This window comes from Pseudomonas sp. NPDC089743 (assembly GCF_044748785.1).
In the GTDB taxonomy this organism is placed as follows: Bacteria; Pseudomonadota; Gammaproteobacteria; order Pseudomonadales; family Pseudomonadaceae; genus Aquipseudomonas; species Aquipseudomonas putida_X.
Window position 1 is genome coordinate 1 of the sequence record NZ_JBIVGS010000005.1, and the last position, 57,671, is coordinate 57,671.

Genomic DNA, 57,671 nt, shown 5'->3' on the forward strand with positions numbered 1-57,671 from the left:
CCTGCTGTCTACGGCAAGCTTCAGAGCCTCCTTCGACGCAGAGCTGTCTTGGTGACTGCTCGCACTGCATTAGCTCAGAGCTGGACAAACGAAAGCCTGCTGAAGGCCGCCTTCAAAACCTTCGTAACATCGATAGATCGGCTGGATCAGCTGATACAAAAAAAGATTAAGGAAGTGCTACGAGAGGCTGGGCTGCACGAGCAAGTTGCCCGCTGTCAGGCGGTAGAGGGAATTGGGTTTCTTACCGCTACAGCCTTGGTAATGGCTTTTGTAAGGGGCGAGTTCAAGAACAGTGATTCGTACATCGCATTCCTGGGAATGGACTTACGGGTTAATGATTCTGGAGAGAAGAATGGACGTCGTCGGCTCACCAAGCGCGGCTGCTCGGAAATCCGTCGTTTGCTACATAACGCAGCAATGGCGGCCAGCAGGTCGGCCGCTTGGAAAGGGGTATATGAGCAGTACAGAAACAGCGGTAAGGCAACGACCCAGGCGTTGGTAATTCTGGCCAGGAAGCTCGCACGTGTGGCATTCGCCCTGATGAGAAATCAGGACGAATACGTCACCAAAGGCGGGAAAATGGCTTGCTGATAACCATAGAATCTCCCACAAGTACCCCGCAATGCTGGAGGCTTGCGCTGTGCCTGTGAGGGCCAGCAAGCTGGCTGCCATAGATACCCCGCAGTGCTTAAGGCGTGCGCTGTACTTGTGGGCGCCGGCTTGCCGGCGATGAGGCCGGTACTTACTGCGAATAAGTGCGCAGGAAGTTGCCAATCCGGCCAATCGCCGCTTCCAGATCATCCACACGCGGCAATGTCACCACGCGGAAGTGGTCCGGCCACGGCCAGTTGAACGCCGTACCCTGCACGATCAGCAGCTTTTCCGACAGCAGCAGGTCCAGCGCGAACTTCTCGTCATTCAAGATCGGGCAAACCTTCGGATCGATCCGCGGGAAGGCATACAGCGCACCCATCGGCTTGACGCAGCTGACCCCGGGGATCTCATTGAGCAATTCATAGGTGCGGTTGCGCTGCTCCAGCAGCCGGCCCGGCGGCAGCACCAGGTCATTGATGCTCTGGTAACCGCCCAGCGCAGTCTGGATGGCGTGCTGAGCCGGCACGTTGGCGCACAGGCGCATATTGGCCAGCATGTCGATGCCTTCGATGTAGCTCTGGGCGTGGTGCTTGGGCCCGGAGATGATCAGCCAGCCGGAGCGGAAGCCCGCCACCCGGTACGACTTGGACAGGCCGTTGAAGGTCAGGCACAGCAGGTCCGGGGCCAGTGACGCGGTGCTGATGTGCACGGCTTCGTCATAGAGGATCTTGTCGTAGATCTCGTCAGAGAACACCACCAGGTTGTGCTGGCGGGCGAGCTCCAGCATGCCCAGCAGCAACTCTTTGGAATAGACGGCGCCGGTCGGGTTGTTCGGGTTGATGATGACTAGGGCCTTGGTGTTCGGGGTGATCTTGGCCTTGATGTCTTCAAGGTCAGGGAACCAGTCGGCCTGCTCATCGCACAGGTAATGCACCGGCTTGCCGCCAGCCAGGCTCACTGCAGCAGTCCACAGCGGGTAGTCGGGCGCCGGGATCAGCACTTCGTCGCCGTTGTTGAGCAGCGCCTGCATCGACATCACGATCAGCTCGGACACACCATTGCCCAGGTAGATGTCCTCGATGGTGACGCCTTCGATTTCCTTCTGCTGGCAGTACTGCATCACCGCCTTGCGCGCGCTGAACAGGCCTTTGGAGTCGCTGTAGCCCTGGGCAGTGGGCAGGTTGCGGATCACATCCTGGAGAATTTCGTCCGGCGCCTCGAAGCCAAACGGCGCCGGGTTGCCGATGTTCAGCTTGAGGATGCGATGGCCTTCCTCTTCCAGACGTTTGGCGTGCTTGAGCACCGGGCCGCGAATGTCGTAGCAGACATTGGCGAGCTTGTTCGATTTGCTGAACTGCATGATGTGATCCCGATTGAGAATACGCGGTGCGCCGCCGTCGAAAGGTTTGAAAGGGCGGGGCGCGGGTGCCAGACTTGAGGCCTTGCACACGAAGCCAACTAATATACGTGCCACCCGCGCTACGGAAAAGACGGCGCGAGGTGAAATTCAGCCTGCCGAGGTCCACACATGCAAAAGATCGACAAAACCCTGGAACAATGGCGTGCGATGCTTGACCCGGAGCAGTACCAGGTGTGCCGCCTGAAGGGCACCGAACGGCCGTTCTCTGGCAAGTACAACAGCGAAAAGCGTGCGGGTACCTACCAGTGCATCTGCTGCGGCCTGGCGCTGTTCGATTCGACCACCAAATTCGACTCTGGCTGTGGCTGGCCGAGTTTTTACGCGCCGATCGAAGACAGCGCGATGATCGAGACGCGCGACACCTCCCACGGCATGATCCGCACCGAGGTGACCTGCGCGCAATGTGATGCTCACCTGGGCCATGTATTCCCCGACGGGCCGCCACCGACCGGCCTGCGTTACTGCATCAACTCGGTGTGCCTGGACTTCAAACCGCGTGACGGAGCCTGACCATGGCTGAATCGATACTGGACATCCCCTGTGTGACCCTGGCCGGTGAACGCAAGCTGCTGGGCGACTTTGCCGGCAAGGCGGTGCTGGTGGTCAATACCGCCAGCCAGTGCGGTTTCACCCCGCAGTACAAGGGGCTGGAGCAACTTTGGCAACATTACCGCGAGCGAGGCCTGGTAGTACTGGGGTTCCCGTGTAACCAGTTCGGCAAGCAGGAGCCGGGGGAAGCGCGGGAAATCGCGCAGTTCTGCGAGCGTAATTTCGGCGTGAGCTTCCCGCTGTTTCGCAAGGTGGAGGTCAACGGCCCTGGGGCCCACCCGCTGTTCGTCGAGCTCAAGCAGCGTGCGCCCGGCCTGCTCGGGTCGCAGAAGATCAAGTGGAACTTCACCAAGTTTCTGCTGGAGCCGGCCAGCGGCAAGGTCACGCGTTATGCGCCCACCACCAAGCCGCAGGCACTGGAGGCTGATATCGAACGCGTGCTCAGCCGCTAAGGGGCACCCAATGGTCGATCAGCGCCAGTAGCTCTTCACGCCGGAACGGCTTTGCCAGGTAGTCGTTCATGCCCGCCGCCCGGCAGCGTTCGCGCTCCTCGGGCATGGCGTTGGCAGTCAGGGCGACGATCGGCAGCTCAGGCCAGCGGCCACTCTGGCGGATGCGTCGGCTGGCCTCATAGCCGTCCATCACCGGCATGTTGCAGTCCATCAACACCAGGTCGAAGTCTTCCTGCTCGAGCCACTCCAGCGCCTCGACGCCCTGGGTGGCCACCTGTATCCGGCAGCCGAGCTTGGCCAGCATGCCCTTGGCCACCAGCTGGTTCACCGGGTTGTCCTCCACCAGCAGAATGCGCGCCCGGCCGTCGGTAGCGGTGAGTGCGGGGATGGCCAGCGGGTGTTCCGGAGCCTGGCCCTGCAGGGTGCGGCGCAGGGTCTGATACAAGGCATTGCGTGCCAGGGGGCGGGCCAGTTGGTGCAGCGGGGCCAGTTGCGCCGACTGTTCTGGCGACAGGAAGTTGCCGTAGGCCGTCACCAGCAGGATCGGCGCTTTCAGCGCAGGGCGTAGCTGGAACAAGTGGTCCAAATCGTCAGTGATCAACAGGTCGATGGCACCGCCCGCCAGTTCCTCGGCACTGTCATGCCTTGCGTAGCTCAGGCCCCAGCGTGGCAACACGTCCTCCAGCAATTCGGCAAGGCCACTGCCGGCATCGCTCAGCGCCACGACGTGGCCCTGCAGCGGCGCAGGGGCAATGGCCTCGGTGTGGGTGGGCAGGGGTAATTCGGCGCTGAAGCAGCTGCCCACGCCTGGCTCGGAGCGTATGTGCAGGTGGCCGTGCATGGCTTTGCACAGGTTGCGGGTCAGTGCCAGGCCCAGGCCCGTGCCGCCATATTGCCGAGTAATGCCGGCACCGGCCTGGGTGAACGGCTGGAAGATGCGTGCCTGCGCATCTTCGGGAATGCCGATGCCGGTGTCGCGTACCTCCAGGCGTATGCCGCCGACGAGGGTGCTCAGGCACACGTCGACGCGGCCGAAGCGTGTGAACTTCAGGGCATTGGACAGCAAATTGCTCACTACCTGGCGTACCCGGGTCGGATCGCCGAGTACCGAACTTGGAAAGTCACTGGCGATCAGGCAGGTCAGCTCGACGTTTTGCGCGACGTTCTGCGATAAAAGGTTGGCCGTGTCCTCCACCATCGCGCCCAGGTCGAAGGGGATGCGTTCGAGTTCCAGCTGCCCTGCATCGAACTTGGACAGGTCGAGGATATCGTTGAGCAGTTCCACCAGCACCTTGCCCGAGTCGTGGGCGATCGACAGCTGCTGGCGCTGCTCACTTTCCAGCGGGCTGTCCAGGGCCAGGGCGATCATGCCGAGCATGCCATTGAGCGGGGTGCGAATTTCGTGGCTCATGTTGGCCAGGAACGCTGCACGGGCCTGGGCCATGTCCAGCGCGCGCTGGCGGGCATGCTCCAGCTCCTGGTTGGACTGGCTCAGGCGGCTGTTGCTGGCCTTGAGCTCTTCGGTGCGGGCCGAAACGATGTCTTCCAGCTCATTGAGGTACTGGGTCAGTCGGTTTTCGGCAGTGCGCCGTTGCTGGATCTCGGTGGCCATGCTGACCAGTTGCTGGTTGGCGACCTTCACCAGCACGCCGATCTCATCGCGTTCATGGCCGGGAGGGCAATCGAGGCGGGTTTGCCCGGGGTGGCGGGGGTCGCGGCCGCTGAGTGCACCGATCACCTTGACCAGCGGTTTGGTCAGCATCATGTAGAACAGGGCCAGGAGAATGCCGGTGAGGACCAGGCTGCGGGCGAAGCCATTGAGCAGGGTGACCCCGGCGCGGTCCAAGAAACGGCTGCCGAAGGCGAAGGTGTCGACGTCCAGGTACAACGTGCCGAGATACTCTTCGGGCATATGGGTGAGGAACAGGCGCTCTTGGAACTGGCGCTGTTCACCGAACAGAAAATCGCTCACCGGCCGGTAGCTGTCCTGCAGCCGGATGCGTTCGACATCAGCCAATACGGTTTCGTTGTTGTCGATCAGGCGCGCGCGGAACACGGCCGGTGACTGCAGCAGGCCCCGGGTCAGCTCGAGCGCCAGCTCCGAGTCGATGTTGTAGGCGATGCGCGAGGCCGGGTTGTGGCTGATTTGCAGCAACGCTTCCACTTCTCGGTTGATGGATGCGTCTTCGCTGGCATAATCGATGCCGATCTGGATGAGACTGAGCAATGTTCCCAGGATGAAGCCCACCAGGACTGTCAACCGGGCTTGCTTGTATGACAGGCGATTGGTGAACTTGATATCCATGAGTCCCGAGCCGGTTTCACGTCCCTTGCGCTGCGCAAGCATAGCCGATCAGCCACGGCTGCTGGTGGGCCTGTCGCACATTCAGCTTCAAACTTCACCTGTCTTGCTAGGAGTCGTCATGGACGCCCGCTTGAATGCTTTTCTGGAACGCGCAGAGTCCGTGCTGGCGCGCCTTGAGCCGCTGCTGCCGGCACCGCGTCCGGACATCGACTGGAACACCACGTTGGCTGCGCGCTGGCAGCGCGATGGCCGTACCGGCTACTTGATGCCGTTGCACGTCAGCCTGGACATCCGCCTGACCGACCTGATCGGCGTGGACAAGCAACGCGACCAACTGGGCCGCAATACCCATCAGTTCATCAACGGTCTGCCTGCCAACCACGCGCTGCTGTGGGGCTCGCGTGGCACCGGCAAATCGTCGCTGGTACGCGCGCTGCTGGCCGAGCACGCCGCTGCCGGCCTGCGCCTGATCGAGATCGAGCGTGACCACCTGGCTGATTTGCCGCGTGTGGTCGAGCAACTGCAGAAACTGCCGCAACGTTTCGTCCTGTTCTGCGACGACCTGTCGTTCGAAGCCGGGGAGGGCGACTACCGGGTGCTCAAGAGCGTGCTCGACGGCTCGCTGGAGCAGGCGCCGGACAACGTGCTGTTGTACGCCACTTCCAACCGTCGTCACCTGGTGCCGGAGAAAGAGAGCGACAACGAAAACTGGAAGCGCGTCGACGGCGAACTGCACCCCAGCGAGGCGGTGGAAGACAAGATCGCCTTGTCCGACCGTTTTGGCCTGTGGCTGTCGTTCTACCCGTTCACCCAGGAGCATTTCCTCGATGTGGTCGAGCACTGGATAGGCCAGCTGGCGGCCTCTGCCGGTTTGGCCTGGCAGCGTGACGAAGCGCTCGACATACTCGCCGTGCGCTGGGCCACCGGCCGCGGCAACCGTAATGGCCGTTGTGCCTACCAGTTCGCCCGTTATTGGGTGGGGCTGCAATTGTTGGAGCAGAAATAAATGATCGACCTCAATGCCAGTGGCGCCGGCCTCGACGGCTACGACCTGCTGGCTGCGCAAGTGCAGGCACTGTTCGCTGACGAGCGTGACTTCATCGCCAATGCCGCGCAGTTTTCGGCGTTCTTGTACCACCAGATGGATGACCTGAACTGGGCCGGGTTTTACCTCAACCGTAATGAAGAGCTGGTACTGGGCCCGTTCCAGGGGCAAGTGGCCTGTGTGCGCATTCCGTTCAGCCGCGGCGTGTGCGGTGCAGCAGCGGCCACCCGGCAGACCCAGCGGGTGGAAGACGTGCACGCCTTCCCGGGGCATATTGCCTGCGACAGCGCATCCAACAGCGAATTGGTGATCCCGCTGGTGAAGGAGGGCAGGCTGATTGGTGTGCTCGACCTGGACAGCCCGAAGCTGGCGCGTTTCAGTGAGGCGGACCAGCGCGGGCTGGAGCGGTTGGCGGCAGTCTTTCTGGCGTTGACCGACTGCTGATTAGCGTTATCAGGGCTGCTGCGCAGCCCATCGCCGACATGCCGGCGATGGGCTCGTTTTTCACATCAATCGTAGATGACCCGCTTTTTCCAGGTTTCTTCCTGGTCGGTCTTGAGCCCCTGGGTCAGTGCGTTTTCGTCATTCTCCGCCGGTTCCATCTGGTCCAGCACCTGGGCATTGGCCCGGGCCAGCAGTTTCTCCAGGTAGGTCAGCTGCTCTTCATACACCTTCGGTTCAGGCTGCTTGCGCAGGTACTGCACGCCGCGCTCGAACGCCAGGCGAGCCTGGCCCGGTTGTTCCTGTTGCAGCGCTTGCTGGCCCAGGTTGTTGAAGAACTCGATGTGCAGCAGTACCAGCAGGTGGCGAATTTCCTTTACCCAGTGCTTGCCCTCGGTGGTTTGCAGGACATTTTCCTGAGTAGCCTTGACGATCTGTGTGTGCAAAGCCTCGAGCAAGAAGCGCACATCCTTGGCCTTGGCCTCTGTATGGATCGGGCTGGGCGGGTTGTTCACCGGGATTCGCTCGCCTTGGGCAACCAGGCCGTCCAGTTCGGCAACGCGTGCCTTGAGTTCGGCATTATTCTTGTCCAGCGCCAATTGCCGCTGCGTGAGATTGAGCTCCAGGCGCGTGAGCAACAGTTTGAGCGCCGGGGTCATGAACTGGCCGGGGAAGGTCTCGGTGATTTCGCCACAGCGGCGTACGCGGTCGGCGAGTTCGATCTTCAGCCGCGCGCGCTCCAGTTTGCTGTTCTCGACCACGTTGTTGAGGTAGCCGATCACGATCAGCAACGCGATACCCGCAACGATGAGCAGTGTGATCAGAAGTGGTGTCACCGTTAACGCCTCATCAGGAAGTTTTACATTGAGAGTGTAGCGAACAGGCCAGCCAGGGCGCCACGTGACTCTGTGTCGGCTCGTCGCCGGATTTCTCCAGTGATGGCACTTTGCGTTCAGCCCGCCAGAAAATCAACGCCAATCCTCGGGCACCCTGCACAAGCAGCCTATATAGAGAGCGAAGTCATTGATTTAAATAAATTTATAGAAAAGGGTTGACGACCTTTCAAGGCATCCATAGAATGCGCGCCACTTGCAGCGTAAAGCTCACAGCGAAACGCGGCAGGGAGTGAAAGCAAGCAGCAATGCTTGTAGCGTGTCCCCTTCGTCTAGTGGCCTAGGACACCGCCCTTTCACGGCGGTAACAGGGGTTCGAGTCCCCTAGGGGACGCCAATGCGGGAATAGCTCAGTTGGTAGAGCACGACCTTGCCAAGGTCGGGGTCGCGAGTTCGAGTCTCGTTTCCCGCTCCAGTTTCTCCGGCACTGCTTAAAGGCGGGGCAGGAAAAGAAAACCCAGGCTGAATCGTGAGGTTCAAACCTGGTGCACTGAAAAGTGTTGTGTGTCCCCTTCGTCTAGTGGCCTAGGACACCGCCCTTTCACGGCGGTAACAGGGGTTCGAGTCCCCTAGGGGACGCCATTTGCGGGAATAGCTCAGTTGGTAGAGCACGACCTTGCCAAGGTCGGGGTCGCGAGTTCGAGTCTCGTTTCCCGCTCCAGTTTAAAGGCTGTGGCGTCTATGCGGTGCAGTGGTGGTGAAGGTCTTAGTGGCGCTTCACGCCGATAGCGGTAACAGCTTCAAAATGCGGGAATAGCTCAGTTGGTAGAGCACGACCTTGCCAAGGTCGGGGTCGCGAGTTCGAGTCTCGTTTCCCGCTCCAAATATCGGTTTACAGAGTTCCATTGAAATCTGTAAGTCCTTGAAAATAGACGCTTCGGCGTCTTTTTTCGTTTCAGCGCAGTTTGCCTGAATTCTCCAGCCGGATTGTTTCGGCCCAGTGGCCTGGCCGGTGCCCCGTGTAAGCCTCACTACTGCCTACGATGATGTGATCCAGCACCTGCATATCCACTTGTCTGAGCAGTTCCTTCACGCTTCGAATTAAGACTTTGTGGCCCTGACTGGGCAGCACGTCGGCATCGAGCGCACGCATAACCGAGCCCATGGGCATGGGTGCCGCTACCGAGCCGGCCTCTGCCCATGTCGTCGCGGTCTTCGGTGCGGCGAAGCCGCACTGTGCTTATCTCTTCGCCAATCGCCGCGCCAACCGGATGAAGGTGCTGGTGGATGATGGCGTTGGCGTGTGGCTGGCGGCACGCCGATTCAATCAGGGCAAGTTCCACTGGGCGGGCACTGGTCATGGTCCTCAAGTGGAACTGGACAGCGAGCAACTTCAGGCGCTCGCCGTGGGCTTAGCTTGCCAGCGCATGGGTGCCAACAGCACCATCACACGGCTTTGGTGGTTGCCATTGGCCCAACCGCCAATCGCCGCCAGTGCGTTGCTTTTTGCATGTTATTTGTAACTTACGGTAAAGGTCAGCCCCCCCTCGGCCAAGCCCGGGGTTATCACGGGTGCGCTCTTGTAGTAGCGCGCCTGGAAGTCCAGATGGGTAGTGCCGATGCTTATTGGCTTGACCAATTCCTCTGATTGCAGCGGCATGGGCGAGCCATCGCTACGCAGCAGCTGAATTTCAACCCCGGCGGCATCGGAAGCGCCACCCAGGCTAAAGCGTCCCTCGGCTGGAACGGTTGGCACCGAGCCATTGGCGCCATCCAGTTCGATGTACACATTCGCGGGGGCGGGAGAGGGAGTGCTGGCGTCTTCACAGTCGCTGAGTGTTATCTGGAAGGGAACGGGCGGGGTCGTGGGGTTAGCCCCTGCAAAATCCGCAGGGGTGTAATTGCCCAGGCTCACCAGGCCGGGGCTTACTGAGTTGGATTTCAGCGAGCATTGCGCCTGGTTCACCGTGGCGGTTATGGAGTACTCCATGACTTCGCCCAGGTTATGCAGTTGCCCATGAAACATCGTGCTGTTGACGTATTGAGGGCCGGGTGCGATTGGCCCTGTCTTGATGAGCCAGGCATTGCCACGCAGCGTCGACACCAAGACGTTGAAAGGCTGGTCTCGCATGGTCCCTGAGTAGGGTATGACAGGGGAGGTGCCAGGATCAGGCGCGAAGGAGTTGTTGGTCTGGCCGTCGAAAGGCGTACCAAGCTCCAAGTACACACCAATCCCGGGAATGTTGGTTTCCAGGACGTGGCCATTGATATTCTTGCCCTCCAGGGGGGGCAGGGTGCCGGAGAAGATTGGCGCGGTATTGGTGAGCCTTGCCTTGGGCGGGCTGGTAGGGACCCACACGCACGAGACCCTGGCGCCTTCCCTGTTGTTCGCGGTCATTGAGTAGGTACCGATCACGGTACCCTCTGGGGCATCGCGGGGTACCCAGAATGTGCTCATGTCACGCACGTAGGTCATATAGGTGGCGCTCGTCTGGAAACTACAGTCGGCGTAAGCGTTGCCAGAGAACAGGCCCAGTGCCAGGCAGCAGGCGGTCAGTCGCAAGCTGCGGTCGATGTTGAAGGTGGACGCGGTCATCAGAGCATTTCCTGGGTATTGTCGCCGGGCAGCGGGGGCTGGCTGTTGGCTACCGGCAGTTGGCACTGCAGGGTTTGCAGGCGATAGCCACTCTCTTGTGTGAGTGCTTGCGGGTCGATGTTCAGTGTGCAGGCTTTATCGCTGGCCTCGCCCCACAGCACGCGTATGGTTTGCGGGCCCGTTGTGCGGGTAGACACCAGCGCCTGGCCGGCCTGGCCGACCACACCCAGGCTCTGGCCAACGGCATCGAGCACCTGGGCGCCAAACGGCACGGGTTGGCCATCGGCCTGCCGCAGAGTCAGCACCATGCGGGCCACATGCTCGGTTTCGTAGCTGGCCTTGACCACCGCGCCGCGGCGCGGCACCACTTGCTGGCTGGCATTGCCAATCACCACTTCCGGCGAAAGGTCGTCGGTTTGCAGGACCAGTGAATTCAGCCGATAGGGCCGCAGGTAGGGCACCAGTGCATAACCTTGGGTATTGGTACGCGCCGCGGGGGTGTTCTGTACGCCGACGCCGGGCACATCTGGCACGTGGACCAGGCCCATGGTTTCGCCCAGGTGGCTGCCAAATGCCAGGCCGTCGCCATGCAGCAACACCGCACCGCTGGCGTTCACCGACATGCTGCGATAGTCGTTGCCTTCGTTGTAGCCCATGCCGACGCTGGCCTGGCTGCCCTGGTAGTTGATAGATAGCCCACCGCTGGTGCGCCCCTGGCCGTCTTTGGCCAGCGAGGTGCTGTAGCTGAGCTGGTTGTCCAGCAAGCCGCCGCTGAGGCTGGCGCGTTCGCTGGTCCGGCCATCGTTGTTGCGCACGTCGAAGCTGGCCTGGTGCTGACGGCCAAAGTCCAGTGGCACGCTCAAGCTCAGGCCGAACATGCGGCTGTCGTCGTTCTTCGAGTCCAAGGCCTGCGAGGCAAACAGGTTGACCGCGACCTTGCCCAGGCGGGTGGTGTAATGCAACTGGTACTGGCGGCGCTGGTGGCTGGTTTGCCAGTAGGTGTCCTGAGATAAAGTCAGGTTGAGTGCGCTGCGGTCCCCGACGCTCTGGTACACCGATGCTTCCAGGCGGCTGCGGCGGTTGCCAAGGTAGCTGCTGGCATTACTCCGTTGCCGCACAGCTTCGTCGAAGTCGCGGTAGCCCTCGGTCGAGTAGCGATAACCGGCGAAGCGCACGCTGGTGCGGCTCTGGAAGCTTTTGCCGTAGCGCAAGGCAAAGCTGTGGCCTTGGGCGTCGCCCAGCGTGGGGCCCAGGGCGCTGGAGGAACGGGTGACATCGAACGACAACGCGCCTATCTGGCCGATGTCGCGGCCCATGCCCACTACGCTGGCGTTGTAGTACTCGCTGGAAAGCACGCCGCCATACAGCGTAGTGTCCCAGACACCGCCGCGGGCCAGGGTGGCCTGCCAGAACAGCGGGTCGTCGAGTTGTTCGGCGCCATCGTAGCGGCCCACGGTCGCGCTGTAGCGCCACACGCCTTCGCGCAGCAGGCTGCCCATGCTCGAGTAGGGTTGAGTGAAGCGGCGGATCTGGCCATCGGCTTCGGTGATGACCACTTCCAGCTCGCCATGGCCAGAGCCCACGCTGAGGTCGTCGATGGCGTAGGGGCCGGGCGCAACGTAGCTGGAATAGATGGGGTAGCCGTTGTGCAGGATTTCTACCTTGGCACGGCTTTGGGCTACCCCGCGGATCACTGGCGCGTAATGCTGCATTGCATCGGGCAGCATGCCCGTGTCGGACGCCACCTGCGCGCCTGTGAAGCGCACGCTGCGGAACATGTCGCTGTTGGTGAAGGTTTCGCCCAGGGTGAGGTTGGCCTGCAGGCCTGGCAGGTCGCGCTGCGCGAACGTGTCGCTACGGGTCCAGCGGCGTGCCCCATTGGCGTCCTCGCGCAGTGCCTGCTTGCTGCGCAGGCGCCAGGGCCCCAGGTTGAGGCCGCTGTTCAGGTACAGGTCCTGGCTGCTGCGGCTGCGGCCATCGCGCTGGCTGCTGTGTTGGGCCGAAGCCTGGTAACTGATGAAGGCGGCGTTGATGCCGTTGCTCCAGCGGGCCTCTGGCACGCTGCCCGAACGGTCCTGGCGCAGGGCGATTTGCGGGATCGACAGCGACAGGTGCAACTGAGCGGGGTCGAAATCGGCACTGGCGTGTGGTACCAGCTGCGCCAGGTCCACGCAGCTGTCATCGGCTGGCAGCGGTCTTTCCAAGGCCTGCTCGCGCAGGTCGAGGGTGCGTAGCAGTTCGGCCGTCAGGCAGGGCTGCAACCCTTTGCCATTCGGGCCCTCGATGAAGTCGATGTCCTGTTCGTGCAGGGGGCGGAGGTTGAGCGAGACCTGCACCCGGTAGCGCCCCGGCGGCAGGAGTGCCTGCGCGGCCAGGTTTTGCAGCGCCAGGGCCCCGGCCTCGGTGGACTGGCCGGGGGCCTGGCGCATGAAGCCGGGCTGGAAGGCGATGTCGGACGGGGTTGCCAAGGCAGGGTGGGCAAAAGCCAGCGCCAGGCAGCCGCCAAGCAGTGGCGGCAGCGGGGCGAGGCGCGGGCGCAACGGCAATAGCCTGCGCCGTTCGAGCTGGAGCATGAGCGTGTCCTGGGCGGCGCCGACGGACGATGCACAGTAGGCTCGTGGCAGGCGCCTGAAGCGAATGACGGGGCGTGAGGGCAGCTGTTGCTGCTGGTCACGTTGAAAAGGCGGGGGCAGGTTAGAGGGTCGTCAGGGTTGGGGATGTAAGAAAAGGCTCATGAATTGTTGGGATAAATGGATGTTCTGCTGGTTATTTGGTACTTGATGAGGCGTCTCGCTGCCAGAGGCAGCGAGACGTAAAACCTGTTAACTACCGGGGGGGCCAGTGAAAAACGTTCCATTAGGACCCCGACGCAATACGAAATGATCGATGTTATTTAGTGTCGCCAGGTCAAGTTTGAAACTAGGGTGGTACGGTGAGCCGGTTGGGTGGCTGACGACATTCGGATTTCCGCTGAGGAACGGTTTCATCTCAGCACCCGGCGGAGAGACTGTACTCGGCTGAGTAGAGACACTAGTGTTGCTGCTCACAGGTTGTGTAACCGCCGAGCTTGTTGACGGGCGAGGGTTTTCAAAGGTGTTCGCGCGTAAACTCGCGCGGGGGCGCCGAACAATAATCTTGGTTTGATTTACAATTGTAGTTTTAGTTGTTTCCGTATAAGCGTTGTTGATTATTGTTGTCTTCCCGCCCGCATTTCCAATTGCGGGCGCCGCTTGAGCGCCCTTGGCCGCCGATTTTGCCGTGTTCATCGCCGCTTTCGTCGCCGCAGCCCCATAACCGGCCGCAAACATGCCGATAATGGAGAACACCGTCGCGAAGCTCTGCAGCAGGTTCGAAAGTTCCGTGTCTGCGTACATGTACGCTGTGGCCACCCCCTGCAGGACCGCAGTGGTCGCGTTGGCAGCCACGCCGATTACGCCAATGACATAGCTGGTTGTCACGCCCACGGTGGCCGGAGCCGACCACGGCATTGCGATCGCCGATACGACGAAAATGGCAACGGCGGCAGCGACGCCCAACCAGGCATACCAAGGTACCTTGGGTTTTTCCTCTATGTGGAGCCGTTCCAGCGGTGCCTGGCGGCCACGGGTAACGGGTTCACCGCGATGGCCGGTGGGGTCGTGCCAGTAAACCGGATTGCCCAGGGCATACACGTACGGGTTGATGCCGGCCTCCTCAGGCGGCATCGAGTCTGGGCTGTGGAAGCGCATCAGGCCAGGGTTGTAGGCGCGGTAGCCGCTGCCCAGCAGGTACCAGCCAAAAGCTCGCTCGCGGGCTTCGCCGTTGAAGGCCAGCAAGCTGCGCAGGGGCTGCCCGGCGTCCTCGAGCAGTTGTTCACCGTACGGGGCGTAGTGGGCATGGCGCGTACCGTCGGCATCGTACTCGGTGTTTACGCTGCCTGCATGGTCGGTAAGCAACAGTGTGACGTTGCCGGCTTGTTGCTGTGCCCGAGGCTGGCCGCCGGCCTGCAGGTACTCGGTGAGCAGGCCGTCCTCCAATGTGCTGTCCAGGCTTAGGCCCAGGTAGCGGCGCTGCATCTTGCGCGCGTCAGTGCCCGAGTAAAGCAGCTGATCATGCCCGTCATAGCCGTACTGCGCCGCCACCGTGCGGTTGGCATCCTGCACCTGTTGCAGGCGGCCAAGGCTATCGTAGTACAAGGCGTTGCCGCACTCATCGTTGAGCATGTTGCCCCGTTCGTCGTAGCTGAAGGTCTGTTCTTTCGGGCAGCCTTCAGGTGGCAGCGTATGCGTGACCGTTTCCAGCCGGAACCTGTCATGAGCGCAGTAGCTGAATTGCGCAGTGTCAATCTCGCCGTCATTGAAGGTTGTGCGGCAGCGTTCTATGTTGTCCACCGCGTCGAACTTGAACATTTGGGTTTTGATCTGCCGGCCGCTGGCGGTTTCGACAGGGCAATCGTATTTGGTCAGGCGGCCAAGGCTGTCATACTCGTACTTTTCCTCACGCAGTTTTTGCCCGCCTTGCCAAAGGGTGCGCGAATGCAGCATGTCGTTGTCCAGCCACACTTGTACCAGCTGGCGTTCCATGCCGTTGACGCTCAAGGTGCGGCGGGTCTCCCTGCCCAGGCTGTCATAGTGCTGGGTGCACAGGGTGACAGGTTGCTGTTGCGGGTCAGAGTTGCTGGTGTCGCGGGTTTCGGTGGTCTCTAGCAGGCCGGTGTCTTCGGAGTATTTCAGCGTCGACTTGAGATTGCCCTGTAACACCGATACCAGGCGACCGTGTTCATCGAAGTCATACTCACAGGCTTGGCCATCGCTGTGCTTGCGCTGTGTCGGCAGGCCTTGCCAGGACTGCTGATAAGTGACGTTGTAAGGCGTACCCTCAGTCTCGGTCAGGTGTTCTTCGCGAAGGTCGCCTTGGTCGGTGTACACATAGCGGCGTTTACCCAGTGCATTGTTGGCGTGGGTAATTTCTGCACTCTTGCTGTCATACTCGAAGTCTGCGCTCTGTCGCTCTTCCTGGAGGGCATGGCCGTCCTCGTCCTCCATGGTTGCAACGAGCTCGCTGGGTTGCTCGGTCAGCTCTGGCTTGTACTGATAGGTGATCACCCGCTTGCGGGTGCCTTTACCGGTGGCCTCCAGGCTGAATGCCGTGCGCTTGTCGACCAACTGGGTCGTGCCTTTATAGGTGTACGTCTCCACTCGCGCACCCAGGGTCATGCGTTCCAGGCGGCCAAGCCCGTCGAACTTGCGCTCGCAGAGCATCAGCTCAGGTGCGTTACTGTTCTCTTTCAACTGCAGTTCAGTGACCAGTTCGCCCATGGTGTGGGGGGCGAACTTGCGCACCAAGGTCGTGCCATCTGGCCGCTGATTGCTGGTCATGCGGCCGAAGGCATCGTAGGTGAACTTGCTGATGCGTTTGATGACCTGGTCGTCGTCTGTCGGGTCCAGGATAGATTCGGTCCGGCTCAGGCAGCGGCCGAGCCCGTCGTAGGTGAAGTCAGTGCGGCCGGCCTCGCGTGTAACCCGGTGCTTGCCTCCTTCCGGGGGATCCACTTCTTCCTCCAGCAGGCGGTATTCGTAAACCGGCTTGCTGAAGCGGTTTAGCTTGCTGACGGTCTGCTGCAGCCTGCGTCCGGGCGCGTTCGGGCTCTCGATCCAGCGGGTGACCAGTTGGCCACCAGGCTCGAGTGGCGTAGCGTCGATACATTCCTTGATGCCGTCGGGGCGTACTTCTTCACACCGTTGGCCCCAGCCGTCGTACTCGTAGCTCGACTCAAGCTTGAGCACACGCGGCTGGGGCTTGCCGTCTTTGTCCGGCAGGTAGTCATAGCTGAGTTCGCTCACTAGCAGGCCCGCCGAGTTATAGTTCATCTCGGCTACCGTGCGCTTCACGACTTCTTCTGTTACGGCGTCCCAGGCTTCACGCTCTTCCCGAATGGGGCGGCGGCTGCCATCGAATACGGTGCGGGTGACTACGCCCTTGCTGTCGGTGATTTCCTCACAACTACGTTTGCGCCCGCCGTCGTCGAGTAGCTTGTAGGCGGTCGTGCGTGTGGTGGCATAGGGGGTGCCAGGGCTTGCGATTTCTGCGATTACACGGCCTAGTACGTCATGCTCATAGCCTGTGAATACGTCATTGGCATCGTGTTCCAGTACCACCTGGCCGTTATGCATGGAATAGGTGGTGGCCGTTTTTTTCACTAGCGTGTGGGTATGATCAGTGAAGGTTTCTGTGCTACGGCTCCAGGTGAGCTGATCGTTGCCGTCCTTGACCCGTTCGTACTTCCAGTCGCTGGTGGTGATTGCACCGTTGATATGCATGACTTGTTTGTCCAGCCGGCCATGCAGGAACGGGGTGTCGATTTTATTCAGGTAGTGGCGGACTTTGGTATTTAGCAACTGGCGCGTTTCGCCCTCGCCTTCGAAGATATCTTCCTGTTCCAGCGACAGCCATCCAGGCATGTTCAGGTCGGCGTCAGGCTGAGGCAGTGCAGTCAGTTGGGCATAAGTGAATTCGCTGCTTATGATCTGGGCTGGCGGTTCACCCGGGCTGGACGCGGCGGCAGGGTAGATGACGACGGACTTGAGGTTGCGTTCGAAGCCCTCAGGGTCATCGGCCCCAGGGTAATAGGTACGCACCATGCGTGTGCCGTCGGCTTTGCGTTCCGTCAACAGGTTGCCATGGCGGTCGTAGGTGGTTGTCGTTTCTTCGTGGTCGCCTACCGTTGGGTTACCCTCTTGTTCCCAGGATTTTGTCACTGTGTGTGGAAGCTGGAAGTAATCAGGCTGGTCTTTGAACAGTTTGTTATCTTCTTCGTGATATTTCGTGGTGATGGCCTGGATACAGCCGTTGTCTGTGGTGACCTGGGATGTCATCAAATGGAAGCGATTAAATGTGCTTACGACCGTTCGGTAGATTTTCCCATCCCGATAATGTTCGGCGGTAGAGCTGTATTGAAAGGCAGTCCCTGTGAAACGGTAGAGTTGGTCCGTCCCGTCTTCATCTCCATAAACCAGGCCTGTACCATTGCCCAGGAAATTGTTGCTGGAGTAGGTGTATTTCGTAAGTATGTGAGTGCGCTCGTCCCGTATATCAGGCTTGATCCAGTGCTCATCGACTGAAGGTAGATGCCGCGCGACACCAGGGTACTTATGGCCTGCGGCACCTTCGTGATAAGTGATCGTCTCCACACCTTTATCAGGGTTTTCCACGCTGCTCAGGAACGGGAGATTATCGTAGAGCTTGTACTTCAGCTCCCAGTAATCTTCACTTGATGTAGGCAGGGTGATTTTTCGCAGTTCGTTCTGCTCCAGGTGCAGCAGGTAGCGCGCCGGGCTGTGTGTATTGGGGTTGAATGTAAACTCCGCCTGGATGTCTGTGGGGTATTTTACTTCCAGCAGTAGACGGTCATTGTCATCGGTGATGGATTGCAGGCGTGCCTTGCTCTTGGTCGTATCGTAGCGCAGGTTGATACCATGGCCGGAAGCACCGATGACGCGCACAGGCAAGGCGGTGAAAGTGTCATTTGCCTGAGGCTCGAGTATTTCGACCAGGCCGCCTTTATGTGCAATACGAATGCGTTTTCTATTACCCTTGCTGATATTGCTGAAGTGGAAGCTATCCAGTTTTTTTTCTGTGATAACGGGCGGGTGGTCAGGCCCGTTGTCTGAAACTTTGAAGGATTCACCGGTGTGTAATGAGAGCATGCCGGTGGTCATATTGAAACTGCTGAGTTTCAGGCTCCAACCTATACCCAACCCGTTATTATCGTTGCTCATTGAGCTGAAGCTCAACTGCAAAGGCAGGTCGGGACCGCACAAGTCGTTGGCGTTCAACGCCGGAAGAGCAATGGACAGCGTATACAGTCCAGTGCGAGGGTCGACACTGTTCTGCATGAAACTTGAAAAATTGAAGGCATTCGATGTAGTTGCCATGATGCAGGGTTCCTGAATATGCGGCATGCGTTGAACAGCCGGTGTGAAGCTATGAGGCCTGTACCGGGCATGCTCAGGGGCGCGAGTTCACGCTTCCCATCACTGCCGTGAGGGCGTCAGGCGTTATCCGAAACAACTGGTCTGCCCCGCAGGCTAGGATAAAAAAATGATGTACGCACCTGGCAGAATTGACAGGTACGCCTTCCCCCAACCGGCATGGGCGCGTGCGGGCTACCTGTTAATTCTGCCAGTTGTGCAGCAGGGAAGACTCTTCTAAAACTGTTCTGGCGAGCCATGAAGGTGGGCGGCGGCTGGAACAGGCCGTTAACGCTTTGTTTATTTATCTACTCGGCGAGTGTGCCTGCTTATTAAAGCGGTGTGCAGGTCTTTATACTTTTTTTTAGGTTTTTATTGGCTGTTTGCCTTTCTCGAATGCAAGTTCCAAAGAACTTACCGCTACGTTATGTGGAGAGCTGTTATGGCCAGGCCAACACTGCAGCAATATTACAACTATTTGAAAGAAAAGCCTCGAACCTACGGTTGGGGTGCGTTTTTGGTCTACGACCGCAAGAAAGCAAACCTTCTGCTGATGCAGGAGCATATTCAGCGCGCCGATACAGAGGACTGGATCGAACCGATATCGGGTGAAAAGGAAGTGGAAAGCGGCACGTTATACGGGCTGTCCAACTTTAGGTTCGGTGCACCGGTACTGTCGTTCGAGAACTCGAGTATAGGCAGCTCGATGGCCGCGCTGAGCATGCCAGTGGTGAGCGGCAGGCTGACCGAATGGAACCGGGCGGCAGGTTCGAGCTTACCAACGCTGGTGGGTATCTCGCACCTCGACCCGCTGAACGCGCCTCGCGTGAAGATGAACATCAAGCTCAACGAGGGCGCAGGCGGGGTGGTTGATGAAGACGGTCGCGTGTACCTGGACTTGTCGGACAGCAGTGCTTATTACTTTGAAGTGAGCCAGTGGGAAGAACTGAACAGCAAGTTAGGGGAGTTGATTGAAGCGCAGTTCAAGGCGCCCGGGAGGGGCGAGCAAATTTGGGAGTTGAATGCCCTGGCACCTGTGGAGGGCGAATTGAACCCGACCTCCTTCAAGGTTCGCACGCACTCCCTGGGCAAGGCAGGGAGCCCGGTGGCCAGTACCAACCAGGCAGACCTGGAAGAAGGTGCGGTCATTGTGGGTGTAGCGTTCAATAACGCTCGCAATGGTGGTTTTCCTTCGGGCGATGAGGACATGCCGTATTTACTGCCTCAGCGGCAGTCAGGTAATCCGTATTCATTGAACGTTGTTCTGAGTGACGAAGCGTGGGTAAAAAACGTTCTAAATAGTTTATTGGACCGCCTCTCTGGTACGCGTTATGTCCCCGGTGAACTTACGTACACAAGAAATTCATCGGGCTTCTTCACAGGGGCGCAAGGGGGCTCGATTCGCTTCATGGAAGGCGCGTTTTATGAAATTGTTGATACGCGAGACTTTTCGATGCGTTTTCATGTGCATGGGGATTTAGGGCAGTTCTCATTTTCTTTTGCGCCTGGCAAAGTTGATTGTAGTTGGAGTTTTGCAGGTGCAATCGAGCATGGTGCTCACATCAGGCTAAACGTGGGTACTGGGTGGCAGGAACTGACCACTCTATTGAATCTTGATGTTCGTGCATCCTGCTCTTTCTCAACAAGTATGGAAGACGGCGTAATCGTACTCAATAGGGGGGGGCTAACTGTTAATGGCGATTGGGGGTATCCGGGAGACGACTACGGAGAAGAAATAAAGCAAAATTTCGCCATTTTCAAAAACCATTTAGAGGGCTACATTGCGGGCATTTTCAACGCTATGGCGGGGGGAGTTGAGGTTGTTGACCTCTTGCGCCTCAACGGCCTGCTCTTTCGCAATGAGCAACGCTCCGTAGCTGATACGTTCGCCAACCCTGGCGATGTGACGATGCTAGGCGAACTGGCCCCCGCCCTCACTACCTTCGCGATCAATCCGATAGAGAGAACTCTCATCGCTGGGGGCACGCAACCGCTTACCCTCACTCCCGAACCCCAGCCTGGGGCTGTGGAATGGACGGTCAAGGCGCGGCCAGACGATCCCGAAAACCCCGTAGGGCCTGAGCAATTGGGCGAAATCGTCGACGGCGTATACAAAGCGCCCAAAGCGGACGCCATTGCTGGCGCCTTCCGTCAGGTCATCATCACTGCAACGGTGGGCCAGAACAGGAGCAGCGCCCTGTTCACTGTCGTGCCCAAGGCCGTATCGGTAAGGCCGGTGCTGCTTAATGCGCTTTATTCCAATCCCGGCCAACCGCAACGCTATGTGCTGGAGGGAGGAAGCATCGAATCGGAATTGGTCTGGGCCAAAGGTGCCGGGTTCAAAGGTGACCTGCGAGACCCTACAGCCGACGAATACGTCGAGTTGAAGATCCCCATGGACAAGCAAGTCAAGGTCTACGTCGCACCTCTGAGCGACCCGGACGCCGGGCCGGTTCTTGGCGGGCTCATGCAGCTGGACCAGGTGCAGGTTACCGGTGGCGGTCGTACCGAAACCATCGATATCACGGTTCTCTGGAAGCAGACTGCCGCAACGCTGAAGGTGGAGGCACAAGCAGGTGGAGCGCTGAAACTGGTGCTGGCCATTCAGAGTTGGGGGGAAGGTGAGAAAGACCTGCCTCCTGAGCAGACCAAATGGTTCGTGGTCAAGGGCAAAGGAACCCTTGATGAGGGCACGGGTATCTACAGCCCGGGGTCGGAGGAAGGCGTTTACGTGATCATTGCCGGTGTTGAGAAGAATGGAGGTAATTGGAATTACGCTGTTCTGCCAATGCCGTACACCTCTGAAGAAGCCCAGGCGTTCCATGAAGCGAACCAGGCCATCAATGGCACGAACGCCAGCGCTCCCTACACCGCTGAACAGCTCGAGGCCATGGACGCGGTGAAAAACGCCTTCAGCAGCCTGAGTGCGGCGAGGACCTGACCATGACTACCCATGCCAACGAAGCATTGTTCGAAGAGCTGGCGAATGGCGGAGCGCGTCTGCTTATCCACGCGGCGTGCAGTTCCTCAACACTTTTTGGGCGTTCCCAACATGAATAAGCAGCTAAATCAAGACGAGGCTCTGGAGGCGCCCACGATTGATGGCTTAACCGCATTCAATGAAATCGACCTGAATGCATTGGGCGATGAGCCGTTGAAGACCGTGATCAAGTACACGGGCATGGCGGTAAACGACTACGTGGTGGTCCGTTGGTTAGGGCGTAGCGCTGCCGGTGAAGCCTATGACTATTCGGCGAACTACACGCTTGAGGCGGAGCATTTGGTAGATGGCCTCGAAGTCAAAATTACCAACAGCTATATCAAAGATGCCGCAGGGGGAGAGGCCTTTTATTCCTACACCAGTGAGGCGGACGGCGGTTCGGATGAAGCAGCATCATTACGAACCTTTTGCTATATCGGGGTAAGGCCTCGCGGACACGTTGAAACCCTGTCTGTACTGCAAGTGGTGGACTCCCATGGCTTGATTGTTCAGCCTGTCAACCTACCGAGTTCAGGGGTGCGTGTTGTAGTGCCCCCCTACCAGGCGATGCAGATAGGCGACAAAGTGACCCTGACGGTCGAATGCTATGACCCGGACGGTACGCCCGAAGGCAGGTGGCAACAAGTAGTAACCGTTGCAGAGGAGCATTTTGGAGAAAGCGCAATCAGTCATGCGGTACCCAAGAGCGAATTTGACTGGATTGACCCAGGTTATGTACTTGCTTCTTATGAGATCGCATTTGCAGTCGGTGGGCTTTTGAAATCGCCGGTACAACGGCTAGAGGTCGACTCCACAAGCACGCTGCCAGGGTATCTTGAAAAACCCACGATCGATGGGTACGTCGAAGGCGAATCGCTGGACCCAAGTCGCTTCCCCGATGGCCTGCTGGTCAAACTGCCGGATTATCCTGGCATTGCAGATTCAGATTACCTCACCTTGCAGTGGTCCATCCCCGGAGGCCAGCTGTACATGCCATCGGTGCGGGTCGACCCTAGCACCCGGGCAGCCGCTTCGATCCTGTTTCATATCAGCCCGCAAATCCTGGCTCTCAGCCAGGGCTCAAATGTGAGCGTTTCTTACCTGTATGGGCGACAAGGTCAAGCACTGCGTTCAGAAGTGTTGCAAGTCGCTGTGGACAATGCACGTGTGCTGAATGTGCCCTCGGTTGAGGGCGCAGCGGCGGATGGCGACGCAGACATTGGCCATATATTAGCTGATCTGTCTACAGGTGGTGTTTACGTTAATGTGCCGCGCGCGATCACGTTGCCGGGTGAGGAGCTGCAGGTGCACTGGGCTGGTACTGGGCCACTTGGCGAATACGTGGCCAAAGTGCCCGACTCCCCGGACGATCCGTTGCGTTTCTTGATTCCGCCCGAATATGTGCCTGGCAATATGGGGCGTACCCCTGCGGACGCCAGTTGGCGGTTCAACGTGTTCTACAGGCTGTCGAGTGAGTCAGGCACGATCGACTCGATGCCTTACAAGTTGCGTATCAAGCCATTGGATAGCGCAACGCTGCCGACGGTTGATTTGACTGATGGCCCTGTTTATCTCCATAAGTTGCCTGAAGCGGGAGCCAGGCTGAACATGATCAAATGGCCGTTTATTGCCCGGGGGCAACTGCTGACCATCGTAATGGAAGGAGTGAATCCGCGGGGTGAGACGGTGCAGTTCATCGTTCGGGACGAAAAGCCAATTACCGATGCCGAAGTGCGTGAAGGCGTGAAAAATGAAATGTTGCCTAAGTCGGAACTTCGAAAGTTGAAAGAGGGCGAGAACTTCACCTTGTATGCTCGGGTGAGTTTCAATAATGGAGCGTTTTATTTGAAGTACCCGTCGCAGTCGACGCCGCTTAACCCATGATATCTATTTGGGCCATTTGCGCTTGTTGAGTGCAGGGTCCAGAGGGATTGTGCCGCTACGCTATAGGAGAACAGTTATGGCCAGGCCAACGCTCGTGCAATATTACAACTATTTGAAAGAAGCGCCTCGAACCTACGGTTGGGGTGCGTTTTTGGTCTACGACCGCCAAAAAGCGAACCTTCTGCTGATGCAGGAGCACATTCTGCGCGCCGATACAGAGGCCTGGATCGAACCGGTATCGGGTGAAGCACAGACGGAGAGCGGCAAGTTTTCCCGGCTGTCCAACTTTACGTTCGGTGCACCGGTACTGTCGTTCGAGAACTCGAACATAGGCAGCTCGATGGCCGCCCTGAGCATGCCAGTGGTGGGCGGCAAGCTGACCGAATGGGTCCGGGCGGCAGGTTCGAGCCTCCCAACGCTGGTGGGTATCTCGCACCTTGACCCGTTGAACGCGCCCCGCGTGAAGATGAACATCAAGCTCAACGAGGGCAAAGGCGGGGTGGTTGATGAAGACGGTCGCGTGTATCTGGACCTGTCGGAAAGCAGTGCTTATTACTTTGAAGTGAGCCAATGGGGAGACTTGAACACCAAGTTAGGGGAATTGATTGAAGCGCAGTTCAAGGAGCCCGGGAGGGGCGAGCAAATTTGGGAGTTGAATACCCTGGCACCTGTGGAGAACGTATTGAACCCGACCTCCTTCAGGGTTCGCACGCACTCCCTGGGCAAGGCGGGAACCCCGGTGGCCAGTACGAACCAGGCAGACCTGGAAGAGGGTGCGGTCATTGTGGGTGTAGCGTTCAATGGCGACGACAAGGGTGGCTTTCCTGGGGCGGATGGCGATATGCCATATTTACTGCCTGCACGCGCGGAGGGTGGCTCATATTCGATGAACGTTATGTTGTCTAATGAAGTGTGGGTGAAACAGGTGTTCTCAACGCTTGTCGAAACTATGGAAGGTGTTGAACTTTCTGAGTGGGAGTATATTCGCGACGCCAACGATTTTTTTGTTGAGGCGTCTTGGGGGGCACTGATGTTCTATCGGCGAGAGCTGTTACATCGGGCTGAAGACGGACAAATCAAAGGGACTTTATGGTGGAGCGTTGTTGCACCCGATGAGCGATTGGGTAAATTTAAATTTACAGTTGTTGATAGTGGGGTCAAAGTTGAGTGGAATGTTGCGAGGGATGCTGAAGAGATAATCGGCCGCATAGAACTGTGGATGCGGGGGGATCCTAACGCTGGACTTCAGATGTCGACGCTACACTCCGATATCAAGGCGACATGTACGCTTAGTTTTGACCCGACAGCGCCCATCCTATCCCTGGTCAAAGGCGATGTGCAAATTACTGGTGAGGCATGGACTAAGCCCTACAACGGTGCTCGCGAAGACAAAGGTGTGTTGCGCAAATTCAAAGATAGTGTTCCAACTATCAAGGCTGAAATCGTTTCTCGAATTGAAGCGGCGATGGCTTCCATCCTCGGTAGAATAGAAGTGGTTGATCTTCTGCGGCTCAACGGCCTGATCTTCCGCAACGGTCAACGCTCGGTCATGGACATGTTGGAGGCCCCAGGCGATATCTCGATGCTAGGCGAACTGGCGCCCGCCCTCACTACCTTCGCGATCGACCCGATAGAGACAACTCTCATCGCCGGGGGCTCCCAACCGCTTACCCTCACTCCTGAGCCCCGGCCTGGGACTGTGGAATGGACGGTCAAGGCGCGGCGAGACGATCCCGAAAACCCCGGGGGGCCTGAGCAGTTGGGCGAAATCGTCGACGGCGTATACAAAGCGCCCAAAGCGGACACCATTGCTGGCGCCTTCCGTCAGGTCATCATCACTGCAACGGTGGGCGATAACAGCAGCAGCGCCCTGCTCACTGTCGTGCCCAAAGCCGTAGCGGTAAGGCCGATGCTGCTTAATGCGCTCTATTCCAACCGCGAACAACCGCAACGCTATGTGCTGGAGGGAGGAAGCGTCGACTCAGAATTGGTCTGGGCCAAGGGTGCTGGGTTCAAAGGTGACCTGCGTGACCCCACAGCCGGCGAATATGACGAGCTGAAGATTCCCAGGGACAAGCAAGTCAAGGTCTATGTCGCACCCCAGCGCGACCCGGACGCCGGGCAAGTGCTTGGCGCGCTCATGCAATTGGACCAGGTGCAGGTTACCGGTGGTAACCGTACCGAAACCATCGATATCACGGTCCTCTGGCTTCCGACCACTGCAACGGTGAAGGTGGAGGCACAAGAAGGCGGAGCGCTGAAACTGGTGCTGGCCGTTCAGCGTTGGGGAGGAGGTGAGCAAGACCTGCTTCCTGGCGATACAAAATGGTTCGTGGCCAAGGGCAAAGGAACGCTCAATGAGGCCGCGGGTATCTACAACCCGGGGGCGGATGAAGGCGATTACGTGATCATTGCCGGTGTTGACAAGAATGACGGTAATTGGAGTTACGCTGTTCTGCCAATGCCGTACACCTCTGAAGAAGCCCAGGCGTTCCATGAAGTGAACCAGGCCATTGATGGCGCCAACGCCAACGCTCCTTATACCGCTGAGCAGCTCGAGGCCATGGACGCGGTGAAAAAAGCCTTCAGCAGCCTGAGCGCGGCGAGGACCTGACCATGACGAACAATAGCAAAGAGGCATTGCTCGAAAAGCTCGCAGAGGGCGATAGCATGCGCGACTGGGGCGCGGTGCTGGCGCTAGGCCGTGATGCTGTCAACGATGCGTTGCAGGCCCAGTTCGTCGAGCACTTCAATCTGCGTGGTGGCTTGCCCATCATCGAGGGTGAGTATTATATCGACCCCACCGCCCGCACTGAAAAGGTGGCCTTCAAAAACCTCACCCTGGGCCCGCCGCAGTTGTCTTTCAAAGGCGCCTCAGGTGCTTCGACCCAGGTGCGGGTGGGTATGGAGTTGCTCACCGGGCAGTGTGTTTCGTCGACGATCATGTCGGCCAACGTCGAGCAATTCAGAAGAAGCCATGTGCTGGAAATGGGCATGGGTTATCAGTTCGAAGTGTATGGGCGCCTGAAAGTGCAGCAACACCCATACCTGAACAAGTACCAGGTCATGCTCGACATTACCGATGCCAGCGAACCCACCTGCACGCTCGGCAGCAATGCCGACGCAGCGCAGAAGATGGGAGCGTTCATCCTCGAGCAATTGCAGTACGAATGGCTTATCAGCAGCCCACTGCCGGTACTGGACTTCAACATTTTCGGGCATAGCGGCTTGTCCACCAAGCGCATTGAGGTGTCTGTGCAGCAAGCACCCGACGGGGCGGGCGGTGGTACAAGCCCGGACGACGATGGGGCGCTGCTGGTGTTCATGCAACTACTTGGCGGTATCGAAACTCCCCCACCAGGCGTCCACTTGCCTTATTTGTTGCCGCGCAAAAGTGATACCGCCAACTACGACAGTGCGCTGTTGATCAGCCGGGAGCGTGCGCCGCTCGCCGAGAACCGCGTAGCCGTTGCACTAGAGCAACTGGTGTTGCCCGATGCTAAGGAAGTCAACCTGGAGGAGCAGGAGCATAGACCTTATGACATGATCGTTTTCGGCGATGTCCAAGCCCCTGCTTTTTCCCGTCAGATGCAACCGCGCATTGGCAAAGTGGCTGCAGGCAAGCACGCCAGGTTCACGGTCGGGAATTCGCCGGCGGACTCCTGGACTGCTCTGGATGTGCAAAGCCCACGCAATTCAGGGGAGATCGAAGCTGGTGCTTACACGGCGCCGGCTGCAAGCACGTTCCCACTTCGGCAACGCCTGATGAACATCAAGGCCCAATTTGACAATGTGCAGGAGGGGGCAAGCAAGTCGGCGTTGGTAGTCGCGTCTTCTGAGGACTTGGTCATTTCACCGCGGGTAGTGATCTGGGCCAGGGGCGACGACCCCGTCCGGCTGACCGCATCGCAGGGTGGAAGGGTGGACTGGGATACTGATGGCGACAATTTCGGCACCATCGTGCGAGACCCAGCGGACGATAACGAAACGCCGCATGCCATTTTCACCCCGGATGTGCCCCCGAACAATGAACCCATTCGCCTCCAGCGTATCAGGGTAACCAACGGGCAGTATGAGAGGGGTTACGCGACAGTGGTCATCCTCGCCATGCGCGCGCCGCTGCGGATGCAACCTTTCTACGTGCCGAACATGCGCGCTTCTGACTCACAAACGTTCACCCTCGGCGAGTCGCTCACTGGGCAGGCCTCGGACGTAACATGGGGTGACCGCCCAGCGGTGCTAAGCACAACGTGGGAGTTGTACGGCAAAGGCGCGCTTGACGATGGGACGTACACCGCGCCGGAGTCGAACCCGGGTGAAGTCAGTGTGGTAGCGGGGGTTTATGGCGGTCAGGCTGGCATCGCCGTTATCGAGCATGATATTCATGGGAGCCTGTCAAATTCAAGCAGTACCCAGCGCTGGAAGGCTCTGAATCAGTTCAAGTTGTTCCTTAATAACACGTCGCGAAAAAATGCCTGGGCCAATGGCAGGCAACAGGTGGCTGTTGATATTCACATCGAGACCACTCCATTTGACGATGGTGCAGGCAACACGATCTATGACCCGGTAAGCGATGCAGAGCTGGCAACGTTGCAGCTTACCCATCGCAATGGCACACCGATCCCGTGGTTACCTGCTGATACTGAAGTGATCGGACCTGACACAGAAAAGTGGGTCGCCAGCAAGTTTCGCAACCGCTTTGATTACCTACCCGCTGGCGAAGGGTTGGTTTCTGTAAAAGAGGCGCAAGAGGCGCAGGCGAGAAAGGACCAGTCAAAGGGGGTGGGGGTAACGGGGAAGGAGGAGGCGTTGCGCATTGTAACGGTCTACCTTCAAACCACAGAAAGCGAGGTACGATGGATTCGGGCCAAGTTTCAGAGCTATGACAACAAGACGTTCTCCTCTTACGAAAAAAACCCCACTGATGGTGAGGTAGAACTGGGTGGGCTGGTACCCAAGAAACTGGATGTCGCAGACCTGGAGCCTTTTACGGGAAAACGCGTGGCTGAACGCGGTGGGGTTGACATCGTCGATAACACTGGAGCCCTTGTCGACGGTCACAACTATTGGCGATACACCACGCACTATTGGACATTACGGGCCAGGGGGCAGCGCAGTTTCGTCGATGTACGCTTCGACAATATTTCAATGCTGAAATACGAAAGTGAATTGCTCGATGAAACGTTCGCCAGCTATGTCGGCGTTGCCTATGTGCCGCAGGTACTGCCGGGGCGCAGCGCTGATCGCCGCATTGAATATCAGATTGAAATGGAGTTCTTGGCGTTGCAGGAAGCGGGTACACCCTTGAATCGAGAATTCGTAACGGATGAGCATTTCTCTGCCGGCACAGTACTGGTGTCGCTCGAACGCGTTTCGGACATGACGTTCTGGTATGACCAGAAGGATATCAAGTGGCGTGAGTCCCTGAGCAAGCCGTTGTTTTTTACGCTGATCGATAACTACGGAACGGAAAGTGCGCTTTATATCAACTGGGGCCAGCAGTTGAACGACGGCTCGATAAGCGCGACTGACGTCCGAAACTTTCTGCACTGGAAGTTCCAATAAGCGTGGCTGCCCCCGCCCCACGCCCCCTCCCAAGGGGGCGGTATCTTTCTTAAGTAAAGGAACAACAGAATGACTACGAATTCGCTTGTGCATTCTAATGCATTCAATTTCATGAGCTTCGTTCAAGGTGGTGTCGATCCACGAACGGGGCAATACAATGTGTTGCTGGAGTTGCCTGAGTTGGTGGCCAATCACTTGAACGGCCCCAACTTACCCTTGCGTATTGGTTTCAACCCGATGAACCCCGAAAACTCAGGCTTTGGTGCTGGTTGGCGCTTGAATCTGAGCGAGTATGACCCGCAAAGTCAGATGCTCAGCCTGCACAGCGGCGAGCGTTTCAAGGTGCTCGACAACGGCCCGGGCCAGCAGCCTGTGATCCCGGAGCGCAAGATCGACAGCTTTCACTTCGAGAATATCTCTACTGGCAATACCACCCTCTATCGTGTGGCACACAAGTCGGAAATGATCGAAGTGCTTGGGTTGCACGATATCAGCGAGGCGGGCCAGCCGGCCGGCAAAGTGGCATTACCGATACGGGTGTTGGCACCGACCGGGCATGGTATTACCTTGACATACCGCCAGGTGGATGTGCCCTCTCCAATGCCGGGTATTTCACCCAAGCGCGTGCCTTGCCTGGCTGAGGTAGAAGATGACAGCAAGCGAAAACTGCTGGAAATCGATTATTCGAACCTCAGCCAGATCCTGATTACGCTCAATCGAGGCACGGTGGCGGAAGCTGTCTATACGCTGGAGTGCGATGACAGTGAACTGATCAAGGTTATTTTGCCGACCGCGGACAAGGGCCGTTGGAAGTTCGAATACAAGACGATCGGCACGGTACGGTGCATTGAGCGCGTGTGGACACCGGTCAACGGTTTTGAAGAAGTGTTCTACAAGGAGGCTGGGCATACCCTGCCAGGCGTCGGCCGTACACTGCCTCATGTAGAACGTCACCTGGTCACGCCAGGGGCCAACCAGCCGCAAGTACGTACCGACTACAGGTTCAGCTCGAACAATTTCCTGGGCAACAACACCGGTATCTCCTGGGAAGATAACGGGGAAGACAACCTCTACAAAGTCACAGGTGTGGACTATCTCTACGACAGTACAGCCACGCATTACCAGGGTGAAAAGCCGGCGTACACGGTCAAGACCTCATTCAACCGCTTCCACTTGATGGTCGAGCAGGTCACCACGCAAAACGATTGTATCGAAACCCAGACCCTCGGGTACCCGGAAGTTGCCAACCGGCCGTTCAAGGAACAGCCCAATAACTTCCAGCTGGTTGATACGACTACCACCACCTGGCGCAAGGGTTTGGGCGGCAATTCACGCGAGGAGGTGGAATTTACCAATTACGACCAGCACGGCAACCTGGTGGAAAAAAAAGAAGCCAACGGCAAGCGGACAGTGATGTCGTACTACCCAGCCGCCGACGACCCGGAAGAGTTCGAGCGTATGCTCAAGACGGTGGAGGTTATTCCGGGGCCTGGCGAAGCTGGCGCCGAAACCTTACGCAACGAGTATCGCTACAGGTTGGTTGCATCGCGAGATAAAGATGGGTATGCACGCGGCGCCTCATTGCGTAGCCATGAGCAGCAGTTGCGAGGGCGCGATGATGCGCTGTTGTCGGAGTTGGTGACCTTGCACCACGACGAGCCCCTCAATTCGCTGGAGCATGGGCGTCCCCGTGAGCAAAAGCTTACCCTCAATGGCAAGGTAACCCTCACTGAATACGCATACAGTGAGGTTTCGGTAGAAGGCCACCCTGCCGTGCAGACCCAGGAAACCCTGACTGGCTTCGACCACGGCTTACCGTTGTCGGCCCGTGAGTTGAAGTATGCTGAGGGAAACAACAAGGAACTGGCACGACACGCCCAGAAGGTCAATACCCTGCAGTATTCGGTACTGATTGGCGAACCGTTGCTCAACTACGACGACAACCAGGTGCAGATTGCCTACGTGTATGACGAACTGCGTCGCGTAACGTGCGAAACGGTCGACCCTAACGGCAAGTACGAGGCGTCACGCAACTACAGCTATTACCTGTCATCCGATGGCCAACAGGCATGGCAGAAGCAGGTCGATGTGAAAGGGGTACAAACGTGGAGCTACGTCGACGGGCTAAACCGTGCTGTACGGGTGACGCGCCAGGACCCGGACTTTGGCCCCACCGCAACAGCCAGGGAACAAGAGCGGTTAGCGTACAGTGCTCGCTATGACGCGCTTGGCAACTTGCTGGAAGAGGTCGAATACGACTGGCTGGAGTTGAAGAATCTGCCGCTGAGGACCCTGTATGAGTATGACGACTGGCGTCAGCGCAGCAGTGAAATGGGGCCGGATAAAGTGCGTATCTGCACGCAGACCGACCCGATAGGGCTACCTGACCGCCTTGGGCCCGTACGCAAGGAGTGGCGTGAATCCATCAAGCGCAAGCTGCTCACCGGCACTACCGTTACCCGGCTGAACCTGTTCGGGCAGCCCGTGGATGTAGAGCGCCTGGACAGCAAAGGTGCCCAAGTGAGTTTGCACAAGTACTTCTACGATGGCCTGGGGCGCACCGTGCGGGAAGTGGATGCACGTGGATCCGTTACGGCCACAACCTACGATGAATTTGACAGGCAAGTGGACCAGACGCTGCCAGATGGTTCGGTGGTACACCGCGACTATGCGTTGCACAGCAAGGGCGATTTGCCAACCTTGATCAAGGTACTCGACAGCACCGACAACGTGGATCACGTGTTGGGCACACAGACCTTCGATGGCTTGGACCGCATGATCGAGTCGGTGACTGGCGGGCGCGTGCGCACCCTGCTGTATCGCATCGGGCAGCGTCAGCCTGAGGCGGTGATCACGCCAGCAGAAAACCGCATCGACTATGAGTACGTTCCGCAACTGGGCGAGGAGCCATTAAGCCGCAGAACGCTGGGCCAAGCAGCAGACTATGTGTATGACGAACATAACGGCCGTCTGATGCACTGTACCGAAAATAACGAGACACTCGAACGTAAGTATTTCAGTACGGGTGAACTGAAAGTTGAAAAGCGCCAATTCAGTGGCGGTACAGAGTCGTATGAGATGGTGTATGTGCACAGCCTGAAAGGCCGTATGCTGAGTTATACCGATGTGCTGGGCAATACCCAGCTCTATGACTACAACCCATTTGGGCAGTTGCAGCAAACCACTCTGGAGAACCTCACCAGTACCTTCGGTTATGATGCATTGGGCAGGACCACCCGCATTCTGACTGAAACCGAGGACCCGGACGGAAGCGTGCGCAGCCTTGAAACCACACTGTTCTATGACGAGTTCGATCGTGAAATTCGTCGTCGCTTCGATTTTGGCGACGCGGTGCAAACGTTGGTGCAAACGTATAACGAGGTGGATGGCATTGACAGCAAAACGCTGACAGAGGGGGAGGAAGATGGAAGGCGGCTGCGCCATGAAACCTTCGAATACGATAGCCGGGCCAGGTTGTCGAAATACACCTGCGAAGGTGAGAGCGAGTATGTGCCTGTCGACCCTTACGGTAACAAGATAAAAACTCAGCTATTCCGCTTCGACGGACGCGACAATATCACCCGTGTCAGGACTTCTTTCGAAGGTGGTACGCTCGATGCTACGTATCTGTTCACCAATGAAAAAGATCCGGTGCAATTGACGGGTATTCAATTGGCGTGGATGAAGCTCGATGATGAACAGGGTGTAGAGCGTGAGACGCCGTACAAGAAGGAGTTGATCGAACTGTGCTATGACCTTGACGGTAACCTGACTCAGGACGAGGAAAAGCGTGAACTGGCCTATGACCCACTGGGGCGCCTGGCCCAGGTGCATGTCCCTGCGCAAGGCGTTACTGCCAACTATGGGTATGACGCGGTGGACCGCCTGGCGTCGCAGGGTGCCTAATCCGGTCAATGAGTTACTTGATTGTGGCTAGCATGCCAGGGCCTGCACATCTGCAGGCCTTTTTTATCATGCGCTAAATATGGCGCGTTGCGCGCAAGCGCAACCAGCTTGGCTGAGGTGTAGCGCGAGTTCGATATTTATTGTCAACTGATAAAAATGCCAGTTTCATGGTTGGCCAGTAAGTGATTAACTTTGGTTTGGGTGAGTGCTGCCCTTAACAATTGATATTGGCCATAGCAGGTTAAATCATGAAAAAACAAGGCAGAACCTATACAGAAGCTGAAAGAACGCGCCAGAAAGTTAGGCGTGCTCGAGCAATAAAGCTGGATGCCGATTCGCTTGAAAAACCGGGCATCAGTTCGGAGCTGTTGGCACACCCCGATGGTACGGTGTACAGTTCGGTGTTGACTGACCCTTCCAAGCGTCTTGCTATCACCATTGAAGCCTGGCCTTTGATGGATTCAATCCCGCCTACCCTGTTTGATGTTCTTGAGATCTACCACACGACTGAGAGCGGTGTGCCAACACTACTGTCAAGTGATGAATATACCGCGTCGGATGTTGAATTGTTCCCGTTGACGGTTACGATAACTAAAGAGCATATTGGAAGCTGGGTGGATGGCCCGCAGCATTTCAGTTATAAGGTGCTTAGGTACAATGGGACCCCGACAGAATCTGAAACACTGAGTTTGATCTTTGACCGCGTACCGCCCTACGGTAATGGTTTTCCTGTGGCCATGCCTGCACTGGTTGATGTTACCGATGAAAATATTGACAGTGTTACTGTTACCTTGCCGGCCTACGACACCCACGCTGCTGGCGACAAGGTCCATGTGTATTGGTTAAACCATGTGCCTGATGATCTTGATTCGGTTGTGCCCATTATTACGGCTACGGTCGATACCCTACCGAAGCAATTGACGGTGCCCCGAAGCGCAATCGAGGATGTCGGGGATGGCGGTGTCTACGTGCTTTATGTGCTGGTGGACAAAGCCATTAATGTCAGCAGGCTGTCAATGCCTTTGGCTGTGGGCGTGGCGATAGGCCCCCTGCCTGACGGGCTTCAAGACCCAGTGGTGCCATTGGCGGAGGATGGCCTGATTGATCAGGAAGACGCTTATACCGGGGTAGTGGTGCAAGTTCCATCGTTCAGCAACTGGAAGCCTACGGATTGGGTGCAAGTTACCTGGGGTACGTTGCCGTTGGGCGAGCGGGAGGTGGGCAATGTGCCAAAATTCCCACTTGAATTTAACCTGTCGGGCGCGCAGTTGTGGGGTGAATATAGTGACGCAGGTACGGGTAACAAAGTAACCAATGTCAGTTATGCATTGCGCCGGGGTACGGTTCCCCAGGGCAGCAGGAACATCGATGTAAACGTCAACCTGGAGGTCGTGGGGCCTGTAGACCCCGGTGTTGATCCTGAATGGCCGAACCCGGTTAACCCGAGACTGGCCGAGGCTGAGGTTTATGGTGAATCAGGTAATAAAAATAAGCTGTTGCCGGTTGATGAAGAGAAACCCGCTACCGTCAAGGTGGTAGTCGATGTAACCTTGAGAGAAAACGATGTAATCAGTTTCTATTGGGATAGTGTGCATATACAAGAGGCTGATCATGAGGTCAAGGCATCGGAGATTGGCAGCGAAATAGAAAAAAACATCCCTTGGCCCTATATCGAGGCACGGAATAACGGAGATGTTCCGCTGCATTATGTAGTCGAACGCCCAAGCGTCCCCAATCGGGCCAAGTCGAAAGCAACGATTGTCGCAGTGGATGCAGTGGTCTTGCGTCCAGATGCGCCTGAGTTCCTGGGGGGGAATACAACCCCTCCTCTTGGATGGTTAACCTGTAGTGCCTTGTATGATGATGAGTCCCCCAGCCCGCTGGACCCGGCAATTCGGGTTCTGGTGAGAGACCTGCGTGGTTACGGTTTGAAGGCTGGAGAAGTAGTGAACTTCCACTGGTATGCCGTACATGGTTTTACCGGAGAAACCGTAATCGATGATACTGTATTCGACGACCCGGTGGAGCTGACTGAAGCCGATCTAGATGAACTCGTATGGCGTGTACAGCCCTACGCGGACTATATTCTTCCAATTTTCAACTATAACGGCACGCTGCATGAGGGGCGGGGGCGTGTGACGTACAGTTTTGAATTGGAGGGCAAAACCATCACCTCACTCCAAGTGGAGCAAATAGTATCAATGCACGACGCAAAAGGTAGCTGCCCAATCCGGCCCTGACGGTTGTTTAAACGAGCCTGGCCAGTTGGGTGGGCATTGAGGTCTTCATGTTTTATTTGAGGGCTTTTCCTACAGAATTGTAGGAAAACCCTCGATAGCCTTGTCGGCTATCACTTGATATTCGACATGAGAGAGGTCATGAAGTCTATGAGAAATGCCTTGTTAAGCCCAATGGTTCAAGCAGTGCGCTTGGCGCCGTTATTACTGCTGGCCAGCCCTTTTGCCGCGGCAGTGACTTTCGTCGATGGTACGCGTGACATCGACGATACTACCCTGCTTGATAGCTACCGTCTGAACGCCAACGCCCGGCTCAATGCCACGGGGGCGTCGATGCGTGAAGTGAATGTCGGTTCAGGCGCACAGCTGAACATGCAGGCAAGCACGATCGAAGCAGTTGGGGCAGATGGCATCGCGCTGGTCTCGGGCGCATCGGCCAGTGTGGCTGGCAATTCGCGAGTGGTCAGTAGCCGTTTTGGCTTGCGCTTGCAGCGCAGTGACACTGTCGGGTCTTCGGTCTTGGTTTCAGACAGCTATGTCGAGGGGCGCACTGCGGGCGCGCTGGTGTCTGCTGCATCGAGTTTGTCGCTGCAGCGCAGCTCCTTGGTGGGCAGTGGAACAGCAGCGGCAGCGCAGTTGTTTGGCAATGGCGAGCTGAGCGCGCAAGACAGTTCAATCGTGGGCGCCAGCGACGGTTTGCGGGTGTTTGCAGATGCCGCCTTCACGGGGCCTGCAAAGGTGACTTTGGTGGGGTCGACAGTCGAAGGCCAGGACGGCTCGGCAATTGTGGTGGGCAATGCCTCGATCGGTCCGGCCAAAGCGCAAATTATCGTTGCTGATGGTTCCAGCCTAGTGGCAAGCAATGGCATCTTGCTGGATGTGGTAGGCGGTTCCGAAGCCACCATGACCGTAGACAATAGTCATCTGGTGGGGGATGTACGGGTCGAAGCGGGTTCTACGGCCTCGCTGACGCTTGACAGCCAGGCCAGCCTGACCGGTAGGCTGCAGAACGTTGCCGGGTTGACGTTGAACAACCAGGCCCGCTGGAACATGGTGGAGGACAGTCAGGTGGGCAGCCTGGCGCTCAATGGCGGCGTGGTCAACTTTGGGGAGCCCGGGCAGTATCAGCAGCTTACGCTTGGCACGCTGGCCGGTAGCGGTACTTTTGTCATGGATGCTGATTTCAGTACTGGCGCTTCTGACTTCCTGGAAGTGGGTAACGCCACCGGCAGTCATAGCCTGCTTGTGAGCAGCAGTGGCGCGGACCCGCTGACTGAGAACCAGATACACTTGGTGCATGCAGCGGCAGGTGATGCCAGTTTTTCTTTACCCAACGGCGCGGTGGATCTGGGGGCGTTCTCGTACGAACTGGTCCGGCAAGGTGGCGATTGGTACCTTGATGGCTCGCGCAAGATTATCAGCCCGGGCACCGCTTCGGTGTTGGCGCTGTTCAATACCGCCCCCACCGTGTGGTATGGCGAGTTGACCACGTTGCGCAGCCGTATGGGCGAGTTACGCCTGGATGACCGTAAATCCGGCGCTTGGGTTAGGGCCTACGGTAACAAGTACAACGTATCGGACAGTGCCGGAAGCCCTTACAGCCAGGTTCAGCGTGGCTTCTCGATCGGTGCCGACGCGCCGCTGCCGGTGGGTGATGGCCAGTGGTTGGTCGGGGTGATGGCGGGCCATAGTTCGTCGGATCTGGACCTGATTCGCGGGAGTTCAGCCGAGGTCAAAAGTTATTACCTCGGGCTTTATGCTACCTGGCTGGATGCTCAGACCGGCTATTACTTCGATGGTGTAGTAAAGGCTAACCGCTTCGATAACAGTTCCAAGGTCGAGCTAAGTGACGGCAAGCGCAGCAAAGGTGACTTCGATAACCTGGGCGTTGGTGCATCTGCAGAGTTCGGGCGCAACATCGGCCTGGGCCAGGGTTATTTCATTGAGCCCTACACTCAGTGGTCCGTGGTTTCGATCCAGGGCAAGGATTATCACCTGGACAACGGCCTGCAAGCGCGCGGTGACGATACGCGTTCCGTGCTGGGCAAGGCGGGGGCAACCTTGGGGCGTACCTTGCAACTTGGAAATGGGCAGCAAGTACAGCCTTATGTACGCTTTGCCTATGCCCATGAATTCATTCGCAGCAATGAAGTGAAGGTGAACGATCATCGCTTCGACAACGACTTGTCGGGCTCTCGGGCCGAAATGGGCATGGGGGTGGCCATCAGTTTGAATGAGCGCATGCAGTTGCATGCCGACTTCGATTACTCCAATGGCGAGAAGATCGAGCAACCTTGGGGAGCGAATGTGGGGCTCCACTACAGCTGGTAGGTTACAAACAAAAGGAAGGCCCAGCCTTCCTTTTTTGTGGGTGGCATAAAGTGAGGATGCTGTGATGCGCATTATTCAAAAATGGCTACGTGCGCGTTGGCCTGGGTTGTTTGGGGCTAATCGACTTGGGCCACCGACGGCACCGATGGCGCTCCCGGATGTACCAGATGGCGAACCAGGCCTGTTGCCACTTTCGATTCTGGATAAGCCCGTCAGGATTGAGGTGCCGATGTGGCCAATCTCCAACCCAACCCCTGCCACCCCCGAAGCGCTAAGGCTGTACTGGAATGGCGTGCAGGTTGATGAAAAACGCTGGGAGGCTGCCATCCCTGAAGATGATCTGTTTGTTGAGGCCCCGGTCTCTGTTCTGCAGCATGGCCCTGTAGAGGTTTCTTACGAGGTGCAGAGTTTCAATGGGGTTGTTACATCCTCCCGATCATTGACTTTGACAATAGACAAAGTGTCGCCGGTACTGGGCGGGGATGAGGGGCTTTTGCTTTTTGATGAAGAGGTCAGGCGCGAGGGTGTGACGGCGCGCTATTTGGAGCGGCATGGAAACATCTTGCTCGCCGAGTTGCCGGCTTACGAAAGGCCCAGCATTGGCGATGTGATCAATTATTACTGGGACGACCAGCCATTTGCCAACGATTGGATGGGTGAACTCACCGTGGAGGCGCTTGACCAGACGATTTACCTGCCAATTGATGGTGATGCAATCAAAGAGCGCGGCGATGGCCCGCGCTATGTTCATTACCAGATTCGCGACCGGGCGGGTAATCTCAGTGCGCGCTCCAGGCCGGCTGTGCTGGAGGTTGCCGCCGAACCCATTCCCAGGCACCTGCCGTGGCTTAGCGTATCCCAGGCTAGTGGTAGCGGAGGGGAGTTGTCGTTGGAGTTGGATAAATATACTGCCCCCCTGGCGGTGGTCGTGTCGGCAGATGCAGTTATCTACCCGGGTGAGGTGGTCACCGTGCAGTGGGGGGCGCCGGGTGATTATGGTTACTACACCACGTCCGAGCCGGAGGTCGGTACGGATGGCCGGTTTCTGATTCCAGAGCGTAGTGTGTTGGCCTACAGCAAGCGAACGTTGGAAGTGGGGTATGTGGTGAGCGATGGAACAGAACATTTCCCCGGCACTCCATGTAACCTGAAAGTGACTGAGTTCAAAGAGGGATTACCCCAGGTTGCGCTGGAGGGGGCCGATTCGGATGGATTCAGCCTGGGCTCGGCACCGGAGCTGGTGCCTGTCAGCCTGGGTGTATGGCCGGGTATTGCCGTGGGGCAGCGGGTCAATATCACGGTAACGGGCGTGCTGCCGAGCGGGGCAGAGGCGCCCCCATACGATATCCTGACCGCCCATTCGGTCAATGATGCGCAAGTGAGGAGGGGCATTGGCGCGAACAAGGATGTGACCCTCCCCAAAGCCTACCTTGCAAGGCTTATGCGTGACCATCCGTTTACGTTCAATGTCGAGGTCAGTTTCGACGACGGTACGACGTGGGTCAAATTTCCCCTCTACCGACCTGTACTCCGCCGGTGAGCGAACTTCACGGGCGCTCCACTGGCCGGGACAGCTCGGGCGTGATGCCGCCGTAGTCATTGATGGTTGTGAAGTCGACCTTCAGGCCGTCCTGCACGGTCGAGGTTGTGAGGGGGTAGGTTTGCCGGCCCATGGGGATGGCCATTTTCCTGCCGTCTAGTTTCTCGCTGCCCTTGGCGCTGCGCAGGGTCAGCTGGTTGAAGGTGAAGTAGTAAGGGGAGGGGTTGTCCACCACAAGGTGCGGCTTGCCGTCGAGTGTTTGCACTGACCAGGCCAGGTCCTGCAGATGGTCCTGTGGGCGGCCTTTGAGCTGCGTTGGACGGTAGAAGACCTTGATGCGGGTGCGCAGGGCGATGGTCAGGGTATTGTCCGGTTTATCGTCCGCCTGCGGGATTTCCTGCAGGTTGAAGTAGAACACCGATTCACGGTCCTGGGGCAGGTCGTTGGGCAGACGGTTGAGCTGTACCGTCTGTTCGCCGGCCGGATCGATGCGAAACAGCGCAGGTGAGGCGATCAAGGGTACTGCGGTGGTGTTGTCATCTGCCTCTGTATTGATCCAGGCCTGGGCCGCGTAGGCGCGCTGGCTGGGGTTGCCGACCACGATGCTGGTACTTTGCCGGTCGCTGGGCTGGATGACTCGGGTTGAGCTGATGGTGAGGGCGGCGTGTGCAGTGGCTTGGACGAGCAAGGCAAGGCAGGCGCCAAGTACCAGGGCAAGCCTGGATGCAATGGAGTTGGGGCGGGGCATGGGTATTTCTCTTTGCTACTTTTGCCGGGGCTCCAGGCGCGTCCGCAGAAGCGCCTGGAGCGCAACGTATTACCTGATATCTACCGAGAAGAGCACTTCCGCTGTCGCGTCGCCTTCAATTACCCTGCCGGTGGACTGGTACATGGCGTGGAAAAGCAGTTCGTTCGGTTCTGTGGCTTTGAGCGGGTAGGCCATCGATTCGCGGCCTGGGGCGAGGTTGGTCAGACTCTGGTCCTGAATGGCCAGTGCCAACCCGGTAGCGCCGTACGGCTTCAGCGAGTAAAGGTCGGAGCCTTCAGGGCCGTAGACCGCCGAGAAGGTGACATAGGCCCCTTCACCGGGGGTGATGGTGCAATGAGCTGGGTCAATTCGCAGAGCGAACGTACGAGGTGGCGTCTGCTTGCCTTCGGTGGGGCCGAAGTAGCTTGGGGGATAGCTACCCAAGCCAATGCGAGGCAGGATGCTGCCGCCAGTGCCTGGCATGACCACTTCGATAGGGCAGGTACCGCCTGGGGTGATGGTGCCGTGGAAGTTGATATTGCCGGTGTTTGCAAATGCTGCTGTGCTCGCCAGGCCCATGGCGAGGGCGATAAGGCTGTGCTTCATTGTCTATATCCTGGAAGTGGATGGCATTCGAACATGCGGGTGGATGTTCGGCAGGCAGGATATTCAGGGCGGGGTTGCGGGCGCTGTAAGCCAATACCACAAGAGCCATGGAAACTATGGACGAAGCAGTCGGGGAGGCGCAGCGGGCCACGCCGGTCGGTCGAGCTCAGTGTTGCGTGTTACCGCGAGCTTGGCTCAGCAACTGCTTCTGCTGGTGCCAGTCAAAAGTTTCGCCGTTCTGTTCGGCTTCGTAACGGCATTCTTCCAGCTGTTGGTAGAGCTCCAGCTCTTGGTCAGGCATGAAATGGAGGCAGTCGCCGCCGAAGAACCACAACAGGTCGCGTGGTACCAAGTGGGCAATTTGCGGGTAGCGCTGAATCACCTGGCAGATCAGGTCTTGGCCCAGGTACTGGCTTTGCAGCGGATCTTGCGGTAGCAGCGTCAGCAACTCGTCGAAGCGTTCGAGAAACAGGGCATGGCTTTCCTCGGGTACCTGCTCGGCCTCACCCAGGGCCCCCAGGATGGTGCGCAGGTGCTGCAGCAGTTGCAAGTGGTACTCCAGGTGGGGATTGACCATGGGGTGATCCTTGAGGGTAATCGAAACGGGCCCGAAGTATACGCCGGTCGCGGGCCTATTGTAGAGGGCTCGCCGGGTCTGTCCATCAGGCGTTCCTGCCTATCAGTTCTGCCAGGTGTGACCCCGCCGCTGCTGATGTAGATTCAAGCGTGAACCAACGATGCGGCCTTTCAGCAGGTGGCGGCGGTGTCGACGGCATACAATCTTCATTCTGAGCGAGGTTAGCAGCATGGTAATCGACAGCCCCCCAACGCAGAGCGGTTCTATCATCTTCTGGAATAGCGAAAACGTGGCCGAAGGGCTCAATTTGCCGGCAGAAGGAAGTGGCGAAAGCGCTAGCAGGATGGTTAACGGCAAGCACAGCATAGTTGAAATGAGCCACGTCCCTTCTGCCTCGACCATCACCTTTGGGATGAAAGAGTGGCTCGACATTGAGCCGCGATCATTCATCACGCTGCGTACCACCCACAGACCCGCGTCGCTCAACCGTACCGAATACTTCTATCTGTTGAAAACCTATGAAGAAGGCGATTTCATTCAGGAGTCCTTGGGGCTGATGGTGGTTGCTAAGAAGGATGCATTCCACGGTGATGATCCGGAAAAGCAAATAATCGTGTGTGACGTTAAACTTTCCCCCGCGCCGCCCAGCGCCTGAACTGGTCTTGTCCAGGCATGTGGTACAAGGTGCGGGGGCGTGCCGGGGCCGAGACATAACGTTGCGTCCTGGCGAAGAGCCGCCCTTGCACCTGAATGACTGACCGCTCAGCGCACCTTGCCCTCTGCCAGTAGCAATTGCTCTTTGTCAAAAGCATCCACATCGATCACTACGCGGCAGGCTTGCTCCGCTTCACGCAGCCGTTGCGCCTCGCCTGGTTGCACTAGGCCACTTTCGACTGCCGCATCGATTACCGATTGGCCGGGGACCGTTTGCACCTTCCCCTCTTTGACGGCCTGATGCAGCACCTCGCGCACCGGCGCCACTTCATCGAGCAAATCGCGGGCCCGCTGCAGTGCCGCCACAGGGTCGCCGGCAACTTGCGGTCGGAAGCAGCCGGCCAGCAACTCTTCCAGCGCAGGGTCGCCTTTGCTGCGCCCGATCAGCGCCGCCACTTCGGCATCCAATTCATCGTTCGGCCCTGCATGACGGCGGCCGAACGGGAATACCAGCACGCGCAGCGCGCAGCCGACAAACCGGTTAGGAAAATTGTCCAGCAGCCGATCCAGGGCTTTTTCCGCCTGGCCCAGGCATTCTTCCATGGCCCAGCGCAGCAATGGCTGCATGTGTTCGGGCGAGCCCAGGTCGTGATAACGCTTGAGTGCGGCCGATGACAGATACAGGTAACTCAATACATCACCCAGGCGTGCACTGAGGCGTTCTCGGCGTTTGAGTGCCCCGCCAAGCAGCATCATCGAAAGGTCCGCGAGCAGGGCAAAGGCAGCGGCCTGCCGGTTGAGGCTGCGCAAGTAGCCCTGGCTCAGTGCATCACCCGGCACGTTTTCCAGGCGGCCGAGCCCCAGGTTGAACACCAGTGTGCTGGCCGCGTTACCGGCGGCGAACATGATGTGTTTCATCAGCAGTTCGTCGAACTCTTTCAGCGCCTGATCGTGGTCCTCACGCCCGGCCAACGCCATTTCCTTCAGCACGAAAGGGTGGCAGCGGATCGCGCCTTGGCCAAAAATCATCAAGTTGCGCGAAAGAATGTTGGCGCCTTCGACCGTGATGAAAATTGGCGCCCCTTGCCAGTTGCGGCCCAAGTAGTTGTTCGGGCCCATGATGATGCCCTTGCCACCGTGCACGTCCATGGCGTGTTGAATGCATTCGCGCCCACGTTCGGTGAGATGGTACTTGAGAATCGCCGACAGCACCGACGGCTTCTCGCCCAGGTCCACGGCGTTGGCCGTCAACAGGCGGGCGCTGTCCATCAGCCAGGCGTTGCCGCCGATGCGTGCCAGCGACTCTTGAATACCCTCGAATGCTGCCAGCGGTACGTTGAATTGCTCGCGAATGTTCGCGTACTGGCCGGTGACCAGGCTGGTGTACTTGGCGGCCCCCGTACCGACTGCCGGCAGGGAAATGGAGCGCCCCACCGACAGGCAGTTCATCAACATCATCCAGCCCTTGCCGAGCATGGCCTGGCCGCCGATCAGCATGTCCAGCGGCACGAACACGTCCTTGCCGCTGTTGGGGCCATTCATGAAGGCTGCACCTAGCGGCAGGTGACGTTTGCCGATCTCCACCCCGGGTGTGTCGGTGGGGATCAGGGCCAGGCTGATGCCCAGCTCTTCCTCGTCGCCCAGCAGGTGGTCGGGGTCGTAGGCCTTGAAGGCCAGGCCAAGCAAGGTCGCGACCGGGCCCAGGGTGATGTAGCGCTTTTCCCAGTTAAGGCGCAGGCCCAGCACCTCTTCACCGTTCCACTGGCCCTTGCAGATGATGCCGGTGTCGGGCATGGCGCCAGCGTCGGAGCCGGCTAGCGGGCCGGTCAGGGCGAAGCAGGGAATCTCGTCGCCGCGAGCAAGCCGTGGCAGGTAGTGGTTGCGCTGTTCATCGGTGCCGTAGTGCAGCAGCAGTTCGGCCGGGCCCAGCGAGTTGGGTACCATTACCGTGGAGGCCAGGTCGCCGCTGCGGGTGGCCAGTTTCATCGCCACCTGGGAGTGGGCGTAGGCGGAGAAGCCCTTGCCGCCGTACGCCTTGGGGATGATCAAGGCGAAGAAGCCGTTCTGCTTGATGTGCTGCCAGGCCTCCGGCGGCAGGTCCAGGTCCTGGCCGATCTGCCAGTCGCTGACCATGGCGCACAGTTCTTCCGTGGGCCCATCGATGAATGTCTGCTCTTCGTCGGTCAGCTTCGGCGCCGGGTAGGCCAGCAGGGTGCGCCAGTCTGGGCGGCCGCTGAACAGTTCGCCGTCCCACCAGACCGTGCCGGCATCGATGGCTTCGCGCTCGGTTTGCGACATGGGCGGCAAGGTGCGCTGGAACCAGCGGAACACCGGGCCGCTGAGCACCTTGCGCCGCCATTCGGGCAGCACCACCAGCGCGACCTTGAGGGCGAGCACCACCCAGATCAGCGCCAGCAGCCAGCCGGGCGCACTGCTGAAAATGCCCATCAGCAGCACATAGGCCGCCATGATGCCAAGAATCTGCAAGGGCGCCAGGCGCCGGTGCGTGAGGTATGCCGCGCCGATCACCAGCACTACCAACCACAACAGCAACATAATCGGTCCTCCTTGGAACCAGGGGCTTGAGCCGTCCCAGACAGCTTAGACGCAATGCTGTGAACGGCAGGGTCAGAACAGTGACAGGGTGTGGCGGTGGGAGTTTCAGTTCATTGCGTGCCTGCGCCGGTACAGGTAGCGAAGGTCTGGAGTAGACTGTGCCACCTTTGCATCTCATAAGGACGTTGCCATGCTGAAGATCTGGGGCCGCAAGAATTCGAGCAATGTGCGCAAGGCGCTGTGGATCGCCCACGAGCTGGGCCTGGATTTCCAGTCCATCGACGCCGGCGGCGCCTTCGGTGTGGTCGACGAGCCGCACTACCGCGCCCTCAACCCCAATGGCCTGGTGCCCATGCTCGAGGATGGTGACCTGGTGCTGTGGGAATCCAACACCATCGTCCGTTACCTGTGTGCCGAATATGGAACCGAACAAGGTTGGTACCTGAACGACCCGCGCCAGCGCGCCCTGGCCGACAAGTGGATGGACTGGACCACGTCGTCGTTGGCCACCCCGTTCCGTCCGCTGTTCTGGGGCCTGCTGCGCACGCCAGAAGACCAGCGCGACTGGGTGGCGATCAATGCCGCGCAAAAACAGTGCGCGCAATTGCTGTCGATCGCCGATCAAACCCTGGCGCACCAGCCGTACCTCTCAGGTGACCAGATCGGCATGGGCGACATCCCACTGGGTTGTTTCGTCTATGCCTGGTTCGAAATGCCTATCGAGCGCCCGGCCATGCACCATCTGCAAGCCTGGTATGAGCGCCTCAAGCAGCGCCCGGCTTATCAGGCAGCGGTAATGACGGCACTGACCTGAACCTGCTTCGATAGTCACTATCAATACATGTAACTGTACTTGTGCGGCCGGGCCTTGCACCATGGCCGCACTCACTGCGCCAGTGAATTGCCCTGGCGTGTCCTGACCTTTTCACTCGGTACGTGACCCGCTATGAGTTCTGCCCTGTCCATCCGACAGTTGACCAAAACCTACGGTAACGGCTTCCAGGCCCTTAAAGGGATCGACCTGGACGTCGCCGAAGGTGACTTCTTCGCCTTGCTCGGCCCCAACGGCGCCGGCAAATCCACCACCATCGGCATCCTCTCAACGCTGGTCAACAAGACCACTGGCACGGTGAACGTGTTCGGCCACGACCTGGATCGTGAGCCTGCTGCGCTCAAGCGCTGCCTGGGGGTGGTGCCGCAGGAGTTCAACTTCAACCAGTTCGAGAAGACCTTCGATATCGTGGTCACCCAGGCCGGCTATTACGGTATCCCGCCAAAACTGGCCAAAGAGCGCGCTGAACAGTACCTGACCCAGCTGGGGTTGTGGGACAAGCGCGATGTCCAGTCGCGCTCGTTGTCCGGCGGCATGAAGCGCCGGCTGATGATCGCCCGGGCGTTGATCCACGAGCCACGCCTGCTGATCCTCGATGAACCGACCGCAGGGGTGGACATCGAGCTGCGCCGGTCGATGTGGAGCTTCCTCACCGAGCTCAACCAGAAGGGCATCACCATCATCCTGACCACCCACTACCTGGAAGAAGCCGAACAGCTGTGCCGTAACATCGGCATCATCGACCACGGCACCATCGTCGAGAACACCAGCATGCGCCAGTTGCTGGGCAAGCTGCATGTGGAGACCTTCGTGCTCGACATCAAGCAGGACCTTGCCAGCGCGCCAGTGCTGCAAGGCTATCCGTGCCGGCTGCTGACCCCGCACAGCCTTGAGGTGCAAGTGGAAAAGGACATTGGCATCACCGCGCTGTTCGCCCAGCTGGCGCTGCAGAACATCGAGGTGCAGAGCCTGCGCAACAAGACCAACCGACTCGAGGAGCTGTTTGTGTCACTGGTGGAAAAGAACCTGTCGAAGGTGGCCGTATGAGTGTGGAACTGCGCACCAACTGGGTCGCCCTGAACACCATCGTCTACCGCGAAGTGCGGCGCTTCCTGCGTATCTGGCCGCAAACCTTGCTGCCCCCGGCCATTACCATGGTGCTGTACTTCGTCATCTTCGGTAACCTGATTGGCCGGCAGATCGGCGACATGGGTGGTTTCACCTACATGCAGTACATCGTGCCGGGGCTGATCATGATGTCGGTGATCACCAACTCCTACGGCAACGTGGTGTCGAGCTTCTTCGGCAGCAAGTTCCAGCGCTCGATCGAAGAGCTGATGGTGTCGCCGGTGTCGCCGCACACGATTCTCGTCGGCTATGTGCTGGGTGGCGTGCTGCGCGGGCTGGCGGTCGGGGTGATCGTGACCCTCCTGTCGATGTTCTTTACCGACCTGCAGGTGCACCACTTGGGTGTGACCGTGGTCGTGGTGTTGCTGACGGCCACCATCTTCTCGCTGCTGGGCTTCGTCAACGCCGTGTTCGCACGCAACTTCGACGACATCTCGATCATCCCGACCTTCGTGCTGACGCCGCTGACCTACCTGGGCGGGGTGTTCTATTCGATCAACCTGCTGCCGCCGTTCTGGCAGACCGTGTCGCTGGCCAACCCGGTGCTGCACATGGTCAACTCGTTCCGCTACGGCATCCTAGGGGTGTCGGATATCAGCATTGGTACGGCGATCACCTTCATGCTGGTCGCCACTGCGGTGCTCTATGCACTGTGCGTTCGCCTGCTGGTCAGCGGCCGCGGCATGCGCGCCTGAGGCCCTGAGCTTGCGCCGGCGCCATTGCCGGCCAATCCACCAGCGCCAGTACAACAGGGTGGTGAACCAGGCGACGATGCCCAGCACCACACCGCACACCACCGAGCCCAGCAGGAACGGCTGCCATAGCGTTGCCAGCTGGTCGGTGATCCATTCGAAGGTGAGGTCGTCGGGCAGGCTGCGCGGCGGTGTGCCCAGCAACCAGGCGCCGGTCATGTAGGTGACGAAAAATACCGGTGGCATGGTCAAGGGGTTGGTCAGCCATACCAGGCTGACGGCGATCGGCAGGTTGCCACGCACCGGGATCGCCAGCGCAGCGGCCAGCAGCATCTGCATGGGGACGGGAATCAGTGCCGCGAACAGGCCCACGCCCATGGCCCGGGCCACCGAGTGGCGGTTCAGGTGCCAAAGATTCGGATCATGCAGCAACTTGCCGAAAAAGCGTAAGGACTTGTGTTCCCGAATGCTGGTCGGATCCGGCATGTAGCGTTTGAAAAGGCGGCGCGGCATGTAGGCTCCCCGAGCGGTCATCACGCAAGTATGCCTTGATTCCATCTCAGCCTCGTTCAGAGTTTGTGACAATTGTTGAGCGAGCCTCGGCGTCTTTTCGTCTATGCCTGAGTGGGTCATTCGGTTTCCGGAGCTCTAACTCATGCGCACAGGGATGTTTGCGCTGGCGCTCGGGCTGTTGTGCCTGGGTATTGTTCCCCAATTGCCATCGGTCGTGTGGCTGTGGCTGCTGCTCGGTGGCGGCCTGCTTTGCCTGTGCACACGCTTTTGGCCGCTGGGTTGCTTTGCGCTGGGGCTGTGCTGGGCTTGCTGGTCGGCGCAGCAGGCACTGGATGACCGCCTGGCCCCAGGCCTGGATGGCCGTACGCTGTGGCTGGAGGGCCGGGTGGTCGGCTTGCCGACCCACACGGCGCGTGGGGTACGCTTTGAACTGGAGCAACCGCGCTCGCGCCGCGCTGCGTTGCCCCAGCGCCTGCAATTGCAGTGGTTCGACGGCCCACCGCTGCGTGCTGGCGAGCGCTGGCGCCTGGCCGCTACCCTGCAGCGCCCGGCCGGGCTGCTAAACCCGCATGGTCCGGACCGGGAGGCACAGTTGTTGGCCAGGCGCATCGGCGCCACTGGCACGGTCAAGGCCGGCCATGTGCTGGATGCAGCGCAGCCGGGCTGGCGTGACGCTCTGCGCCAGCGCTTGTTGAGTGTCGCCGCCCACGGCCGGGAAGCTGCCCTCGTCGCGCTGGTGCTCGGTGATGGCGCCGGCTTGGCCCGCGAGGACTGGCAAGCGCTGCTGGCCACGGGCACGGTCCACCTGTTGGTGATTTCGGGGCAGCACATCGGCCTGGTCGCCGGCTTGCTTTACGCCCTGGTCGCCGGCCTGGCGCGCCGTGGCCTGTGGCCTGCGGCTCTACCCTGGTTGCCGTGTGCATGTGGCCTGGCCCTGGGCGCGGCGCTGGCCTATGGCTGGCTGGCCGGTGCGGGGGTGCCGGTGCAGCGCGCCTGCCTGATGCTGGCCGTGGTCTTGCTCTGGCGCCTGCGCTTTCGCCATCTTGGGGCGCTGTTCCCTTTGCTGCTGGCGCTCACCGGGGTGCTGCTGGCCGAGCCCCTGGCCCCGCTGTTGCCTGGGTTCTGGCTGTCGTTCGCGGCAGTGGCGACCCTGGTCTACTGCTTCAGTTCGCGTCTTGGCAGGTGGCGGCCCTGGCAAGGGTGGACCCGCGCCCAGTGGGTGATCGCCATCGGCCTGCTGCCGGTATTGATCGCCACCGGTTTGCCGGTCAGCCTGAGTTCGCCATTGGCCAACTTGCTGGCAGTGCCCTGGATCAGCCTGGCGGTATTGCCTTTGGCGCTGCTTGGGACCTTGCTGCTGCCGTTGGCAGGGGTAGGTGAAGGCCTGTTGTGGCTGGCAGGTGGGCTGCTGGACGTCTTGTTCCGGTTGCTGGCGTGGGTAGCGGACCGGCGCCCGGCATGGCTACCGCCTGCGTTGCCGACCTGGGCCTGGCTGATGGTCTGCCTGGGGTCGTTGCTGGTGCTGCTGCCGTCCGGCGTGCCCCTGCGCAGCCTGGGCGGTACCCTGCTGCTGGCGTTGTGGGTGCCCAGGGAAGCTGTGCCCCCTGGGCAGGTGGAAGTCTGGCAGCTGGATGTCGGGCAGGGCTTGGCGGTCTTGCTGCGCACGCAACATCACAGCCTGCTCTACGACGCCGGGCCTGCGCGGGGCGATAGTGATCTGGGTGAGCGGGTGGTGTTGCCGACTTTGCACAAGCTGGGCGTCAAGCGCCTGGACATCATGCTCGTCAGCCATGCCCATGCCGATCATGCCGGTGGCGCACCGGCCGTGTACCGAGGGTTGCCGGTGGTGCGTGCGCTGGGCGGCGAAGCGCTGGAGAGCCTTGCCCTGCAGCCTTGTACCCGTGGTGAGCAGTGGGAATGGGATGGGGTGCGCTTTTCGCTGTGGCATTGGGCCCAAGGGCAGAGCAGCAACGACCGCTCGTGCGTGCTGCTGGTCGAGGCGCAGGGAGAGCGGCTGCTATTGGCCGGCGATATGGAGGCGGGGGCCGAGCGCGCATGGTTGGCGGACCACGCCGCGCCACGTATCGATTGGCTGCAGTCGCCGCACCATGGCAGCCGCAGTTCCTCGACCGAGGCATTCATCCGTGCCACGGCTCCGCGCGGGGTGCTGATCTCGCGCGGGCGTAACAATGGTTTCGGGCATCCGCATGTGCAGGTGCTCGAGCGGTATCGGCGGCATGGGCTGGCCATTCACGATACGGCGGTGGAGGGGGCGTTGCGCTTGGTGTTGGGAAGCCGTGGCGAAGTGGAGGGCGTACGGGGGCAACGACGCTTTTGGCGCAGTAGGGGTGCATACCCCCACGCAATTCCCTGACCTTCGGCAGATGAGCCCCCGGCGCGCCTATGTTAGAGTGGCGGCCTTTTTCCGAGGGGGCGTTTACTGTGTGGGAATTGGTCAAGTCCGGTGGTTGGATGATGCTGCCGATCATTCTGAGCTCCATCGCTGCCATGGCTATCGTCGTCGAGCGCCTGTGGACCCTGCGCGCCAGCCGCGTTACCCCGCCACACCTGCTGGGCCAGGTGTGGATGTGGATCAAGGACAAGCAACTCACCAGTGACAAGCTCAAGGCCCTGCGCGCCGATTCGCCGCTGGGTGAGATCCTCGCTGCGGGCCTGGCCAACTCGCGCCATGGCCGTGAAATCATGAAAGAGTGCATCGAGGAGTCGGCCTCGCGGGTCATCCACGAACTGGAGCGCTACATCAGCACGCTCGGTACCATCGCCGCGATGGCCCCGCTGCTTGGCCTGCTCGGTACCGTACTGGGCATGATCGATATCTTCAGCGCCTTCATGGGGACGCAGATGACCGCCAATGCGGCCGTGCTGGCCAGTGGTATTTCCAAGGCGCTTGTCACTACGGCGGCTGGCCTGATGGTCGGCATCCCGGCCGTGTTCTTCCACCGTTTCCTGCTGCGCCGCATCGACGAACTGGTGGTGGGCATGGAGCAGGAGGCAATCAAGCTGGTGGAGGTCATCCAGGGCGACCGTGAAGTCGAAGTGGCCGGAGGCAAGGCGTGAAGTTCCGGCGCAATCGCCAGCGGGAGAACGTCGACATCAACCTGGCGTCGTTGATCGACGTGGTGTTCGTCCTGCTGCTGTTCTTCGTGGTCACCACCACCTTCACCCGTGAGACCCAGCTGCGTGTGGAGCTGCCTGAGGCCGTCAGCGCCGAACAGCCAGGCGCAGACCAGGAAAAGCTGGTGGAGGTCACCATCAGTGCCGATGGCGTGTATTCGGTGAACAACCACCTGTTGCCCAAGAGCGACCTGGCCACCCTGACCGAGGCGATCCAGCGCGAGTCGGGCGGTGACAACACGCTGCCGCTGGCCATCAGCGCCGACGGCAAGACCCCGCACCAGGCCGTGATCACTGCGATGGATGCCGCCGGCAAGCTCGGTTTCAGCCACCTGCGCATGACCACCGTCGAGGCTGCCCAGGGGACACCTTGATGGCGCTCGCCGACCGTCTGCTAGCCGCCTGGTACGCCGGGCATCCGGCCCTTGCCCTGCTGCGCCCGCTCGAGGCGCTTTACCGGCGGGTGGTGACGCGCAAGCGCGCGCGGTTTCTCAGTGGCGAAAGCGCCAGCTACCGCGCCCCGGTGCCGGTCATCGTAGTGGGCAACATCACCGTTGGTGGCACCGGCAAGACGCCGATGATCCTCTGGTTGATCGAGCATTGCCGGCGCCAGGGGCTGAGGGTGGGGGTGGTCAGCCGCGGCTACGGTGCAACACCGCCTCGGTTGCCCTGGCGTGTCGAAGCCTCGCAGCGTGCCGAGCAGGCCGGCGATGAGCCTTTGCTGATCGTTCAACGCACGGGTGTGCCGCTGATGATCGACCCCGACCGCTCCCGCGCCGTGCAGGCATTGCTGGCCAGCGAGCCGTTGGACCTGATCCTGTGCGACGATGGTATGCAGCACTATCGCCTGGCGCGCGACCTGGAGCTGGTGCTGATCGATGCTGCCCGTGGCCTGGGCAATGGTCGCTGCCTGCCGGCCGGCCCCCTGCGCGAGCCTGCCGAGCGCCTGCAAGAGGCCGATGCGGTGCTGTTCAATGGCGCCACTGCCGACCGTCCGGAGGGCTTCGCTTTTCGTCTGCAACCCAGTGCGCTGGTCAACCTGCGCAGTGGAGAGCGCCGCGCGCTCGACTTCTTTCCTCCTGGCCAGCGCCTGCATGCGGTGGCCGGTATCGGCAACCCGCAACGTTTCTTCAACACCCTGCTGGGGCTAAACTGGCAGCCGGTGCCGCATCCGTTCGCCGACCACGCCCAGTTCAGCGCGCAAAGCCTGGCTTTCAGCCCGTCGCTGCCATTGGTGATGACCGAGAAGGACGCGGTGAAGTGCCGGGCCTTCGCTGCCGATGACTGGTGGTACCTGGCCGTGGAGGCGCTGCCGACGCCGGCCTTCTGCGACTGGTTCGACAGCCAGCTGCAACGCTTGCTGCCAGGGCCGCGAACGCCCTGAGCCCCTTTTCAATTTCCGGCCATCTGGCCTCAAGGAAGCTTCCATGGACACCAAATTGCTCGACATCCTGGCCTGCCCGATCACCAAGGGGCCGCTCAAGCTCAGCGCTGACAAGACCGAGCTGATCAGCAAGGGCGCTGGCCTGGCCTACCCGATCCGCGATGGCATCCCGGTGATGCTGGAAAGCGAGGCGCGCACCCTGACCGACGACGAGCGTCTGGACAAATGAGCCTGAACTTCACCGTGGTCATTCCCGCCCGGCTGCGCTCGACGCGCCTGCCGGGCAAGCCGTTGTTGCTGATCGCCGGCAAGCCGATGGTTCAGCACGTCTGGGAGCAGGCGCGCAAGAGCGGTGCCGGCCGTGTGGTCATCGCCACCGACGACGCCAGTATCGTCGAGGCCTGCCAGGCCTTTGGCGCTGAAGTACTGATGACCCGCGCCGACCATGAGTCGGGTACCGACCGCCTGGCTGAAGTGGCTGCGCAGCTTGGCCTGCCGGCCGACGCCATCGTGGTCAACGTCCAGGGGGATGAGCCGCTCATCCCGCCGGTGATCATCGACCAGGTCGCAGCCAACCTGGCGGCGCATCCGGAGGCAGGTATTGCCACCCTGGCCGAGCCAATCCACGACCCCGAAACCGTGTTCAACCCCAATGCGGTCAAGGTGGTCAGCGACAAGAACGGCCTGGCCTTGAGCTTCAGCCGTGCGCCGCTGCCGTGGGCACGTGACGTTTTCGCCAATGACCGCAACCAACTGCCGCAGGGTGTGCCTTACCGCCGCCATATCGGCATGTACGCCTACCGCGTCGGTTTCCTTCAGGACTTCGTCAGCTGGGGGCCGTGCTGGCTCGAGCAGACCGAGGCGCTCGAGCAGCTGCGTGCCCTCTGGCATGGCGTGCGTATCCACGTGGCCGATGCCATCGAGGCGCCAGCAGTGGGTGTCGATACTGCACACGACCTCGAGCGCGTACGGCGCTTGCTGGAGGCCTGATGCGCGTCCTGTTCGTTTGCCTGGGCAATATCTGCCGGTCGCCCACCGCCGAAGGTGTGCTGCGCCATCAGTTGCAGGCCGCTGGCCTGGCTGGGCAGGTGCAGGTGGCGTCCGCCGGGACCGGTGACTGGCACGTAGGCAAGGGGCCTGACAGCCGCACCTGCAAGGCCGCACTGGCGCGGGGCTATGACCTGTCGCAACAGCGTGCCCAGCAGGTCAAGGCTGAGCACTTTGCCGAGTACGACCTGATTCTGGCCATGGACGAAAGCAACCTGCGCCACCTGCGCGCCATGCGTGCCCCCAATGCGATTGGCGAGCTTGACCTGTTCCTGCGCCGCTATGGGGCGCCTGTGGATGAAGTGCCGGACCCTTACTACGGCGGCGCAGAGGGGTTCGAGCAGGTGCTGGACCTGATCGAGGCGGCATGCCATGAGCTGGTTGTCGAAATCAAGGGGCGGTTATGACGGCGCACTGGCAGGAGCAGGTTTCACTCAAGCCTTACAACACCTTCGGCATCGATGTGAAAGCCCGGTACTTCGCCCAGGTACAGAGCGACGACGAGGTGCGCGAGGCCCTGGCGCAAGCGCGCCAGCGAGGGCTTGCGGTGATGGTCATCGGCGGCGGCAGCAACCTGCTGCTGACCCGTGATGTCGACGCGCTGGTACTGCACATGGCCAGCCGTGGCCGCCACGTCCTCGGTGATGACGCAGGGCGTGTGCTGGTCGAGGCCGAGGCGGGCGAGCCGTGGCACCCCTTCGTGCAATGGTCGTTGCAGCAAGGCTTTTGTGGCCTTGAAAACCTCAGCCTCATCCCGGGCACGGTAGGGGCTGCGCCGATGCAGAATGTGGGCGCCTACGGCGTGGAAATCAAGGATGTGTTCGCCGGGTTGACGGCACTGGACCGGCACACAGGCGAGCTGCGTGACTTCGGGCTTGAGGAATGTGCTTTTGGTTACCGCGACAGCCTGTTCAAGCGTAACCCTGGGCGGTGGTTGATCCTGCGGGTGCGCTTTGCCTTGAGCCATCGGCTGCAGGCCCATCTGGACTACGGCCCGGTGCGTCAGCGCCTGGCCGAGCAGGGCGTGCAGGCGCCGACGGCGCAGGCCATCAGCGACGCTATTTGCAGCATTCGCCGCGAGAAACTGCCCGATCCGGCTGAGCTGGGCAATGCCGGCAGCTTTTTCAAGAACCCGGTGGTTGCCGTCGAACAGCTGGCGCGGATCCGCGCTGAGTTTCCAGGTGTGGTGGCTTATCCCCAGGCTGACGGGCAGGTCAAGCTGGCGGCAGGCTGGTTGATCGAGCAGGCCGGCTGGAAGGGGTATCGAGATGGCGATGCCGGTGTGCACCGTTTGCAGTCGCTGGTGCTGGTCAATTATGGCCAGGCAAGCGGAGCGCAGTTGCATGGCCTGGCGCAACGCATTCAGGCGGATATCCTGGCGCGGTTCGGGGTTGCGCTGGAGATGGAGCCCAACCTGTACTGAGCCCGGTGCAGGCACCCCAAGCGGCCAAGAAAAAGCCCCGCCAGTTCACACTGGCGGGGCTTTTTCATTCAGCCGTGGCTATCAACCGTGATGAGGTTTGTGCTCATCGGCGGTTTCCAGCGCTGGCGTACCTGCAGTGGCCGCTTCCTGCGCAGCCTTGGCAGCCGCTTCGGCCTCGCGCTTGCGACGACGCACTTCACGTGGGTCGTTAGGGGCGCGGCCGTTAGGCAGCATCACGGTCGCCGCTTCGGGCACTGCCGGGGTTTCCACCGGGGCAGGCCCGGCGACCACAGGCGCTGCTTCGACTACGGTTGCTGCCGGCTCGACAGCCACTTCTGGCTGGGTTTGGGCGACAACGGCAGGCAGCTCGGCAGCCGGCGCTTGTTCAACGGCGACTTGGGCCTTCTCGGCTTCACCCGCTTCGATCACCGGAGCTTCGACAGGTGCCTCTACAGGTGCCACTACAGGCGCCTCGGCAACCACTACCGGTTCGGCCGCAGGCGCTTGTTCGACTACCGGCTCAGGGGCAACTTCAACCACAGGCGCGGCGTTGGCTTCGACTGCGACGACCGGCTCGCTGAGCGGCTGCTCGACCACCGGTGCAATGGCGATTTCCTCGGCCTTGGCGACGGCTTCGACCTGCTCGGCCGGCTGAGCCGCTTCGCTGTTGTCGGTGGCCGCAGTTTCGGCACTGGCGCGTTCAGCCTGCTGGTTGGCTTGCGCTTCGGCGCCAGCACTGATGTTGCTGCTGGCGACAGCGGCGGTGACGGCCAGGCCGGCAGCCAGTTCGGCACCCAGCTCGGTGGCCTGGTGCTGTTGCGGTTGCTCGTCGCTGCCTTCTTCATCGCTGCCTTCGATCAGCTCGCCATTGGCATTGCGCTGACGTTCACGACGGTTGCTGCGGCGACGCTGGCCGCGGGAGCGGCGGCGCGGACGCTCGTCATCGGAGCCTTCCTGCTCGTCCTGTTGCAGCTCTTCGTTCGGCAGTTGCTCATCGGCGAGCTCTGCAGCCTTCTCGGCAGCCTGCTCGGCTTCACGTGGCTGGCGCTCTTCGCGTGGAGGGCGTGGCTGACGTTCTTCACGCGGTGCACGTTCTTCACGTGGTGCACGCTCTTCACGAGGGGCACGTTCTTCACGGGGAGCGCGCTCTTCACGAGGGGCACGTTCTTCACGTGGAGCGCGCTCTTCACGCGGTGCACGTTCTTCGCGAGGTGCGCGCTCTTCACGTGGAGCGCGTTCTTCGCGCGGTGCACGCTCTTCACGTGGCTGGCGTTCTTCACGAGCGGCCGGTGTTGCATCCAGCGGCTCACGCAGTTCGCGTACGCGCTCTTCGCGGTTGCCGCGGCGGTCTTCGCGTGGCTGACGAGGGGCGCGTTCTTCCCGCGGTGCGCGCTCCTCACGTGGTTGGCGCTCTTCACGCGGGGCACGCTCGGCGCGCTCTTCACGTGGTTTGCGCTCTTCGTCACGGCGGCCGTTGCGGTTGCGGCTCTGCTGGCGGCCGTTGCGACGCTCCTCGTTACGCTGAGTGCGCTCGGGGGCAGGCTTCTCGGTGGTGACCACCGGGGTGGCGGCAGGCTCTTCCTTGCCGGCGAACAGGCTGACCAGCGACTTCACCAGGCCTTTGAACAGGCTTGGCTCCGGTACGCTGGCTGCCGCGGCGGCCGGTGCGGCAGGCTGCTGCTCTTCGACAGTGCTCGGTACCGGCGCGTTGGCGCGGGCCGGTGCGGTCTTGACCGCTGCTTCCTGACGCACCAGCGTGCGCGTGGCGGTCGGCTGCGGTGCTTCTTCGGTTTCGGAGGCCGCGATTTCGTAGCTGGACTGGTTGTTCAGCACTTCCGGGTTGTCGTCGCGCAGGCGCTGGACTTCGAAGTGCGGGGTTTCCAGGTGGTCGTTCGGCAGAATGATGATGCGGGCACGGGTGCGCAGTTCGATCTTGGTGATCGAGTTGCGCTTCTCGTTGAGCAGGAACGCGGCGACCGGGATCGGTACCTGGGCGCGTACTTCGGCAGTACGGTCCTTCAGGGCTTCTTCCTCGATCAGGCGCAGGATGGCCAGGGACAGCGATTCGACATCGCGGATGATGCCGGTGCCGGAGCAGCGCGGGCAGACGATGCCGCTGCTTTCGCCCAGCGACGGGCGCAGGCGCTGACGGGACATTTCCAGCAGGCCGAAGCGCGAGATGCGGCCGACCTGCACGCGAGCGCGGTCAGCCTCGAGGGCTTCGCGTACACGTTCTTCGACGGCGCGCTGGTTTTTCGCCGGTGTCATGTCGATGAAGTCGATCACGATCAGGCCGCCGATGTCGCGCAGGCGCAGCTGGCGGGCGATTTCTTCGGCCGCTTCCAGGTTGGTCTGCAGCGCGGTTTCCTCGATGTCGCTGCCCTTGGTGGCGCGCGCCGAGTTGATGTCGATGGAAACCAGGGCCTCGGTCGGGTCGATCACGATCGAACCGCCAGAGGGCAGGTCGACGACGCGCTGGAAGGCGGTCTCGATCTGGCTTTCGATCTGGAAGCGGTTGAACAGCGGCACGCTGTCTTCGTACAGCTTGACCTTGCTGGCGTACTGCGGCATCACCTGCCGGATGAAGGTCAGGGCTTCTTCCTGGGCATCGATGCTGTCGATCAGCACTTCGCCGATGTCCTGGCGCAGGTAGTCGCGGATGGCGCGGATGATGACGTTGCTTTCCTGGTAGATCAGGAACGGTGCCGCGCGGTCCAGGGAGGCTTCCTTGATGGCGGTCCACAGCTGCAGCAGGTAGTCGAGGTCCCACTGCATTTCTTCGCTGCTGCGGCCAAGGCCCGCGGTGCGCACGATCAGGCCCATGTCGCCTGGCACGGTCAGGCCGTTGAGGGCTTCACGCAGTTCGTTGCGCTCTTCGCCTTCGATGCGGCGGGAGATGCCGCCGGCACGGGGGTTGTTCGGCATCAGGACCAGGTAGCGGCCTGCCAGGCTGATGAAGGTGGTCAGGGCGGCGCCTTTGTTGCCGCGCTCTTCCTTCTCGACCTGGACGATGACTTCCTGGCCTTCGCTCAGGACGTCCTTGATGTTGACGCGGCCTTCAGGGGCTTTCTTGAAGTACTCGCGGGAGATTTCCTTCAGCGGCAGGAAGCCGTGACGTTCGGAGCCGAAGTCGACGAAGGCGGCTTCGAGGCTGGGCTCGATCCGGGTGATCTTGCCTTTGTAGATGTTGGCCTTTTTCTGCTCACGCGCACCGGACTCGATGTCCAGGTCGTAGAGACGTTGGCCGTCCACCAGGGCTACACGCAACTCTTCGGGTTGAGTTGCGTTAATCAGCATTCTTTTCATGTTGTACCGTCGGTTTCCGGGCTGCCGGAAACGGCGTTCGGCACACACGACTTCTCATGGTCGGTGCCAAGGTGCGCAAAGGGTGGCCGGGCCACCCCCGTGTCGAGCAACGTTCGGCACCAGCCGGTTTCCCAGCCTGCCGTTGTCGCGACGACGCGTCCTGTTTGCTGCGGTGCCAAGAGGCCCCTGCGGTATCTGCAGAGATATCCGAATCGATATCCGAATCAACCCAGCAGGCCTCGTGCACTCAGTCAGGAGGAGGAATCAACCGTCAGCCGTGGACGCCCATGGGGCATCTGTTCAGGACCTTATCCGCTCGCCGGCCATGCATTGGGCCGGTGGCCGGACGCGGTGCTACACGGTCCGAGGGCTGTGCATCTCCACCCTGCACGTATCCCTGATAATTCGGGTGCTGCCGCGCGCTGAATCCGCAACGGGTTGCA

General features: G+C 59.8%; 39 protein-coding genes and 5 tRNA genes. 31 read left to right on the plus strand and 13 right to left on the minus strand.

Annotated elements, in window-relative coordinates; translation table 11 throughout:
* Nucleotides 1-591, plus strand: a 591-nt coding sequence (locus tag ACIPZC_RS10985; protein WP_400626875.1) for a transposase, incomplete at its 5' end; no start/stop codon positions are given.
* 151 nt (nucleotides 592-742) lie between these two features.
* Here the strand turns inward: ACIPZC_RS10985 and ACIPZC_RS10990 are convergent.
* A complete protein-coding gene (locus ACIPZC_RS10990; RefSeq protein ID WP_085675507.1) occupies nucleotides 743-1,954 on the minus strand; it encodes a pyridoxal phosphate-dependent aminotransferase in 1,212 nt (403 codons plus the stop codon).
* A gap of 168 nt (nucleotides 1,955-2,122) precedes the next feature.
* On the opposite strand from ACIPZC_RS10990, the gene msrB reads away from it, so the two are divergent.
* Together msrB and ACIPZC_RS11000 are read left to right on the plus strand one after the other, a co-directional pair.
* On the plus strand, nucleotides 2,123-2,524 hold the full coding sequence (msrB, locus tag ACIPZC_RS10995) for a peptide-methionine (R)-S-oxide reductase MsrB (protein ID WP_267821998.1): 402 nt from the start codon (nucleotides 2,123-2,125) through the stop codon (nucleotides 2,522-2,524).
* A 2-nt stretch (nucleotides 2,525-2,526) separates the two neighbouring features.
* Nucleotides 2,527-3,015, plus strand: coding sequence for a glutathione peroxidase (locus ACIPZC_RS11000; protein ID WP_241802992.1), 489 nt, complete (start codon nucleotides 2,527-2,529; stop codon nucleotides 3,013-3,015).
* Here ACIPZC_RS11000 and ACIPZC_RS11005 read toward each other — a convergent pair.
* Nucleotides 3,005-5,362: a response regulator gene (locus ACIPZC_RS11005; RefSeq protein ID WP_400626878.1), complete on the minus strand. Its 2,358-nt coding sequence runs from the start codon at nucleotides 5,360-5,362 to the stop codon at nucleotides 3,005-3,007. The genes ACIPZC_RS11000 and ACIPZC_RS11005 overlap by 11 nt on opposite strands.
* A 76-nt stretch (nucleotides 5,363-5,438) precedes the next feature.
* Here ACIPZC_RS11005 and ACIPZC_RS11010 point away from each other — a divergent pair, with 76 nt between their 5' ends.
* Both ACIPZC_RS11010 and ACIPZC_RS11015 read left to right on the plus strand, forming a co-directional pair.
* Nucleotides 5,439-6,326, plus strand: coding sequence for an ATP-binding protein (locus ACIPZC_RS11010; protein ID WP_241802994.1), 888 nt, complete (start codon nucleotides 5,439-5,441; stop codon nucleotides 6,324-6,326).
* The gene (locus tag ACIPZC_RS11015) at nucleotides 6,327-6,809 is read left to right on the plus strand and encodes a GAF domain-containing protein (protein ID WP_400626880.1); all 483 of its coding nucleotides are present in this window, start codon (nucleotides 6,327-6,329) and stop codon (nucleotides 6,807-6,809) included.
* Between the two features lie 65 nt (nucleotides 6,810-6,874).
* Here the strand turns inward: ACIPZC_RS11015 and ACIPZC_RS11020 are convergent, their stop codons facing one another.
* Nucleotides 6,875-7,642: a hypothetical protein gene (locus ACIPZC_RS11020; protein WP_400626882.1), complete on the minus strand. Its 768-nt coding sequence runs from the start codon at nucleotides 7,640-7,642 to the stop codon at nucleotides 6,875-6,877.
* A 318-nt stretch (nucleotides 7,643-7,960) separates the two neighbouring features.
* On the opposite strand from ACIPZC_RS11020, the gene ACIPZC_RS11025 reads away from it, so the two are divergent.
* The 5 genes from ACIPZC_RS11025 (at nucleotide 7,961) to ACIPZC_RS11045 (ending at nucleotide 8,522) form a co-directional block, all read left to right on the plus strand.
* Nucleotides 7,961-8,036: transfer RNA gene (locus ACIPZC_RS11025), tRNA-Glu, on the plus strand.
* Between the two features lie 2 nt (nucleotides 8,037-8,038).
* Nucleotides 8,039-8,114: transfer RNA gene (locus ACIPZC_RS11030), tRNA-Gly, on the plus strand.
* Between the two features lie 91 nt (nucleotides 8,115-8,205).
* Nucleotides 8,206-8,281 (plus strand) — tRNA-Glu (locus tag ACIPZC_RS11035).
* A 3-nt stretch (nucleotides 8,282-8,284) separates the two neighbouring features.
* A tRNA-Gly gene (locus ACIPZC_RS11040) sits at nucleotides 8,285-8,360 on the plus strand.
* An 86-nt stretch (nucleotides 8,361-8,446) separates the two neighbouring features.
* Nucleotides 8,447-8,522: transfer RNA gene (locus tag ACIPZC_RS11045), tRNA-Gly, on the plus strand.
* A 72-nt stretch (nucleotides 8,523-8,594) separates the two neighbouring features.
* On the opposite strand, the gene ACIPZC_RS11050 is transcribed toward ACIPZC_RS11045, so the two are convergent.
* On the minus strand, nucleotides 8,595-8,792 hold the full coding sequence (locus ACIPZC_RS11050; RefSeq protein WP_400626884.1) for a JAB domain-containing protein: 198 nt from the start codon (nucleotides 8,790-8,792) through the stop codon (nucleotides 8,595-8,597).
* 16 nt (nucleotides 8,793-8,808) lie between these two features.
* On the opposite strand from ACIPZC_RS11050, the gene tnpB reads away from it, so the two are divergent.
* On the plus strand, nucleotides 8,809-9,162 hold the full coding sequence (tnpB, locus tag ACIPZC_RS11055) for an IS66 family insertion sequence element accessory protein TnpB (RefSeq protein WP_400626886.1): 354 nt from the start codon (nucleotides 8,809-8,811) through the stop codon (nucleotides 9,160-9,162).
* On the opposite strand, the gene ACIPZC_RS11060 is transcribed toward tnpB, so the two are convergent.
* The 3 genes from ACIPZC_RS11060 to ACIPZC_RS11070 all read right to left on the minus strand — a co-directional run bounded on the left by ACIPZC_RS11060 (nucleotide 9,153) and on the right by ACIPZC_RS11070 (nucleotide 18,148).
* Complete coding sequence (locus ACIPZC_RS11060) at nucleotides 9,153-10,235, minus strand: fimbrial protein (protein ID WP_400626888.1); 1,083 nt, start codon at nucleotides 10,233-10,235, stop codon at nucleotides 9,153-9,155. The two genes, tnpB and ACIPZC_RS11060, sit on opposite strands and share 10 nt — an antisense overlap.
* Nucleotides 10,235-12,808 carry a fimbria/pilus outer membrane usher protein gene (locus tag ACIPZC_RS11065; protein WP_400626890.1) on the minus strand — a complete coding sequence of 858 codons (2,574 nt, stop codon included), beginning with the start codon at nucleotides 12,806-12,808 and terminating at the stop codon, nucleotides 10,235-10,237. Before ACIPZC_RS11065 ends, ACIPZC_RS11060 begins: the two co-directional genes overlap by 1 nt.
* A 249-nt stretch (nucleotides 12,809-13,057) precedes the next feature.
* Nucleotides 13,058-18,148 carry an RHS repeat domain-containing protein gene (locus ACIPZC_RS11070; RefSeq protein ID WP_400626892.1) on the minus strand — a complete coding sequence of 1,697 codons (5,091 nt, stop codon included), beginning with the start codon at nucleotides 18,146-18,148 and terminating at the stop codon, nucleotides 13,058-13,060.
* 478 nt (nucleotides 18,149-18,626) lie between these two features.
* On the opposite strand from ACIPZC_RS11070, the gene ACIPZC_RS11075 reads away from it, so the two are divergent.
* The 8 genes from ACIPZC_RS11075 (at nucleotide 18,627) to ACIPZC_RS11110 (ending at nucleotide 38,627) form a co-directional block, all read left to right on the plus strand.
* Complete coding sequence (locus ACIPZC_RS11075; RefSeq protein ID WP_400626894.1) at nucleotides 18,627-21,125, plus strand: hypothetical protein; 2,499 nt, start codon at nucleotides 18,627-18,629, stop codon at nucleotides 21,123-21,125.
* Between the two features lie 111 nt (nucleotides 21,126-21,236).
* The gene (locus ACIPZC_RS11080) at nucleotides 21,237-23,048 is read left to right on the plus strand and encodes a hypothetical protein (protein WP_400626896.1); all 1,812 of its coding nucleotides are present in this window, start codon (nucleotides 21,237-21,239) and stop codon (nucleotides 23,046-23,048) included.
* A gap of 76 nt (nucleotides 23,049-23,124) precedes the next feature.
* Nucleotides 23,125-25,662, plus strand: a complete 2,538-nt coding sequence (locus tag ACIPZC_RS11085; RefSeq protein WP_400626898.1) for a hypothetical protein — start codon at nucleotides 23,125-23,127, stop codon at nucleotides 25,660-25,662.
* A gap of 2 nt (nucleotides 25,663-25,664) precedes the next feature.
* Nucleotides 25,665-28,613 carry a hypothetical protein gene (locus ACIPZC_RS11090; protein WP_400626900.1) on the plus strand — a complete coding sequence of 983 codons (2,949 nt, stop codon included), beginning with the start codon at nucleotides 25,665-25,667 and terminating at the stop codon, nucleotides 28,611-28,613.
* A gap of 111 nt (nucleotides 28,614-28,724) precedes the next feature.
* On the plus strand, nucleotides 28,725-32,519 hold the full coding sequence (locus ACIPZC_RS11095; protein WP_400626902.1) for an RHS repeat domain-containing protein: 3,795 nt from the start codon (nucleotides 28,725-28,727) through the stop codon (nucleotides 32,517-32,519).
* Nucleotides 32,520-32,767: 248 nt separating this feature from the next.
* Nucleotides 32,768-34,759, plus strand: a complete 1,992-nt coding sequence (locus ACIPZC_RS11100; RefSeq protein WP_400626904.1) for a hypothetical protein — start codon at nucleotides 32,768-32,770, stop codon at nucleotides 34,757-34,759.
* Between the two features lie 147 nt (nucleotides 34,760-34,906).
* Entirely contained in the window at nucleotides 34,907-37,087 is a 2,181-nt protein-coding gene (locus ACIPZC_RS11105) for an autotransporter outer membrane beta-barrel domain-containing protein (RefSeq protein WP_400627240.1), read from the plus strand.
* Between the two features lie 64 nt (nucleotides 37,088-37,151).
* Nucleotides 37,152-38,627 (plus strand): hypothetical protein, encoded by a 1,476-nt coding sequence (locus ACIPZC_RS11110; RefSeq protein ID WP_400626906.1) that lies wholly within the window; start codon nucleotides 37,152-37,154, stop codon nucleotides 38,625-38,627.
* 7 nt (nucleotides 38,628-38,634) lie between these two features.
* Here ACIPZC_RS11110 and ACIPZC_RS11115 read toward each other — a convergent pair whose 3' ends face one another.
* The 3 genes from ACIPZC_RS11115 to ACIPZC_RS11125 all read right to left on the minus strand — a co-directional run bounded on the left by ACIPZC_RS11115 (nucleotide 38,635) and on the right by ACIPZC_RS11125 (nucleotide 40,558).
* Nucleotides 38,635-39,375: a molecular chaperone gene (locus tag ACIPZC_RS11115; protein WP_400626908.1), complete on the minus strand. Its 741-nt coding sequence runs from the start codon at nucleotides 39,373-39,375 to the stop codon at nucleotides 38,635-38,637.
* Nucleotides 39,376-39,444: 69 nt separating this feature from the next.
* The gene (locus ACIPZC_RS11120; RefSeq protein ID WP_400626910.1) at nucleotides 39,445-39,981 is read right to left on the minus strand and encodes a fimbrial protein; all 537 of its coding nucleotides are present in this window, start codon (nucleotides 39,979-39,981) and stop codon (nucleotides 39,445-39,447) included.
* Between the two features lie 166 nt (nucleotides 39,982-40,147).
* Nucleotides 40,148-40,558, minus strand: coding sequence for a PA2817 family protein (locus tag ACIPZC_RS11125; protein WP_400626912.1), 411 nt, complete (start codon nucleotides 40,556-40,558; stop codon nucleotides 40,148-40,150).
* A gap of 229 nt (nucleotides 40,559-40,787) precedes the next feature.
* Here ACIPZC_RS11125 and ACIPZC_RS11130 point away from each other — a divergent pair, with 229 nt between their 5' ends.
* On the plus strand, nucleotides 40,788-41,213 hold the full coding sequence (locus tag ACIPZC_RS11130; RefSeq protein ID WP_400626914.1) for a hypothetical protein: 426 nt from the start codon (nucleotides 40,788-40,790) through the stop codon (nucleotides 41,211-41,213).
* A 107-nt stretch (nucleotides 41,214-41,320) separates the two neighbouring features.
* Here ACIPZC_RS11130 and ACIPZC_RS11135 read toward each other — a convergent pair whose 3' ends face one another.
* Nucleotides 41,321-43,768 (minus strand): acyl-CoA dehydrogenase, encoded by a 2,448-nt coding sequence (locus ACIPZC_RS11135; protein WP_400626916.1) that lies wholly within the window; start codon nucleotides 43,766-43,768, stop codon nucleotides 41,321-41,323.
* Between the two features lie 190 nt (nucleotides 43,769-43,958).
* Here ACIPZC_RS11135 and ACIPZC_RS11140 point away from each other — a divergent pair, with 190 nt between their 5' ends.
* The 3 genes from ACIPZC_RS11140 to ACIPZC_RS11150 all read left to right on the plus strand — a co-directional run bounded on the left by ACIPZC_RS11140 (nucleotide 43,959) and on the right by ACIPZC_RS11150 (nucleotide 46,423).
* On the plus strand, nucleotides 43,959-44,582 hold the full coding sequence (locus tag ACIPZC_RS11140) for a glutathione S-transferase (RefSeq protein WP_400626918.1): 624 nt from the start codon (nucleotides 43,959-43,961) through the stop codon (nucleotides 44,580-44,582).
* A gap of 132 nt (nucleotides 44,583-44,714) precedes the next feature.
* Nucleotides 44,715-45,647 (plus strand): ABC transporter ATP-binding protein, encoded by a 933-nt coding sequence (locus tag ACIPZC_RS11145; protein ID WP_400626920.1) that lies wholly within the window; start codon nucleotides 44,715-44,717, stop codon nucleotides 45,645-45,647.
* Nucleotides 45,644-46,423 (plus strand): ABC transporter permease, encoded by a 780-nt coding sequence (locus ACIPZC_RS11150; protein WP_241803018.1) that lies wholly within the window; start codon nucleotides 45,644-45,646, stop codon nucleotides 46,421-46,423. The genes ACIPZC_RS11145 and ACIPZC_RS11150 overlap by 4 nt, the downstream gene beginning before the upstream one ends.
* On the opposite strand, the gene ACIPZC_RS11155 is transcribed toward ACIPZC_RS11150, so the two are convergent.
* Nucleotides 46,307-46,933: a DUF2062 domain-containing protein gene (locus ACIPZC_RS11155; protein ID WP_267822049.1), complete on the minus strand. Its 627-nt coding sequence runs from the start codon at nucleotides 46,931-46,933 to the stop codon at nucleotides 46,307-46,309. The two genes, ACIPZC_RS11150 and ACIPZC_RS11155, sit on opposite strands and share 117 nt — an antisense overlap.
* A 142-nt stretch (nucleotides 46,934-47,075) precedes the next feature.
* Here ACIPZC_RS11155 and ACIPZC_RS11160 point away from each other — a divergent pair, with 142 nt between their 5' ends.
* The 8 genes from ACIPZC_RS11160 to murB all read left to right on the plus strand — a co-directional run bounded on the left by ACIPZC_RS11160 (nucleotide 47,076) and on the right by murB (nucleotide 53,922).
* On the plus strand, nucleotides 47,076-49,307 hold the full coding sequence (locus tag ACIPZC_RS11160; RefSeq protein ID WP_400626923.1) for a DNA internalization-related competence protein ComEC/Rec2: 2,232 nt from the start codon (nucleotides 47,076-47,078) through the stop codon (nucleotides 49,305-49,307).
* Between the two features lie 68 nt (nucleotides 49,308-49,375).
* Complete coding sequence (locus tag ACIPZC_RS11165) at nucleotides 49,376-50,011, plus strand: MotA/TolQ/ExbB proton channel family protein (protein ID WP_241803021.1); 636 nt, start codon at nucleotides 49,376-49,378, stop codon at nucleotides 50,009-50,011.
* The gene (locus tag ACIPZC_RS11170; protein ID WP_400626926.1) at nucleotides 50,008-50,442 is read left to right on the plus strand and encodes an ExbD/TolR family protein; all 435 of its coding nucleotides are present in this window, start codon (nucleotides 50,008-50,010) and stop codon (nucleotides 50,440-50,442) included. Before ACIPZC_RS11165 ends, ACIPZC_RS11170 begins: the two co-directional genes overlap by 4 nt.
* Nucleotides 50,442-51,452 (plus strand): tetraacyldisaccharide 4'-kinase, encoded by a 1,011-nt coding sequence (gene lpxK / locus ACIPZC_RS11175; protein WP_400626927.1) that lies wholly within the window; start codon nucleotides 50,442-50,444, stop codon nucleotides 51,450-51,452. Before ACIPZC_RS11170 ends, lpxK begins: the two co-directional genes overlap by 1 nt.
* Nucleotides 51,453-51,495: 43 nt before the next feature.
* Entirely contained in the window at nucleotides 51,496-51,681 is a 186-nt protein-coding gene (locus ACIPZC_RS11180; RefSeq protein ID WP_003247142.1) for a Trm112 family protein, read from the plus strand.
* Entirely contained in the window at nucleotides 51,678-52,442 is a 765-nt protein-coding gene (gene kdsB / locus ACIPZC_RS11185; RefSeq protein WP_241803024.1) for a 3-deoxy-manno-octulosonate cytidylyltransferase, read from the plus strand. Before ACIPZC_RS11180 ends, kdsB begins: the two co-directional genes overlap by 4 nt.
* Nucleotides 52,442-52,906 (plus strand): low molecular weight protein-tyrosine-phosphatase, encoded by a 465-nt coding sequence (locus ACIPZC_RS11190; RefSeq protein WP_400626928.1) that lies wholly within the window; start codon nucleotides 52,442-52,444, stop codon nucleotides 52,904-52,906. Before kdsB ends, ACIPZC_RS11190 begins: the two co-directional genes overlap by 1 nt.
* On the plus strand, nucleotides 52,903-53,922 hold the full coding sequence (gene murB / locus ACIPZC_RS11195) for a UDP-N-acetylmuramate dehydrogenase (RefSeq protein WP_241803026.1): 1,020 nt from the start codon (nucleotides 52,903-52,905) through the stop codon (nucleotides 53,920-53,922). Before ACIPZC_RS11190 ends, murB begins: the two co-directional genes overlap by 4 nt.
* A gap of 81 nt (nucleotides 53,923-54,003) precedes the next feature.
* Here the strand turns inward: murB and rne are convergent, their stop codons facing one another.
* Nucleotides 54,004-57,228, minus strand: coding sequence for a ribonuclease E (gene rne, locus ACIPZC_RS11200; RefSeq protein ID WP_400626930.1), 3,225 nt, complete (start codon nucleotides 57,226-57,228; stop codon nucleotides 54,004-54,006).
* Between the last annotated feature and the right edge of the window lie 443 nt (nucleotides 57,229-57,671).

Excerpts from the sequence above, each read along its gene's own strand:
- ACIPZC_RS10990 (WP_085675507.1), bottom strand. The coding sequence starts at position 1,954 with ATGCAGTTCAGCAAATCGAACAAGCTCGCCAATGTCTGCTACGACATT.
- msrB (WP_267821998.1), top strand. The coding sequence starts at position 2,123 with ATGCAAAAGATCGACAAAACCCTGGAACAATGGCGTGCGATGCTTGAC.
- ACIPZC_RS11000 (WP_241802992.1), top strand. The coding sequence starts at position 2,527 with ATGGCTGAATCGATACTGGACATCCCCTGTGTGACCCTGGCCGGTGAA.
- ACIPZC_RS11005 (WP_400626878.1), bottom strand. The coding sequence starts at position 5,362 with ATGCTTGCGCAGCGCAAGGGACGTGAAACCGGCTCGGGACTCATGGAT.
- ACIPZC_RS11010 (WP_241802994.1), top strand. The coding sequence starts at position 5,439 with ATGGACGCCCGCTTGAATGCTTTTCTGGAACGCGCAGAGTCCGTGCTG.
- ACIPZC_RS11015 (WP_400626880.1), top strand. The coding sequence starts at position 6,327 with ATGATCGACCTCAATGCCAGTGGCGCCGGCCTCGACGGCTACGACCTG.
- ACIPZC_RS11050 (WP_400626884.1), bottom strand. The coding sequence starts at position 8,792 with ATGCGTGCGCTCGATGCCGACGTGCTGCCCAGTCAGGGCCACAAAGTC.
- tnpB (WP_400626886.1), top strand. The coding sequence starts at position 8,809 with ATGGGTGCCGCTACCGAGCCGGCCTCTGCCCATGTCGTCGCGGTCTTC.
- ACIPZC_RS11060 (WP_400626888.1), bottom strand. The coding sequence starts at position 10,235 with ATGACCGCGTCCACCTTCAACATCGACCGCAGCTTGCGACTGACCGCC.
- ACIPZC_RS11065 (WP_400626890.1), bottom strand. The coding sequence starts at position 12,808 with ATGCTCCAGCTCGAACGGCGCAGGCTATTGCCGTTGCGCCCGCGCCTC.
- ACIPZC_RS11070 (WP_400626892.1), bottom strand. The coding sequence starts at position 18,148 with ATGGCAACTACATCGAATGCCTTCAATTTTTCAAGTTTCATGCAGAAC.
- ACIPZC_RS11075 (WP_400626894.1), top strand. The coding sequence starts at position 18,627 with ATGGCCAGGCCAACACTGCAGCAATATTACAACTATTTGAAAGAAAAG.
- ACIPZC_RS11080 (WP_400626896.1), top strand. The coding sequence starts at position 21,237 with ATGAATAAGCAGCTAAATCAAGACGAGGCTCTGGAGGCGCCCACGATT.
- ACIPZC_RS11085 (WP_400626898.1), top strand. The coding sequence starts at position 23,125 with ATGGCCAGGCCAACGCTCGTGCAATATTACAACTATTTGAAAGAAGCG.
- ACIPZC_RS11090 (WP_400626900.1), top strand. The coding sequence starts at position 25,665 with ATGACGAACAATAGCAAAGAGGCATTGCTCGAAAAGCTCGCAGAGGGC.
- ACIPZC_RS11095 (WP_400626902.1), top strand. The coding sequence starts at position 28,725 with ATGAGCTTCGTTCAAGGTGGTGTCGATCCACGAACGGGGCAATACAAT.
- ACIPZC_RS11100 (WP_400626904.1), top strand. The coding sequence starts at position 32,768 with ATGAAAAAACAAGGCAGAACCTATACAGAAGCTGAAAGAACGCGCCAG.
- ACIPZC_RS11105 (WP_400627240.1), top strand. The coding sequence starts at position 34,907 with ATGAGAAATGCCTTGTTAAGCCCAATGGTTCAAGCAGTGCGCTTGGCG.
- ACIPZC_RS11110 (WP_400626906.1), top strand. The coding sequence starts at position 37,152 with ATGCGCATTATTCAAAAATGGCTACGTGCGCGTTGGCCTGGGTTGTTT.
- ACIPZC_RS11115 (WP_400626908.1), bottom strand. The coding sequence starts at position 39,375 with ATGCCCCGCCCCAACTCCATTGCATCCAGGCTTGCCCTGGTACTTGGC.
- ACIPZC_RS11120 (WP_400626910.1), bottom strand. The coding sequence starts at position 39,981 with ATGAAGCACAGCCTTATCGCCCTCGCCATGGGCCTGGCGAGCACAGCA.
- ACIPZC_RS11125 (WP_400626912.1), bottom strand. The coding sequence starts at position 40,558 with ATGGTCAATCCCCACCTGGAGTACCACTTGCAACTGCTGCAGCACCTG.
- ACIPZC_RS11130 (WP_400626914.1), top strand. The coding sequence starts at position 40,788 with ATGGTAATCGACAGCCCCCCAACGCAGAGCGGTTCTATCATCTTCTGG.
- ACIPZC_RS11135 (WP_400626916.1), bottom strand. The coding sequence starts at position 43,768 with ATGTTGCTGTTGTGGTTGGTAGTGCTGGTGATCGGCGCGGCATACCTC.
- ACIPZC_RS11140 (WP_400626918.1), top strand. The coding sequence starts at position 43,959 with ATGCTGAAGATCTGGGGCCGCAAGAATTCGAGCAATGTGCGCAAGGCG.
- ACIPZC_RS11145 (WP_400626920.1), top strand. The coding sequence starts at position 44,715 with ATGAGTTCTGCCCTGTCCATCCGACAGTTGACCAAAACCTACGGTAAC.
- ACIPZC_RS11150 (WP_241803018.1), top strand. The coding sequence starts at position 45,644 with ATGAGTGTGGAACTGCGCACCAACTGGGTCGCCCTGAACACCATCGTC.
- ACIPZC_RS11155 (WP_267822049.1), bottom strand. The coding sequence starts at position 46,933 with ATGCCGCGCCGCCTTTTCAAACGCTACATGCCGGATCCGACCAGCATT.
- ACIPZC_RS11160 (WP_400626923.1), top strand. The coding sequence starts at position 47,076 with ATGCGCACAGGGATGTTTGCGCTGGCGCTCGGGCTGTTGTGCCTGGGT.
- lpxK (WP_400626927.1), top strand. The coding sequence starts at position 50,442 with ATGGCGCTCGCCGACCGTCTGCTAGCCGCCTGGTACGCCGGGCATCCG.
- ACIPZC_RS11180 (WP_003247142.1), top strand. The coding sequence starts at position 51,496 with ATGGACACCAAATTGCTCGACATCCTGGCCTGCCCGATCACCAAGGGG.
- kdsB (WP_241803024.1), top strand. The coding sequence starts at position 51,678 with ATGAGCCTGAACTTCACCGTGGTCATTCCCGCCCGGCTGCGCTCGACG.
- ACIPZC_RS11190 (WP_400626928.1), top strand. The coding sequence starts at position 52,442 with ATGCGCGTCCTGTTCGTTTGCCTGGGCAATATCTGCCGGTCGCCCACC.
- murB (WP_241803026.1), top strand. The coding sequence starts at position 52,903 with ATGACGGCGCACTGGCAGGAGCAGGTTTCACTCAAGCCTTACAACACC.
- rne (WP_400626930.1), bottom strand. The coding sequence starts at position 57,228 with ATGAAAAGAATGCTGATTAACGCAACTCAACCCGAAGAGTTGCGTGTA.